The sequence below is a fragment of the Streptomyces sp. NPDC058326 genome (assembly GCF_042879855.1).
GTDB lineage: Bacteria > Actinomycetota > Actinomycetes > Streptomycetales > Streptomycetaceae > Streptomyces.
Genome location: NZ_JBHVZO010000024.1, coordinates 56,341 through 112,111 on the forward strand (window position 1 = coordinate 56,341; position 55,771 = coordinate 112,111).

Below are 55,771 nucleotides of genomic sequence, written 5' to 3' on the forward strand. Positions count from 1 at the left end.
AGATGGCGTGCATGACCTTCTGCGCGTGCTTCGGGTACTTCTTGTCGATCGAGACGATCGCGCAGTTGTGGAAGCCGCCCGACTCCGGCAGGTGGTAGTCGACGATGTCCGGCACGATGATCTTGAGGAGCGGCAGGAAGAAACGCTCCGTCGCGCGGCCCAGCGGACCGTCCTCGGTCGGGGGCCGGCCGACGACGATCGACTGGAGCAGCGGACGCTTCCGCATGGTCACACAGTCGATCTTCAGCGCGGGGAAGGGCTCCTGCGGGGTGTAGAAGCCGGTGTGGTCGCCGAAGGGCCCCTCGGGCAGCATCTCGCCGGGCTCGAGCCACCCCTCGATGACGACCTCGGCGTTCGCCGGGACCTGGAGCGGGACGGTCTTGCAGTCGACCATCTCGATCCGCTTGCCCTGCACGAAGCCGGCGAACAGGTACTCGTCGATGTCGCCCGGCAGCGGGGCCGTCGAGGCGTACGTGACGGCCGGCGGGCAGCCGAACGCGATGGCGACCGGCAGCCGCTCGCCCCGCTCCGCCGCGACCGCGTAGTGGTTCCGGCTGTCCTTGTGGATCTGCCAGTGCATGCCGATCGTGCGCTTGTCGTGCCGCTGGAGCCGGTAGAGGCCGAGGTTCCGCACCCCGGTCTCCGGGTGCTTGGTGTGGGTGAGGCCCAGGTTGAAGAAGGAGCCGCCGTCCTTGGGCCAGGTGAAGAGCGCGGGCAGCCGGTCGAGATCGACGTCGTCGCCGGTGAGCACCACCTCCTGCACGGGGGCGTCGTCCGACTTCACCTTCTTCGGCGGGATGTGGACCATCGAGCCCAGCTTGCCGAAGGCCTCCCGGACACCGACGAAGCCCTGCGGCAGCTCCGGCTTGAGCAGCCCGCCGATCTTCTCGCTGATCTCGCCGTACGACTTCAGGCCGAGGGCCTTGAGCAGCCGGCGGTCCGTCCCGAAGACGTTCATGGCGAGGGGCATCGAGGAGCCCTTGACGTTCTCGAAGAGGAGCGCGGGCCCTCCCGCCTTGTTCACCCGGTCGACGATCTCCCCGACCTCCAGGTACGGGTCGACTTCGGCCTTGATGCGCTTGAGGTCGCCTTCGCGCTCGAGGGCCCTGAGCAGCGAGCGGAGATCGTCGTAAGCCATAGGGGCAAGTATCGGTCACCGGCTACCCTGGAGGTGTCACCGGGGCCGCCGTAGCGCGCCCCCGCCACCGCTTCCAGGGGGCTCTCCCACATGCTCAGGGCGCTGCTGTTCATCCTGCCGCTGGCGCTGATGATCTACGCCTTCATCGACTGCCTGAACACCCCGGAGGAAGAGGTCAAGCACCTTCCCAAGCCGGTCTGGGCCATCGTGATCCTGCTGTTCTCGGTGGTCGGCGCGGTCGGCTGGATCGCCGCGGGCAAGAACCGCCGTCCGAGGACCCGGGGCGGTGCGGGCGGCTGGGTCGCCCCCGACGACAACCCCGAGTTCCTGAAGTCGCTCAAGGACGAGAAGAAGAGCGGTGGGCCCGGCGGGTCCGAGGAGTCCGACAGGGCCGACGAGTCCGTCCTCGACGAGCTGGAGGCGGAGCTGCGCCGCGAGGAGGAGCTGAAGAAGCGCGAACAGGACGGCGACAAGGACCAGTGATGGAGCTGCGGCTCCTGGCCACCTTCGAGAAGGTCGCCGACGTCCTCTCCTTCACCCGCGCGGCGGCCGACCTCGGCTACGCCCAGTCCAGTGTCACCGGCCAGATCCGCTCCCTGGAGGCCTCGCTCGGCGTGGAGCTGTTCGAGCGGCTCGGCAGCCGGATCCGGCTCACCGAGGCGGGCGAGCGGCTCCTTCCGTACGCGCGCCGGATGGCGGACCTCGCGGAGGAGGCCCGTACGGCGGTCGAGGTCACCGCGGAACCCTCGGGCACGATCGCGGTGGGCACGATGGAGTCCCTCACCTCCTACCGGCTGCCGCCGCTCCTGGAGTACTTCCACCACCGCTACCCGGGGGTGCGGCTGACGCTGCGGCCCACGCTCGGCGACGAGACCCGGCAGGCGCTGCGGCAGGGCACGTACGACGTCGGCTTCCTGATGGAGCCGGAGACGGAGCACGAGGGCCTGGAGACGGAGGTCCTCGCGCCCGAGCCGCTGGTCCTGGTGGCGGGCCCGGACCACCCCCTGGTGGGGCGTACGGCCCTGACGGCCATGGACCTGGCGGGCGCCCAGCTGGTGGGCACGGAACCCGGCTGCCCGTACCGCGATCTGTTCGAGGCGGAGCTGCGGGAGTGGGCGCCGCCGTTCATGGAGTTCGGCACGATCGAGGCGACGAAGCGCGGGGTGGCGGCGGGCCTCGGGGTGGCACTGCTGCCGAGGGTCGCCGTCTCCGGGGAGCTGGCGACCGGGGCACTCGTGGAACTGGCCTGGGAGGCCCCCTTCACCCTCTTCACGCAGCTCGCGTGGCGGCGGGGGAAGCGGCTTCCGGCGCATGTCCGGCTGTTCGTGGAGCAGGCGCGGCGGCTGGTGTCCGAGCAGCGAGGGTGACCTTGAGGCTGGCGAGGACGATCAGCGGGACGCCGAGCGCCTGGACGAGCCCGATGTGGTGCCCGTACACCGCCCAGTCGACGCCCATGGCGACGGCGGGGTAGGTGAAGGCGAGGACGGCGATCTTGGCGGTGGGCAGCTTGGCGTAGGCCGCGTACATGAGCACGTACATGAGCCCGGTGTGAACGATCCCGAGGCCCACGAGCCAGGCCCAGCCGCTCCCGAGACCGGCGGCGGCGCCGAAGTCGGCGAAGGGCAGCAGCAGCGGAAGTCCGACGAGCACCTGGACGAGGGCGACGAGATGGGGCCGTACGCCGGTGATCCGCTTGGTGACGAAGGTCGCGAGGGCGTAGAGCACGGCGGCGGCGAGCGCGAAGCCGAGCCCCTTGAGGGAGGCGGTCTCCCCGGGCCGTACACCGGAGACGAGGACGAGCCCGACGAAGGCGAGGGCGAGCCATCCCAGCTTGCCGGCGGATATCCGCTCCCGCGTGAGCACCGCCCCGAGCAGCACGAGGAAGAACGGCTGGGTGTGGTAGACGACGGTGGCGAGGGAGATCGAGGTGGCTTCATAGGCCTCGAAGAGGAACACCCAGTTGAAGACGATGAAGGCACCACCGAGGGCGGCGAGGCCCAGCTTCCTCGCGGTGAACCCGTGCCCGGTGAAGAACCCCCGGACGAGGCTGTACGCCCCGAGCGCGAGGGCCCCGAAGAGGCACCGGAAGAACACCACCTCGAACGGTGAGGCGCCGGACTCGACGACGAAGACGCCGAGGGTGCCGGAGAGCACCATGGCGAGGGTGAGTTCGACGGTTCCCCTGGTCTCGTTTCTCATGGGAACGACGCTACGGACGGGCCAGGAGCGGGTCCACGAGCCAGTGGAGGGTCTTCCCGATGGGGGCGATCGGCGGAGCCGATGGGGGCCGGAATAGCGTCGGCGTGGAGGAAGTTGGCACCGGAACACCCCAGACACCGGAGCAGACATGACCCTCGGCACGACAGGCGCCGCCCCGGACCGCTCGTTCCTCTTCGTCCTCGGCAGCTCCCGCTCCGACGGCAACACGGAGATCCTCGCCCGCGCGGCCGCCGCGCAGCTGCCCGCCGGGATCCCGCAGCGCTGGGTGGACCTGAACCGGCTGGCGCTGCCCGACTTCCAGGACGGCCGGCACGAGGACGCCGGCCGGCCGGTCGACGAGAACGAGGAACTGCTGCGGCAGGCGACGCTGGAGGCCACCGACATCGTCATAGCCTCGCCCCTGTACTGGTACACCCTCTCCGCGCAGACCAAGCGCTACCTCGACTACTGGTCGGGCTGGCTGGACGTACCGGACCTGGACTTCAAGCGGCGGATGGAGGGCCGGACGCTGTGGGGCGTGACGGCCATGGCGGACGACGACCACGTCGTCGGGGACGCCCTGACGACCACCCTGAACCACACGGCGGCCTACCTCCGCATGCGCTTCGGCGGCGTCCTGACGGGCACGGGCTCCCGCCCGGGCCGCGTCCGCGCCGACGAGGGGGCGATGCTGCGGGCGAAGACCTTCTTCGAGAGCGAGACGCCGGCGGCGCGGTTCCCTTATGAGGTGGGCGCCGGGGCCGGCGTGTGAGGACACCGGCCGGCCAAGGGGCGTTTCGGTGTGCCCGGTAACGTGGATTCCTTCGGGCGCCGTCGGATCCTGGAGTCCAAAAGGTGAATGCCGATGACGCCTGGCGAACTGCCTGTCGTGTGGAGCTTGCCCGCCGAGGACGCCCGAGCCGGATGGCGGGCGCTGTGGTGGAGCGTCGGACCGGGCAACGAACTCGCGGTGATGCTGATCCAGGAACGGAACCTGCGCCGTTCCCCGTACGTCAAGGGATGGATCGGATGGAGTGTGGCGGCTCCGTGTGACGGCGTGTTGGTCGTGGTCTCGGACGGGATCGAACGCCGAACCCCCGTAACCGGCATAGACGCGGGAACCAACCGCCTGGCCCTGCTCTCGTGGTCACGTTTTCTGCTGGTGTCAGGCCGTACACGCCGGGATCAGAACGGGAGCTGGGAGAGGAACGCGGTGGTGCACTCCCCCGGGGGATACCCGGTGAGTCACTTCTGCATCGGCGACGACATCGACTACCTCATCACCGACCGCGACGGCGGCATCTGGGCCTCGTACGGTGACGAGGGCATCTACGGGGACCACCCGGAGAGCAGCGCCGGCCTGGCCCGCTGGGACACCGACGGTACCCACACCTGGGGCCCTGAGGGGCGGCTCCCCGTATGGCCCCTCGGCGGAAGCGCGGGCGCCACCGAGGGGGCCGCCGCCTGGCTCGCCTGGTACAGCCACAAGGGCGCCTTCCTGTCCCGAGTCGATCCCGCCACCGGCGACGTCACCACCTACCGCAACCCCCTGAGAGACACCGACGGCATCGCCGTCCGCGGCACCCGGATGCTCCTCAGCCACCGGTTCCACAACCGTCCCGACGTCGAGCTGAGCCGCGCGGAGCTCGTCGACGACGCCTGGGTGATCACCGCCCAGGAGAAGCTGCGCCTACCGGGACCGGTAGTGATGCGCTGCGCTCAGGGCCGCGACGGTGTCCTCTGGCTCCGTGCCGGGGACACCTGGATTCAGATCGAAGCCTGAGCCACCGAGGCTCAACCGCCCGGGCGTTCCCGACGCCACCTGGACGGGCGGCCCCGAGGTGGCCCGGAATCGCACCGTGGCCGCCATCCGTGCGGCAGGCTGCGGCGTGGACCAGGAGCTGTGGCCCGACGCCGCCGACTGCACGCAGTGCCACTCGGGCTGCACGGACAGCCCGGTGGGCGGCAAGAAGTAGGCACAGCAGCACCGCCCGCCCCTCGCCCCTCGGGTCGACGGGCGGGCTCTCCGCATGCGAAAGGACGAAGGTGCGCGAACAGGACGCCGGCACGTGGGACGTGTGGGGTGCGGTCAGGCCGGGACGCAGGGAGACGAACGCCGCTGGGGCCATGACGTGGTTCAACTGGACGCAGTGGCCCGACCACGGGCCCGACGAGACGATCCTCGGTGACATCCCCGGCGCGCGGGTCCTCGACCTGGGCTGCGGCAGCGGCGGTAACCTCGCTCACCTGGTCGCACTGGGGGCCGAAGCGGTCGGCGTGGACATCTCGCCCGTGCAGGTGGCCAAAGCGCGTGAACGCTGGCCACACCTCGACGTGAGGCAGCAGACGGCCGAGGAGTTCCTCGCGGCAGGCGAGGACGAGTTCACGGCCGTCTGCTCGGTCTTCGGAGCCGCCTGGTTCACCGATCCCGCCGAACTGCTGCCCTTGGTGCACGCCCGCCTCGCGCCTGGCGGCGTCTACGCGTTCTCCCACACCCCCCCGGCCCTGGCGGGTTGCTACGGACCGCAGGCGTCCCAGGTGCAGCCGCCGGAGAAGGGGGCGGAGCCCCTGTACGTGAAGCGCTGGGACTACGAACGCGGCCGCTGGACGGAGATCCTCCAGCGGGCCGGGTTCACGGACGTGACGGCCGAGGTGCTCGCGCCTCCGGCAGGGAAGCGGACAGGGACTCTGCTCGTCCGGGGCGTCAGAGCCGGGTAGGGGCCGCCGGATGGCAGGCGCACCCGCATACGAGACAACGGACTCCTTGTACGCCGCTGTCGCGGGGCACATGGTCACGGCAGTGGTCGTGACGGCCCATGACGCAGCGCGGCGACCTGTACTCCGGCTCCGGGACCGTCAGTGCGTCGGCCAGCAGGGACACGGTCACAGCGTCCGCGATCTCCGGCGACACCCACCAGCCGTCGCCCGCGCGGTCACGGTGGTCGTGTGACTGACCGCAGCAAGATCCCCGACTTCGATCCTCAGGGCCCCCAGCTGGTGTACGTCGCGGTGGCCGACCACATCGCCGCCCGGATCGCGGCCGGAGAGCCGGCCCCGGGCGCCCGCCTGCCCGCCGAGCGCGACCTGGCCGAGGAGTACGGAGTCGCGTACCTGACAGTCCGCCGCGCGGCCCGGGTCCTGCGGGAGCGAGTCCTGATCCTGACCGTTCACGGCAAGGGCACGTTCGTCGTCGATCCCCTGCCGGCGGACAAGGGCCCACAGCAGGTGTGATGTCACCGACCCACCGGGGAAGGCTTCCGCCATGGACCAGGAACAAGCCCGCCGGTGGCTCGCCACCGCCCTCACCGAAGCCCGCACCGGGCTCGCCGAGGGCGGGATCCCCATCGGGGCCGCCCTGTACGGGGCCGACGGGACGCTGCTCGGGCGCGGGCGCAATCGGCGCGTGCAGGACGGGGACCCGTCCGCGCACGGGGAGACCGCCGCCTTCCGGGCGGCCGGCCGGCAGCGCTCGTACCGGGGTACGACCATGGTCACCACCCTCTCGCCCTGCTGGTACTGCTCCGGGCTCGTCCGGCAGTTCGGGATCTCGCGGGTGGTCGTCGGTGAGGCGGAGACCTTCCACGGCGGGCACGACTGGCTGGCGGAGCACGGCGTCGAGGTCTTCGTGCTCGACGACCCCGAATGCGTCGCGCTTATGCGGAAGTTCATCGCCGACCGTCCGGAGCTGTGGAACGAGGACATCGGCCATGAGTGAAGCGCGGCTTCCCACCATCGACCTGCGCCGTGACCCCGCCCCCCAGCTCCCCGCCGTCGACCGCGCCCTGCGCGACGCCGGGTTCCTCCTCGTCACCGGGCACGGCGTCGACCCGGGACTCCGGGCCGAGATCCGGGCAGTCGCCCGCGCCTTCTTCCACCTCCCGCCCGCCCTCAAGGAGCCGTACGCCGTGCGGGTCGGCGGCCGGGGGTGGCTCGGTCCGGGGGCGGAGGCCAACGGGTACGCGGAGGGTACGGCGACCCCGCCCGACCTGAAGGAGTCGCTCTCCTTCGCGGCGGACGAGCCGACCGGGGACCCGGCCGTGGACGCCGAGTGGTTCCTGCCGAACACCTGGCCCGCCGAGGTCCCCGAGCTGAGACCCCTGGTGGAGATCTACCTCGCACAGATGAAGGCGCTCGCCGACCGCGTCCTCGACCTGCTCGGCGTGGCGCTCGGCGAGGAGCGGGACTTCTTCACCCGGCACACCGGGCACCCCACCTTCGGCTTCAACATCAACTGGTATCCGGGGCGGGAGCGGACGGGCGATCCGGAGCCGGGTCAGTTCCGGATCGGCCCGCACACGGACTTCGGCACGGTCACCGTCCTGGACCGGGAGGCGGGCAAGGGCGGTCTGCAGGTCTTCACCGACGCCGGCGGCTGGCAGGACGCGCCGTACGACCCGGCCGCCTTCACCGTCAACATCGGTGATCTGATGGCCGGTTGGACCGGCGGACGGTGGCGTTCGGGACGGCACCGGGTGCTGCCGCCGCCGGCCGACGTACCGACGGAGGAGCTGATGTCACTGGTGTACTTCTACGAGTGCACCCCGGGGACGACGATCCACGGCATCGAGTCGCACGGATACCTGCGGGCCCAGCTCGACGCCATCGCCACGGAGAAATGACACCACCCCTCACCACGACTCGAAAGCAGTGTCGAAAAGCGGGCCGCTTTCCCAACACACCGTCGATATCCTTGAGTTGACTGTGACGGGGGTGGCGGGGCGTGGACAGGGAGCTGTACGGCCGCGAGGCGGTCCTGCACGATGCCGGGCTGGTCGCGCGGCTCAGCGGCCTCACGCGGCACGGTGCCGCCCGGGTGCCGTTCGAGCACGGGGACGATCCGCCGGTCACGGTGTTCACGGGCGGACGCGGCACGGGGAAGACCGCCCTGCTCAAGGAGGTCCGCAACCGCTACAAGGGGTACACCCCGCTCGCCCTGCTCGACTGCGCGCACATCGAGCCGCCCGCCGACCACGGCCCGGGCTGGACGCCGGTCACCGGGGCGCTCGCCGAGCTCGCCGTCCAGCTGTCGCCGAAGGTGCTGGGCGCGCGGCCCGTGCGGTTCCCCCGGCTCTCGCTCGGTCTGGTGGCCGTCGCCTCGCTCGGCTGGTCCCGGGAGGACGACGAGCGGGCCCGGCGCGACCTGCTGCGGCTCGGGCCCCTGCTCGCCACCGTCGACGCGACCCGGGGCGCGGCCGCGAACTGGGTCGGCAAGGTCCTCGCCAAGCTCGCCGCGCGGTTCGCCGAGGCCACCGTCCCGCTCGCCGGGCTGCTCGCCGAGGCGACCGTGGAGACCGTCCTCGAAGAGGTCTTCGGGCGCCTCCAGCGCACCTCGGAGAACTGGTACGGCAGCTACCGCAACGCGGGCGGACACGGCAAGGCCGGTCTCCAGCAGCTCGCGATCGACTTCGAGCAGGGCGGCCGGCGCCGGCGCGAGGCAGAGGACTTCCTCGTCGGCGCCCTCACCGAGGACCTCCTCCACGCCTACACCGGGCTGCGGCGCGGCAGCCGCATAGGACGTCCCCTGATCCTCCTCGACAACGCCCACGAGCCGCTCGGCCGGCAGCTCGTCGAACCGGTCCTGCGCGCCCGCGCCGAGGGTCGCCGCGACCGGGTCGTCGTCCTCGCCGCCTCCCGGATCCGCGAGCACGAGGGGCTGCGGCACGCCACCCGGACCCGGCTGCCGGAAACCGCGCACCGGGCGCCGTGCCCGCGCGGGACGAGCGTCGGCTCCGGCATCCTCGCCGTCGAGCTGACGCCGCTCTCCCCCGCCCAGACCCGCTCCGCCTTCGACCACCACGACCCGGCGGGCCGGACACCTCCCGAACTCGCCCGCGCCGTCCACCGGCTGACCGGCGGCCGCCCGCTCGGCGTGGCGCTCCTCGGCCGGGCCGCCGGAGAGGCCCCGGAGCACCTGCGGGCCGGGCTCACCCCGGCCGGGCTGCTCGACCTGACCGTGGAACTGCGCGAGGACACCCCGCCGGTGTCCGTCGCCCCCACCCTGCTGACCGAACTCCTCCCGGTGCGCAGACCCGGCCCGTACGCGGTGCTCGCCGCCGCCCACGACGAGGAGTCCGCCCGGATGCTCGCCCACGCCAGGCTCCAGGGCGAGTCCCTGGACGGGGACGTGGCGCTGCGCGTACGGGACCAGCTGCGTTCCGAGGACTGGCCGGAGGGCCCCGGGCACTTCGTCGCCGACCCGCTCCTGCGCGCGCTGCTCCTGCACCGGCTCCGCTTCGAGGACGGCGACCACCCGCACTACGCCGCCTGGCAGGCCGTCCACGAGACCCTCCGCCGGCACTACGGGCCCGAGCCCGGCCCGTACCGGCTCCACCACGACCTGGCGCTCGGCCGCACCGAGGAGGCCGTCACCCATCTGCGGGAGACGTTCCCGGAGCAGGACGTCCTCGGCTGGCTGGGCCGGCTGCGGTTCATCGGATCCGCCCCCTGCCCCCGGGAGCGGGACAGGACCGGGCCCGACCCGCGCCGGGCGGTCGCCCTCGGCCAGGGGCCGCTCGGGGAGCTGCCGCCGGGGCTCGACGCCGACGCGGCCGAACTCCACCTGTCCGTACGGCGGCTGCTGCACGCCGTATGGCTGCTCACCGATCCGCTCGCACTGCCCGACGACGAGGTGGCCGACCGCCTCGCGCACGAGCTGCGCCGGCTCTCCGGCCGTCATCTGACGGGCAGCGGTTCGCTCTGGGACGCGGCCACCCACTGGCCGCGCGACATCCGTGCCTGGCGGGAGCTCTCGCTTCCGCCGGGCCGCGAGGACGGAGTCTGACGCCATGCCCGACCGTCTGACCGACCAGCTGCGCCGCCGCGTCCGCACGCCCCGCCAGAAGCTCGTCGCCTCGGTCGTCGCGGCCGCCGTCGTCCTCGGCCTCGGCGGCTACGGCGTCGCCCGGCTCACCACCCCGGAGGACCGTTCCTGCGCCCCCGGCGTCGAACGTCCCGCCGGCAGCGACGAGTGCGTCGGCGTCAACGGCGGCGGCCACGACTTCGGCATCGCCGAACTCCGCGACATCGCCGCCGCCATCAGCAAGGAGAACGCCTCGCTCCCGGCGGACGCGTACGTGACCGTCGCCGTCCTCCTGCCGCTGACCTCCACCGACAGCGGCATGCGGACCAAGGTGCTGCACGAGCTCCAGGGCGCGTACGCCTACCAGTACCGCGCCAACCACGAGTCCAACGACGAGACTCCCCGGATCCGGCTCGTCCTCGCCAACACCGGTCAGGGCAACGCCCACTGGCGCACCACCGTCGACCGGCTCGTCACCATGACGGACACCGCCGACCGGCTGCGGGCCGTCTCCGGCGTCGCCACCTCCTCCACCGAGATGCGGGAGGCGGTGACCGCCCTCACCGGAGCCGGGATCGCCGTCGTCGGCACCACCATCACCGCCGACGACATCGCCAACGGCCCCGGAGCCGGGAACCGCTACCCCGGCCTCGCCCGCGTCTCCCCCACCAACACCGACGAGGCGAAGGCCCTCGCCCACTTCGGCAGGGTCGACGCCGCCAAGGCCTTCCTCGTCCAGGACACCCGGACCGGCGACCACTACACCGACACCCTCAAGGCCGCCTTCGCCGCCAACCTCAAGGGCGCCCCGCACGAGCCGGCGCTCTTCACCTCCCCCGCCGACCCCACCGCGGAGGGCACCACCGCCAACACCTTCCGCCAGATCACCCATCTGATCTGCGACACCCGCGCCGAGACCGTCTTCTTCGCAGGCCGCCACACCCAGCTGCGCCAGTTCATCAACGCGCTCGGCTCCCGCGGCTGCGTCGAGCGCGCCTTCACGGTCCTGACCGGCGACGAGGGCTCGTACCTGGGCGCCGACGAGAAGCTCGACCGGGACGCGCTGAAGGCGAAGCTGACCGTGCGGTACGCCGCGCTCGCCCACCCCGACGCCTGGAAGCCGGCGCCCGGCCGGCCCGTCCCGGCGACGGGCGGCTCGGTGGTGGCGTACTCGACCTTCGTGACGGACATCGCCCGCGCCTCGAAGACGCCGGTGGCCCTCGCGGACGGGCAGGCGATCGTCGCGTACGACGCGATGGCGACGGCGGTCCACGCGATCCGCCAGGCCACCCCGCAGGGCTCGCCCTACCCGCAGCTCGCGGACGTCGTCACCCAGTGGCCGCAGGTCAAGGGCTCGCTGCGGGTCCAGGGGGCGAGCGGCTGGATCTGCCTGGACAACTACGGGAACCCGTACAACAAGGCGGTCCCGATCGTGGAACTGGCCCAGGACGGGACCCAGCGCTTCGTCCAGATCGCCTGGCCGGAGGGCAGGCCGCCGGCCCTGTCCTGCCTCCCGCCGAAACGCGGCTGACCCCCCAGGCCCCCTCCCCCCCCAGGTCCCCGAACGGCCGAGCCGAACCGGGGAGCTGTTGTCGCCCCCGGCGGCTCCGCCGAAGCTGGGACAGCGGCGCGCCCGGCATGCCCACCCGTCCCGGGGGTACGCGGGCAGCCGCATGACCGGACGAAGGGAGCGCCATCCATGGGAGTCGACTCCGCACCGGCACCTGTGCCGGCGGACACGGGCACGGTCACCACGGCGGTCCCGGCCCGCCTCGACCGCCTGCCGTGGTCACGGTGGCACTGGATGATCGTGATCGGCCTCGGCACCGTCTGGATCCTCGACGGCCTCGAGGTCACCATCGTCGGCAACGTCGCCGGCCGCCTCGCGGAGGAGGGCAGCGGCCTCGACATCACCTCCGCGCAGGTCACCGGCATCGCCGCCGCCCTGTACGTGGCGGGAGCCTGCTCCGGAGCGCTGTTCTTCGGCTGGCTCACCGACCGCTACGGCCGCAAGAAGCTCTTCATGATCACCCTGGCGGTGTACCTCGGCGCGACGGCGATGACGGCGCTGTCGTTCGAGTCCTGGTGGTTCTTCCTCTTCCGCTTCCTCACCGGCTTCGGCATCGGCGGCGAGTACGCGGCCATCAACTCGGCGATCGACGAGCTGATCCCGTCCCTCTACCGGGGCCGGGTCGACCTCATCATCAACGGCAGCTACTGGCTCGGCGCCATCGGCGGCGCCCTGCTGTCGATCGTCATGCTGGACACCGACATCTTCCCGAAGGACCTCGGCTGGCGGCTCAGCTTCGCCCTGGGCGTCGTCCTCGGCCTCGTCATCCTGCTCGTACGACGGCATGTGCCGGAGAGTCCACGCTGGCAGTTCATCCACGGCCGGGGCGAGGCCGCCGAAACGCTGGTGTCCTCGGTCGAGCGCGAGATCGAACGGGAGAAGGGCGAGGCGCTGCCGCCGCCGGCCGGCGAGATCACGATCCACCAGCGCAGGAGCATCGGCTTCGGTCTCATCGCGAGGACGGTCTTCGCCCGCTATCCGCGCCGCGCGGTCCTCAGCCTGTCCCTGTTCATCGGGCAAGCCTTCCTCTACAACGCGATCACCTTCGGGTTCGGCGCCATCCTCACCACGTTCTTCGACGTGCCGACCGGACACACCGGGTACTACTTCGCCGTCATCGCGGCGGGCAACTTCATCGGCCCGCTGCTCCTCGGCAGGCTCTTCGACACCGCCGGACGCCGGATCATGATCTCCTCCACGTACCTGCTGTCGGGCCTGCTCCTGTTCGGGACGGCGTGGCTCTTCGGCCGGGGCTCGCTGACGGCGACGACCCTGACCGTGTGCTGGTGCGTGGTGCTGTTCTTCGCGTCGACCGGTGCCTCCAGCGCGTACCTGACCGTCTCCGAGATCTTCCCCATGGAGACCCGGGCGATGGCCATCGCCTTCTTCTACGCCCTGGGCACCGCGGCCGGCGGTATCAGCGGTCCGCTGGTCTTCGCCGAGCTCACCGAATCGGGCGTCGTCGGCGACACGGTCCTCGCGTTCCGGATCGGCGCCGGGCTGATGTGCGCCGCCGGCCTGGTGGCGGCGTTCCTGGCGGTCAACGCGGAGCGGCGCTCCCTTGAGGACATCGCCGAGCCCCTGTCGGTGGCGAAGCCGGACACCCCCTAGATGTCAGGGCTCCCACTTCGGCCAGGGCGCTGCCTCCCGCTCGTACAGCTCCCGCAGGTGCCGCCACCGCTCGGGCGTCCACTCCCGCCAGTCCGTCGGGCGGCCGTCGAGCGCCTCGGCGAGCAGCTCGAAGTGATCGTGCCACCTGGCCAGACAGTCGAGGCGGTACTCCCGCGACCCCCGCACCTCGTTGGTGAAACGCAGCACGGTCGACCCGCCGCCCCCGGAGGGCCCCTGCTCCAGATGGAACCGGATCCGTCCGAGGGTCGTCGGTTCGACCGTGTACTCGGCGACGTAGTCGGGATCCCAGGCGGTCACCCGCCCCGAGACCTCGGTGTCGGCGTCGAGCCGGCGGAGGGTGACCCGGCCGCCGAGCCGGGGTTCCAGCGGGTCCGCCTCACCGAGCCAGCCCGGCAGCCCCTCGGGGGAGGCGACCGCCGCCCAGACCTCGGGCAGCGGATGGGGAAGCTCGACGACGAACCGCAGCAGGTGCGTGTCCCCGTCGTGGGTCTCGCTCCTGCCCCGGGGTATCTCGCTCATGTCTCAAGCGTGGCCCCGGGCCCCCTCACCCGCGAGCTCAGACGCCCGCGTACGAGTGCTTGCTGGTCACGAAGATGTTGACGCCGTAGTAGTTGAAGAGGAAGCAGGCGAAGGCGATGAGCGCGATGTACGCGGCCTTCCGGCCCTTCCAGCCGGCCGTCGCGCGCGCGTGGAGGTACGCGGCGTAACCGACCCAGGTGATGAAGGACCAGACCTCCTTGGCGTCCCAGCCCCAGTAGCGGCCCCACGCGTCGCCGGCCCAGATCGCGCCCGCGATGATCGTGAACGTCCAGAGCGGGAAGATGGCCGCGTTGACCCGGTAGGAGAACTTGTCGAGGGAGGCCGCGGAGGGCAGCCGCTCCATGACCGAGCGCGCGAAGGCGCCGGGGTTCCCGCCGGTCGCCAGCTTGTTCTCGTACGAGTCGCGGAAGAGGTACAGCAGGGTGGCGACCGCGCCGAGGTAGAAGACCGCGCCGCAGAAGATCGCGGTGGAGACGTGGATCCACAGCCAGTACGAGTCGAGCGCGGGAACCAGCTGGTCACTGGGGGTCTTCAGCCAGGTGGTGGCCATGCCCAGGTCGAGGAGGACCGTGGTCACGAGCGGCAGACCGATCCAGCGCACGTTCTTCTTGGCGACGAGGAAGCCGAGGTACGCGCCGACCGCCACCGTGGAGAAGGTGGTGGAGAACTCGTACATGTTGCCCCAGGGGGCCCGCTGCACGGCGAACGCCCGGGAGACCACGCCCGAGGCCTCGACCAGGAAGGCGAGGGCGGTGAGCGAGACGGCGATCCGGCCGTACAGGTCGCCCTTGACCGTGCCGCCGGCGGCGCCGGGGCCGTCCGGCACGTCACGGGTGCCGGCGGCGGCGCGGGTGACGACCTTCGGCTTGTCCAGGACGGCGGTGCCACCGCTCTGCTTGACCTGGACCGTCACGGCGGCGGTGGCGGGGCGCGCGGTGAGGGCGGCGGCGGTACGGCCGACCTTGCTGCGGCTGCCGAGGACCCACTCGGCGATATGGGCGAAGAAGGCCAGGGTGTAGACGGCCATCGAGGAGTAGATGAGCAGGTCGCTCATCTGCGCCAGGCTCTCGTTGGTCGTGGCGGCGAGGATCACTTGTCGGCCTCTCCAGAAGGGGCGGGGTCTTCCGCGGGGTCTTCCGCGGGTTCCGGCAGGGCGTCCGGATCGGCTTGCGTGGTGGGGGGCGCCTGCGCGGTGAGCGCGACCGCGAGATCGCCCAACTCCTCCGGCAGCTTGGCGGACTCGCTCCGGCCGAGCCCGGCCATCTCGACGACGGTCACGCCGTCCTCACCGCGGACGGCCCGGACCCAGACCCGGCGCCGCTGGATGAAGAGCGAACCGGTCAGACCGGCGATCGCGGCGATCGCGCCCGCGAGGGCGAGGCCGTTGCCGGGCTGCTGCGAGATCTGGAAGCTCGCCCACTCCTTGATGTCCTTCTCGAAGGTGATCGAGCCGGCGCCGTCGGGGAGCCTCATGGTCTCGCCGGGCAGCAGCCGCTTGGCGAGCTTGTTGCGGGACGCGTCCGTGAACTGCTTCATGTGGGACTTGTCGAGCTGGTACACGTTCTGCGGAAGACCGGAGTCGACCCCCAGGTCGCCGTGGAACCCGGTGAGCGCCATCACGGGGAAGTCCAGCGCCGGGAACTGCGAGAACATCGTGCCCGAACCCGCGCCCGCGAAGGTCGGCACGAAGAAGGCCTGGAAGCCCAGCTGCTCCTTCTCGCCCTTCTTGTCGCGGTAGCCGTCCATCACCTTGATGGCGCCGGTGGACGTGATGTTGTTGTCGATGGGCAGCAGCGGCACGGCACCGTGGAAGACGGTCTTGCCGCGGCCGTCCTTGACGGTGACGACGGGCGCGTAGCCGTGGGCGATCAGATAGACCTTGGAGTCGCCCACCTCGAGCGGCTCGTTGACCCGGATGACGGCCTTCTTGTCCGTACCGCCCTGCGAGTAGGAGACCTTCGCCTCGAAGGTGCGGGGCGTGCCGCGCTGGGGGCCGCTCTTCTCGTACGTGCCGTCGAAGGCGTCGAGCTTGAAGCTGAACGGCTCCAGCTCGTCGATGCCGAACTGGGAGCCGGACTTGAAGTCGTCGTACTGGGTGAGCGTGTTGGAGAAGCCGTCGCCCTCGACGACCAGTTTGCCGCCCTCGGACTTGAAGAGCTGGCCCCAGGCGAAGGCGACGAGCATCACGATCAGGGCGACGTGGAACGCCAGGTTCCCGGCCTCGCGCAGATAGCCCTTCTCGGCGGCGATCGCGTCGCCCGCCGTGTGGGCGCGGAAGCGGCGTCCCTTGAGGAGGGTGAGCGCGGCCTCGTGGACCTGCTCGGGCTCGGCCCCGGTGCGCCAGGTCGTGTACGCGGGGAGGCGGTCGAGGCGCTTGGGGGCGCCCGGCGGGCGGCTGCGGAGCTGGCCGACGAACTGCCAGCTGCGCGGCACGATGCAGCCGATGAGGGAGACGAACAGCAGGATGTAGATCGCGGAGAACCACACCGAGCTGTAGACGTCGAAGAACTGGAGCTTCTCGTAGAGCGGGGTGAGGGTCTCGTGCGCCTTCTTGAAGTCGGCGACCTTCAGCTCGTCCGCGCTGGTCTGCGGGATGAGGGAGCCGGGGACGGCGCCGAGGGAGAGCAGGAAGAGCAGGATCAGGGCGACCCGCATGGAGGTGAGCTGTCGCCAGAACCAGCGGATCCAGCCGACGACCCCGAGCGTGGGGCCGCCGATGCCGGTCTCTTCCCGGGGGGCGGTCGACAGCCGGGCCCCGGCGCTGCCGACGTTGTCCCGCTGCTCCGGCGTCTCGCTCGTCTCGGTCTTGCTCATGGAACTCAGATCCCCACCGTGAAACCGCTGGACCAGCCCTGCATCGTGGCGACCATGCTGTCCCACGCGCCCGTGAGGAGCAGGACGCCGGTGACGATCATCATGCCGCCACCGATCCGCATCACCCACACATAGTGCTTCTTCATCCATCCGAACGCGCCGAGGGCCTTGCGGAAGGCTACGGCGGCGAGCACGAACGGTACGCCGAGGCCGAGGCAGTAGGCGAAGGCGAGTATCGCGCCGCGCCCGGCGCTGGCCTGCTCCAGGGCGAGGGCGTTGACCGAGGCGAGCGTCGGGCCGATGCACGGCGTCCAGCCGATGCCGAAGAGCGCCCCGAGGAGCGGGGCGCCGACCAGGCCGGCGACGGGCTTCCTGTGGAAGCGGAACTCGCGCTGGGTGAACCAGGGCATCAGGCCGAGGAAGAAGACGCCCATGAGGATCATGAGCACGCCGAGGACCGTGGTGAGCGTCTCTCGGTACTCCTGGAGGGTCGACCCGAAGTAGCCGAAGAGCGCCCCGCCGGACACGAACACGGCGGTGAAGCCGAGGACGAAGAGGACGGCCCCCGCCGTCATCCGGCCGCGCCGGCTCTCGGCGAGGTCGGTGCCGGTGACCCCGGTGACGTAACTGAGGTAGCCGGGGACGAGCGGGAGGACGCACGGCGAGAAGAAGGAGACCAGACCGCCGAGGACCGCGAGGGGCAGGGCGAGCAGCAGGGCTCCGCTGGTGACCGTCTCGTTCACCGGCTCACTTCTCCTTGAGGAGGGGCTCGATCATCGACCGGAGCTTCTCCTCGTTGAGTGCCATGAGCGAACGGGCCGCGATCTTGCCCTCCTTGTCGAGGACGACGGTGGAGGGGATGGACTGCGGGCTGAGCGTGCCCTTGGGGAAGCCGAAGAGGATGAGCTTGCCCTGCGGGTCGTAGAGGCTCGGGTAGGTGACCCCGTAGTCCTCCTCGAAGGCGAGCGCGGGCTGCTTGTTGGGGTCGCGGGTGTTGAGTCCGACGAACTCGACGCCCTTGCCCTTGAGGTCCTTGGCGACCTTGGCGAAGTGCGGGGCCTCGGCGCGGCAGGGGCTGCACCAGGAGCCCCAGGCGTTGAGGACGACGACCTTGCCCTTGAGATCGGCGACGTCGAGCTGCTTGCCGTCGAGGGTCTCGCCCGCGAGCTTCCCGGTGGACGCGCGCTCCCCCTTGGCCGCGGTGGAGATGCCGCCCGTGTTGGTCACGAAGTTGGTGTTGCCACCGCCGCCGGACTTGCCGTTGCTGTCGCCGCCGCAGGCCGAGAGCGCGAGGGCGGCGGTCAGCACTCCGACGGCGAGCAGGGTGCGTCGAGGGGCACGGCTAAGGCTCATGTGAAAAGTTTCGCATGGGCGTTTGGGGGATCTTGGGCACCCCCCTACGTGCCCGTAAAGCCCCTTGTCAAGATCGCCTAAGCGACGGGCCTGTTTCTAGCTCGGGGTGGACGTGGGGACCGGCTCGGGCCTGAGGAAGGCGTTCCAGCCGCCGGCGGGCTTCTGTCCCACGTCCAGTGAGCGCAGCTTCCCGAGGATCTTCGGGTCCTGGACGTCGAGCCAGTCGACGAACTGCTTGAAGGAGACGAGCCGGACGTCCTTCTTCCCGGCCATTCCCTTGAGCGCGTCCTCGACGGCGTCCATGTAGATGCCGCCGTTCCACTGCTCGAAGTGGTTGCCGACGTAGAAGGGCGCGCGGTTCGACTCGTACGCGCGCGTGAAGCCGCCGAGCAGGGCGTCGGTGGCCTGCTTGCGCCAGCCCGGGTAGCGCGAGGGCATGCCCTTCGTCGTGTTCTTCGACTGGTTGGCGAGGATGTTGTAGTCCATGGACAGGACCTCGAAGGAGTGCCCGGGGAAGGGCACGGCCTGGAGCGGCAGGTCCCAGATGCCCTGGCGCTTGACGGGCCAGGTCTGGCGGCCGCCGGGCGAGCTGGCGTCGTAACGCCAGCCGAGCCGCTTGGCGGTGGGGAGCAGGTTGTCCTGACCGAGGAGGCAGGGCGTACGGCCTCCGACAAGCTCCTTCGAGTAGTCGAAGGGCAGCGGGTCGAGGTCGGTCCAGCCGCTGTTCGTCTTCCACTCGGTGACGAACTTCATCGCCTGGTCGATCTCGCTCTGCCACTGGGCGGGGGTCCAGTTGCCGACGGAGCCGGAGCCGCCGCAGAAGTGCCCGTTGAAGTGGGTGCCGATCTCGTGGCCTTCGAGCCAGGCCTGCCGGACGTACTTCAGGGTGTCCTTGATGTGGTCGTCGGTGAGGTAGCCGATGTCGGAGGCGCCGACGCGGTTGTTCGGCGGCCGGTAGAGGTTCTTCTTCGACTCGGGGAGGAGGTAGATCCCGGAGAGGAAGAAGGTCATCGCCGCGTCGTGGTTCTTGGCGACTTCGAGGAAGCGCGGGAAGAGGCCGTTGCCGACCTCGCCGGCGCCGTCCCAGGAGAAGATCACGAACTGAGGCGGGGTCTGGCCGGGTTCGAGCGGGACGGGGGCGTCGGGCTGATGCGGCTGCTTTCCGGTGTCGGCCGTGGAACCGTCACCGATGAGCCGGGCGTCGTCCTTGGTCGGGGCGGCCGTGCTCGGGTCCGCCGAGACGTCTCCACCCTTGCCGGGTCCGGAACGTCCCGGCTTGTCCTGGTTGTTGGTGCTGCACGCGGCCACACCCATCGCCGCCGCCGCGCCGAGGCCCGCCCCGAGCAGCCCCCTTCGACTGATCCCACTGATCCCGCGCATGACATCCCCATTCGCGCTGACGTATGACCTGAACGTCATCCAAACCGACAATGAGTGAGATGCCGGGACGAACACGTAGGTTCCGGGAAATAGCACAAAAATTTCAGGGCGACCGGTTGGCATGAACACCACCCGATCGCCCTGAACTGTGGACCTTGCGCAGCCGCGCTGTCCAGTGCGGCGCCACCGCGCCCCGGAGACCTACGCCCCGAAGGCCTTCGACTTCCCCTTGGCCGGCTTCGCACCCGCCCTGAGGTGCACGGGGACGAGGTCGAGCGCCGGCTCGCTGTACCCGACCGAGACGATCCTGTCGCCCTGGTACGTGAACGAGGTCAGCGAGGCCAGCGTGCACTGCCGCCGCCGCGGGTCGTGCCAGAGCCGCCGCTTCTCCACGAAGCTGCGGACGATCCAGATCGGCAGCTGATGGCTCACGCAGACCGCCTCGTGCCCCCGAGCCGCGTCCTTCGCCGCGTCGAGCGCACCCATCATCCGGACGACCTGCTCGATGTACGGCTCGCCCCAGGACGGCTGGAACGGGTTGGTCAGGTGCTTCCAGTTCCCCGGCTTCCGCAGCGCCCCGTCGCCGACACCGAAGGTCTTGCCCTCGAAGACGTTCGCCGCCTCGACCAGACGGGGGTCGGTCGCCACGTCCAGACCGTGCGACTTGGCGACCGGCTCCGCCGTCTCCTGCGCCCGCTCCAGCGGGGAGGCGACGACGTACGTGATGTCCCGGCCGGCCAGGTGCTCGGCGACCCGGTCCGCCATCTCCCGGCCGAGCTCGGACAGGTGGTAGCCGGAACGGCGCCCGTACAGCACGCCGTCGGGGTTGTGGACCTCGCCGTGCCGCATCAGATGGACGACGGTGATCTCGTCGGCCTTGTCGTTCACCTGGCTCATGCCGTCGCCTCCGCGGCGGCACGCGCGGCGGCCGGCAGGGCGGCGGCGATCCGCTCGATCGCCCGCTCGTCGTGGGCGGCCGACACGAACCAGGACTCGAAGGCGGACGGCGGCAGATAGACGCCGTCGGCCAGCATCGAGTGGAAGAAGGCGTTGAAGCGGAAGGCCTCCTGCTGCTTCGCCTCGTCGTAGTTCCGCACCTCGTCGGAGGTGAAGAAGACCGAGAACATGTTGGAGGCGGTCTGCAGCCGGTGCGCGACACCCTCCTTGGCCAGGGCACCGGTGACGAGCCCCTGGATCTCCTTCGACACCGCGTCGACCTTCTCGTACGCCGCGTCGTCGAGCAGCCGCAGCTGCGCGAGCCCGGCGGCGGTCGCGATCGGGTTACCGGAGAGCGTGCCCGCCTGGTAGACCGGCCCGGCCGGCGCCAGATGCCCCATGACGTCGGCACGGCCACCGAACGCGGCGGCCGGGAAGCCGCCGCCCATGACCTTGCCGAAGGTGAGCAGATCGGCCTTCACCCCGTCGACGCCGTACCAGCCGGCCTTCGACGTACGGAAACCGGTCATCACCTCGTCGGAGATGTACAGCGCGCCGTTCTCCCGGCACAGGTCCGCGAGGCCCTGGTTGAAGCCCGCCACCGGCGGCACGACACCCATGTTGCCGGGCGAGGCCTCGGTGATGACACAGGCGATCTCGCCCGGGTGCGCCGCGAAGGCGGCCCGCACCGCGGCCAGGTCGTTGTAGGGCAGCACGATCGTGTCGCCGGCCTGGGCGCCCGTCACACCGGGCGTGTCCGGCAGCCCGAGCGTGGCGACACCGGAACCCGCCGCGGCCAGCAGCGCGTCCACGTGGCCGTGGTAGCAGCCCGCGAACTTGACGACCTTGGCGCGCCCGGTGAACCCGCGGGCCAGCCGGATCGCGGACATCGTCGCCTCGGTACCGGAGGAGACGAGACGCACCTGCTCGACCGGCTCGATCCGCGCGACGATCTCCTCGGCGAGCGCGACCTCACCCTCGCCGGGCGTACCGAACGAGGTGCCGCGGGCCACCGCGGCCTGCACCGCGGCGGTGACCTCGGGGTGCGCGTGGCCGAGGATCATCGGTCCCCACGAGCACACCAGGTCGACGTACTCCCGACCGTCCGCGTCGGTGAGGTACGGACCGGAACCGGACACCATGAACCGGGGCGTACCGCCCACGGCCCGGAAGGCACGCACCGGTGAGTTCACGCCGCCGGGCGTCACGAGGGAAGCGCGGTCGAAAAGCGTCTGTGAGACTGGGGCTTCGTATGAATACGGCACTGTGATCCTGACCTGCGAGAACGACTTCGGGCACGACATCGGGAACGGAGGGACGGCGGTGAGCATCCTGTCTGTTACGCCGGGGCGCTCCCCCTCCGCGTCTGCGAAACTGGGGCCTCATAGGGATGACTCACGGAATCCATGGTGTCAGAGGCCACGGCGTTCTTGCGGACAGGTGTTTCACCGTACGAACGCGGGGGAGGTCACTGACACGATGATCGGGTCGCGCGGCGGGGTCGTGTTGCCGAGAAAAAGCAGTCGGGTGGAGATATGCATCGCGGTGGCGGACCGGGCGAGGGGACGGACGACCTGGGTCCGGAGTCTGCCCGGCGGGGGAGGCACCGGCGCCGGCGGGCCGAGGACCCGACCGCGTCGGAGCGCCGGGCGAGCCCGGACCCCGCTGCGGAACCGCCTCCCGCTCCCGGGGGCCGGAGCTTGGGCGTGACGTACAAGTACTTCGGCGCGCCCAACAGCGCGACGGCGGCCCAGGTCCCGATCTCGATGCGCCCGGAGGAGCTCGGCGGCGACGAGCTCGGCATGGGCGGCATGTTCACCAAGATCAAGCCGGAGACCATAGCGGCCATGGTCCTGACCGGCATCCAGGGCATGCCCCTGAACAAGGTGCCCCCGCTGGAGCTGGTGGTCCTGCACCCCGACTACGCGGTGGTGAAACTGCCGATGACCGTGGTCGACCCGCTCCGCGCGATCGGCGAGGAGTCGGTGGGCGCCGCCGCCTTCATCTGGTCCACGGTCCCCGACCGCGGCGGTCCGCGCGACGCCTTCGACGTCTACCAGCTGCTCCACGAGTGGCAGGACTTCTCCGTCCGCCTCCACGAGGCGGGCCACCAGCCGTACTGCCTGGTGTGGCCGTGAGCTGACGTCCCCCGCGTCCCGAACTCCCCGGGCAGGCGTTTCGCCGCACTTCCGGCACTCATAAGTGCTGAAGTTAGGACGAATGGTATGTAATGCGCGGACATGGTGCCCTCGGGGAGCCCGTATGCCCCGAGGAGCCCCTGCGCCGGGCGGGAGTCCCTGACGAGGAAGGACCTGACGCGTGAGCGGAGTACGAGAAGCACGAGGCCTGCGAGTGGCCGGCGAACCGATGCAGATCGGCGAGGTCGCCGCCCGCACCGAACTGTCCCTGCGCACGATCAGGCAGTACGAGGACAGCGGCCTGGTCGTCCCGTCCGCGGCCTCGCCGGGCGGCTTCCCGCTCTACACCGACGCGGACGTGTCCCGCCTGATGGTGGTCCGCCGGATGAAGCCGCTCGGCTTCACCCTCGACGAGACCCGGGAACTGCTCACGGCCGTGGACCGGCTGGCCGCCGAGCGCGCGGGCACGGACACGGAACTCGACCCGGACGAGCGGGCCGCACTCCTGGCCCGCGTCCGCGGCTTCGAACAGGCCGCGGCGGAACGCGTCGCCGAACTGCGGGCCCAGCTCGCCCGAGCGGAGGAGTTCGCCGACTCCCTCCGCCGCACCCGGCTGACGGCGACACCGGCGTGACGGCCGGGGGACCGGCGGCCCGGGCCTGACCGGCGGGCGGCGGGGCTGGGGCAGGCCGACCTGATCCGGATGGGCAACTCGCTTGCCCGAGCCGTCCGCCGGCCCGCCGTTCAGGAAGCGAGCGCCTCGGCGAGGCCACGGAAGAAGCGCGCGTACGCGGCCGGGCTCGGCGGGGTCTCGGGGTTCCACGGCATGGAAGGGACGCCGGACAGAGCCTCGTCCGGCGCCGTGGCATGGCCGCGGTCGTCGAAGAGGACCAGGCCGGGACGGAGTTCCGTGGCGCGGCCCCAGTCCGTGGTGAGCCAGTTGGCGCCGGGCCCGGGCCCCGGTTCGACAAGGCGGACCCCGAGCTCGGCGAGCCGCGCCAGCTCCGGCCAGGCCTGCGGCCGTGCCAGGTGCACCTGGTCCGGGCCGGCCCCGGAGAGGGCGAGCACGGCGAGCCCGCTCCGGCCGGCGGCCTCCCGGAGCGTGTCCTCGGCGGCCCGGAGCCCGGCCGCGGAGCCCGCCGCATCCGCCCCGGCGTCCGACCGGACGGCCCCCAGGCTGACGGCCAGCGCGCCGAAGCGGTCGAGTATCGCCGGCAGCCTCAGCTCGTTGCCGACGGAGAGCGCGACGAGCGGCACCCCGGCCCGTTCGGCGACGGCCTCGTCAAGCGCGTACGGGCTCTTCCCGTCGTAGGTCACGTCGACGATCACGTCCGGCCGCAGCTCCCGCAGCAGCGCCTCGTCCAGGCTCCGCCCCGGCCCGAGGTAGGTCACCCCGGCCGCCCGCAGCCCGCCCTCCTTGGCCGGGTCGAGGACCTGGCCGTCGTGCCCCGAGCCGTACACGGCGACCGGCGTCACGCCCAGGTCGCACAGGGCCGCCCCCGCCCGCACGTACGCGATCACCCGCCGCGGCACACGCGCCGCGCCCAGCTCCGTACCTCTGTCGTCCGTGAAACCCCATGGCTGCGCCCCGGACATACGGCTGCTCCCTCCCCGGCCGGAATGTGCCTCTTCCGCCACCTTGGAGCGGTTCCCCGGCGCGCACAAGAGGGCCTCCCGCCCCCGCCGGGCGGCCGGGGCGGGAGAGGCCCGGCCGGGCGGGGACCTCGGTCCCGGGCCCCCTGCCGAAAGCCCGCCACGGGGTGTTAACTGAACAGATCGGGAGGAAGTAGCAGGAATCTTCGATTCCGTCGTGTCCGCGCGTCACCTGCCGGGGCGCGCCGCGCACGGCGACCGAGGGCCTCGAACCGCTGCCCTTCGCCCCGGCCTGCCGGTCCTCACACCCCTGGAGTGAGCCATGTCCTTGCCCGGCCGGTTCTCCGACCCCCGTGTGATCACGCTCGTGTGTCTGCTCGCCGTCCCGACGGTGGTGTGGCTGTCGCTGAGCCTGCGGTCCCGGGCCCGCGACCGGGCCCGTACGCCGCTGGAGCGCGTCTGGCACCCGCAGGAGTCGGTGGAGCTGACACCCGCGGAGGAGCATGCCTTCGGACAGGTCGTCTCCCGGCTCTCCTCCGGCTCCCCGGGCCACCCGCGCTGAGCGGCGAGGCCCTGGGGCTTCAGGCCACCCGGGCTCGCGGATCGCGTCCCGTCGTGGCGAGCAGCCGCTCGAACGCGGTGGCGTCCGCGGGCACGTCGACCGCCTCACCGAAGACCTTCATCCTCCGCGCCATGGGCGCCATCCCCTCCACCTCCGCGACGAGCCCCGCGACCACCGCGGGGTCGGGCGCGAAGCTCCGCCCGGTGGCGCGGGCCAGGTCCCAGGCGTGCACGGTCAGGTCGAGCAGCACCATGCACCCGACGGTCCGCGCGGGCAGCCTCATGGCTCCGGACGTGCCTTCCTCGGCACCGGGCGCCGACCACGCCTCGACGAGCTTGCCGGTCTCGGCCTCGAAGTGGTCACGCCAGTCCGCGTCGGCGAGCCGGTCGGGGGTGCGGGAGAAGTCGGCCGGCTGCTTGGCGGCGAGTGCCCGGAAGTTCACGACGACGTCGAAGAGGTGGTTGAGCAGAGCGCGCACGTCGTACTCGGCGCAGGGCGTGGGCGCGCCGAGCGAGGCGTCGGCGGTGGCCCTGACCAGGGGCGTGGCCCGCGCGGCGGCGGTACGGAGCAGGTCACCGACACGGGGCGGGGCTTCGTTCGTCATGGCACCGATGGTGGCGGAGCATGCCCACCGGGGTCTTGAAGAAACGCGCCAGGGCGCGGAGGGGTCCCTGGCGCGCGGAGCAGTCCCTAGCATCGGAGGATGTCCGCCTCCGCTCCCCGCCGGGACACCCGGGGAATCGTCGACCCGGCCGAACTGCTCTCCCGGGTCCGCTTCCGCCGCCACGCCCCGGCACCGGAGCTGCGGCCCTATCTGGAGCACTACTGGCTGATCGACTGGGAGCTGCCGGAGCCGTACGCGAGCCATGTCGTCCCGCACCCGTCGGTGAACATCGTCTTCCAGCGGTACGGAGCGATCGGCGCCCCGCCGGCAGCCGCGGAGGCGTCCGCCGAGGTGGCCGGAGTGGGGCTCGGTCTCTTCACCCACAAGCTGACGGAGGCGGGCCGGGTCTGCGGTGTGCAGTTCCGGCCCGGCGGCTTCCGCCCCTTCGCGCGCGCGTGGCCGGTGTCGGCGTGGACGGGCCGCCGGGTCCCCCTCACGGAGGTGTTCCCGGGGCCGGCCACGGACCCCGGCCCGCTGTCGGCCGTCCTCTCCCCCGACGCCGACCACGCGCGCGTGGCGGCGCTCGACACCTTCCTCCTGGCCCACGGCCCCGCTCCCGACCGGGACGCGGACCGGGCCATGGAGCTCGTGGACCTGATCCGCGCGGACCGGTCGGTCCGCAAGGTGTCCCGGCTGGTCTCGACGACGGGCCTCTCGGCGCGTTCCCTCCAGCGTCTCTTCGCGAGCCATGTCGGCGTCGGCCCGAAATGGGTGATCCTGCGCTACCGCATCCACGAGGCCCTGGAACGCGCCGAGGCGGCGGACGGCGCCCCGGACTGGGCGGCGCTGGCGGCGGAGCTGGGCTACAGCGATCAGGCCCATCTCGTACGGGACTTCACGACGACGATCGGGGTGCCGCCGACCGCGTACGCCCGTGGACTGTCGGGGCCCTGATCCGGCGGTCGGTACGACAGACCCTAGGAGGCGTCCTCCGGCGCGGTGAGCGGCCGGGAGAAGTGGAAGGCCACGATGTCGAAGCGCTCGCGCAGGTAGAAGCGGTGGGCTCCGGTGCGGTGGGTGCCGGAGTCCAGGTTGAGCTCGTGGCAGCCGGCGTCGCGGGCCCGGGTCTCCAGGTGGGCGATGAGCGCGCGGCCGACACCGGTGGAGCGGCTGGCGGCGGCGGTCACGAGGTCGTCGACGTAGAGCTTGCGCAGGGAGCTCGTGTTGTTAATGATCCGCCAGCCGGCCGCGCCGACGCAGCGGCCGTCGTCCGCGTAGGCGGCGGTGAAGCGGAGTCCCTGCGGGTGGCCGGCCTCGTGGACCTCGCGGAAGAGCTCCGGGGTCAGGTGGGGGCGGAGTTCGGAGAGGACCGGCAGCAGGTCGCTCTCCAGCCGGGGGTCGCCGAGCTCAAGGTCGATGATCTTCATGGCGGGACGGTACCGCGCTCCTTTTGGGACCCGCCGCCCCGGGCCTCACCGGACGGCGTTCCCCGCCCGCCGCCCACGACCACCGGCACCGGCCCGCCCGGCGTCGGCACCGAATTCCCTGGCCGCCCGCCCGGCGTCGGCACCGAATTCCCTGGCCGCCCACCCCGCCCCGATGCGATCCTGACTCCGTGAACGGACCGGAGATCCAGATCAGTTTCGCCCCCGGCCTGGGGCTCTTCGTCTCGCCGGAGCGGCGCGCGGGCCGTACGACCGTGACCACGGACGGCGCCTCCTCGCTCGGCCATGTCGTGGAGTCGCTCGGCGTACCCCTCACGGAGGCCGGGAGGCTCCTGGTCGACGGACTGCCCGTCGACACCTCGCACGTCCCGGCCTCGGGCGAGACGGTCGTGGTGGAGGGCGTCGGCCGTCCGCAGCAGGTGCCCGGCGCACCGCTCCGGTTCCTGCTCGACGTGCACCTGGGCACGCTGGCCCGGCGCCTGAGGCTGCTCGGGGTGGACGCGGCGTACGAGAGCGCGGACATCGGCGACCCCGCGCTCGCCGCGCTCTCCGCGCGGGAGCAGCGCGTCATGCTCTCGCGGGACCGCGGTCTGCTGCGCCGCCGCGAACTGTGGGCGGGCGCGTACATCTACAGCGACCGTCCGGACGAGCAGCTCCGTGACGTCCTTGAGCGGTTCGCGCCCCCGCTGGCGCCGTGGACGCGGTGCACGGCGTGCAACGGGGACCTGAGCGACGCCGACAAGGACGCGGTCCGCGAGCGTCTGGAGCAGGGCACGGAGAAGACCTACGACGTGTTCGCCGAGTGCGTGGAGTGCGGCCGGGTGTACTGGCGCGGCGCGCACCACAGCCGCCTGGAGGAGATCGTCTCCGACGCGGTACGGGAGTTCGGCGGCGCGACGACCGGCTGACGCGCCGGCCTCGGACCCCGGGCGTCAGGCGTCATGCCGGGCCCGGGGGTCAGGCCTACCCGGCCATGAGGGCACCCCGGCCCCGTCAGGGCGCCTCGGCCGTCAGATAGCGCTGCACGGTCGGGCCCAGCCAGGCCACGATCTCCTCGGCGGACATGTCGACGGCGGGCGGCAGCCGCAGGACGTAGCGGCTGAGCGCCATCCCGAGGATCTGGGACGCGACGAGCGCCGCCCGGCGCGGCGCCTCCGCCGGATCGGGGCAGACTCCCCGGGTGATCGGCCCGAGCTGCTGGGCGAAGATCTCCCGCATCCGTTCGGCCCCGGCGGCGTTGGTGACCCCGACCCGCAGCATCCCGGTGAGGACCTCGTCCCGCTCCCACCGCTCCACGAAGTGGGTGACCAGGACGGCCCCGATGTGCTGCGCGGGCAGTGCGCCCAGTTCGGGCATGCCGATCTCGATCTCGGAGGCGGCCGCGAACAGACCCTCCTTGTTGCCGTAGTAGCGCATCACCATCGACGGATCGATCCCGGCGTCACGGGCGATGGCCCGGATGGTGGCGCGGTCGTATCCGTCGGATGCGAAGCGCTCGCGGGCGGCCTCCAGGATGGCGGCCCTGGTGGCGTCGGAGCGGCGGGCGGTCGTCATATCAACGACTGTAGGCCAACAGGCGTTGACACTCCACCGAGACGCCCCCTACAGTTGCCAACAAGCGTTGACCAACACCTGTTGGCCAACGGTCGTGGGCACCCTGGAGGCAGCCGTGAGCACCACGAAGAAGACAGACACCGACACCCAGGTACTCGTCATCGGCGCCGGCCCCACCGGCCTGCTCCTCGCCGGTGACCTCGCCACCGCCGGCATCGACGTCACCCTCGTCGAGCGCCGCCCGCACGGCCTCGCCAACATGACCCGCGCCTTCGGCGTCCACGCCCGCACGCTTGAGCAGCTCGACGCCCGCGACCTCGCGGACGAGCTCCTCGACACGGGCACCACCCTCACCCGCGCCCAGCTCTTCGGCCGACTCGATCTCGACCTCACCCGGCTGCCCAGCCGCTTCAACCACATGCTCGTCACCCCGCAGTACGAGGTCGAGCGCCTCCTGGAGCGCCGCGCCGTGGCCGCCGGAGTCACCTTCCGGTACGGGACGGAGCTGCGCGGACTGCGCCAGGACACCGACACGGTCACGGCCGAGCTCACCGACGAGGACGGGACCCCGCTCATCCTCACCGCCGGCCACCTCGTCGGCACGGACGGCGTCCGCAGCACGGTCCGGACCGCCCTCGGCCTGCCCTTCCCCGGCGGCTCCGTGATCCGCTCCATCGTCCTCGCCGACGTCCGCCTCGCCGAGGAGCCCGCCGAGTCGTTCACCGTCAGAGGCTCCGGCGACACCTTCGCCTTCCTCGCTCCCTTCGGCGACGGCTGGTTCCGGGTGATGGGCTGGAGCCGCACCCGCCAGGTCGCCGACAGCGAGCCCGTCGACCTGGACGAGGTCCGCGAGATCACCCACAGCGCCTTCGGCACCGACTTCGGCATGCACGACCCCCGCTGGATCTCCCGCTTCCACAGCGACGAGCGCCAGGTCCCGGCGTACCGCGTCGGCCGGGTCCTCCTCGCCGGGGACGCCGCCCACGTCCACTCCCCCGCCGGCGGCCAGGGCATGAACACCGGCCTCCAGGACGCCGCCAACCTCTCCTGGAAGCTCACCGCCGTCCTGCGCGGCGAGGCACCCGACCCCGAGGCACTCCTCGACAGCTACCAGTCCGAGCGCCACCCGGTCGGCGCCATGGTGCTCCGCAGCAGCGGCGCGGTCGTGCGCCTCGCGATGGCCCACACCCCGCTCACCCGCGCCGCCCGCTCCCTCGCCGCCCGCTTCCTCGACGCGGTACGGCCCGCCTCCGCCCGCGCCATGGGCATGATCAGCGGCATCGGCATCGCGTACGCGCCCCCGGCGGGCTCCAGCCGCCCCGCGGGCCGCCGCGCGCCGGACGTGCGACTGCGCGAGGGGCGGCTCTACGAACTGCTGCGCGCCGGCGAGTTCGTCCTGATCGCCCCGGAGGGCGAGCCCCCGGCCCTGCCCGGCACCGCCCCCGTCTCCCCGAAGCACCTCATACGGGCCACCTGGACGGACCCGTCACGCCGGACCGCGGTACTGGTCCGCCCCGACGGCTACGTCCAGTGGACGAGCCGCTGACCGGAGCGCACGTCAGAAGACGTACGGGTCGCCGGTGGCCAGCACCAGCACACGGTGCTGGTCGTTCACCGGGTTCCGGTCGGCCACCCCGTCCCGCCAGGCCGTGCTGATGTCCACGGTCAGCTCGTCCGGAAGCCCCGCGGTCCGCAGATCGAGCGCCAGCTCACCGACACCACCCGCGGCGCGCAGCGCACCCGTCCGGCACGACACCACCCGGTCACTGCTCCACAGACACGCCGGCGGCAGCTCCAGGCCACCCGTCATCCGCTCGGAGAAGGCCAGTCGGACCGTCGCCTGGGAGAGATTCGAAGGCCCGTGGTTCTCGCTCACCAGCCAGACAGCGACCCTGCCGTCCCAGAGCGAGAGATGACCGTGATGGGCCAGATCCGCCTCGGCGCCTCCCACCGTTCGCACGGCACCGACACCCGCACCGGCACCGGCACCGGCACTGACACCGGCACCGGCACTGGCACCGGCACCGGCATTCGCACTCGCCCCCGCACCCCAGACCACCGTCGCCGCCACTGCCGTCGCCGCGAGAGCGACCCCGAGCACGCCCTTCCGCATTCCACGCATGAGCCCAAAATACCTACAGACCATCCCATAGTCTGACAATCCATCAGCCCGCGTGTCCCACGGCACGCTGACCCCATGCCGCCCGCCCGCTCCGTCGCCCTCTTCGCACTCGCCGCCCACGGCGGAGTGTTCGTGGCGGGATCCATCGCCCGGGACATGGCGGCGGACGGCTGCCGGCCCGACCGCTGGGACGTCATCGGCACCCTCGTCCGCCTCGCCGGCATGGCGCCGATCATGTACGCCCCACGAGGCCGCTGACCGGCACCCCCGCCTATCCTGACCGGGCGATCGACGAATCGACCACCTGCGCGAGGAGCACCCCGACATGACTGCCCCCGGTACCCCCATCGCCGTCGTCACCGGAGCGAGCAGCGGAATCGGCGCCGCCACGGCCAGGCAGCTGGCCGCCGCCGGCTACCGCGTGGTCCTCACCGCCCGACGCAAGGACCGCATCGAAGCCCTGGCCGCCGAGATCAAGCAGGCCGGCCACCAGGCCACCGCCTACGCCCTCGACGTCACCGACCGCGCCGCGGTCGACGAGTTCGCCACCGCGTTCCCCACCCTCGCCGTCCTCGTCAACAACGCCGGCGGCGCCCTCGGAGCCGACCCCGTCGCCACCGGCGACCCCGCCGACTGGCGCCAGATGTACGAGGTCAACGTCATCGGCACCCTCAACGTGACCCAGGCACTGCTTCCGGCCCTCACCGCGAGCGGCGACGGCACGGTCGTCGTCGTCTCCTCCACCGCCGGCCACTCCGCGTACGAGGGCGGCGCCGGCTACGTCGCCGCCAAGAACGGCGCCCGCGTCCTCGCCGAGACCCTCCGCCTGGAGATCGTCGGCACCCCGGTCCGCGTCATCGAGGTCGCCCCCGGCATGGTCAAGACCGACGAGTTCGCCACCACCCGCTTCCGCGGCGACACCGACAAGGCCGCCAAGGTCTACGCCGGCGTGGCCGAACCCCTCACCGCGGACGACGTGGCCGACACCATCACCTGGGCCTGCACCCGCCCCCCGCACGTCAACATCGACCTCCTGGTCGTCCGCCCCCGAGCCCAGGCTTCCAACACCAAGGTCCACCGCGAGCTGTAGAACCCCGGGAGGGGCCGGCGCACCGCGCCGGCCCCTCCCGCCCTCACCGGTGCACCGGCTCAGCCCTTCACACAGATGACCTGCTTCAGCTTCGCGACGACCTCCACCAGGTCGCGCTGCTGGTCGATCACCTTCTCGATCGGCTTGTAGGCGCCCGGGATCTCGTCCACGACGCCGGAGTCCTTACGGCACTCCACGCCCCGCGTCTGCTCCTCCAGGTCCCGCGTCGAGAAACGCCGCTTCGCCGCGCTCCGGCTCATCTTCCGGCCGGCGCCGTGCGAGGCCGAGTTGAAGGAGGCAGCGTTCCCGAGGCCCTTCACGATGTACGAGCCCGTGCCCATCGAGCCCGGGATGATCCCGAACTCCCCGGAGCCGGCCCGGATCGCGCCCTTCCGGGTGACCAGCAGGTCCATGCCCTCGTACTGCTCCTCCGCCACGTAGTTGTGATGGCAGGAGATCACCTGGTCGAAGGTCACCCGCGCCTTGCGGAACTCCCGGCGGACGACCTCCTGGAACAGCGCCATCATGATCGCGCGGTTGTACTTCGCGTACTCCTGCGCCCAGAAGAGGTCGTTCCGGTAGGCCGCCATCTGCGGGGTGTCCGCGACGAACACCGCCAGGTCGCGGTCGACGAGCCCCTGGTTGTGCGGCAGCTTCTGCGCCTCGCCGATGTGGTACTCGGCGAGCTCCTTGCCGATGTTCCGGGACCCGGAGTGCAGCATCAGCCAGACCGCACCCGACTCGTCGAGACAGAACTCGACGAAATGGTTGCCGCTTCCGAGCGTTCCCATCTGCTGTCGCGCCCGTTCATGACGGAACTTGACCGCGTCCGCGACCCCGTCGAACCGCGACCAGAAGTCACCCCACCCCGCCGTCGGGAACTGGTACAGCCGTCCCGGGTCCACCTCCGTGCGGTGCATCCCGCGGCCCACGGGGATCGCCTGCTCGATCTTCGACCGCAGCCGTGACAGGTCGCCCGGCAGGTCGTTCGCCGTCAGTGACGACTTGACCGCCGACATCCCGCAGCCGATGTCCACACCGACCGCCGCCGGACAGACCGCCCCCTGCATCGCGATCACCGAACCGACCGTCGCGCCCTTGCCGTAGTGCACGTCCGGCATCACGGCCAGGCCCTTGATCCACGGCAGCGTCGCCACGTTCTGCAGCTGCTGCATGGCCCCGCCCTCGACCGTGGCGGGGTCGGCCCACATGCGGATCGGTACTTTCGCCCCCGGTACCTCTACGTACGACATACTTCCTCGATTCCCCCAAAAAGTCTGATAACGCAAAAACCGGAGCCAAAGCCCGTACAGGTGACAGCGGACCGGCATCAACAGCTGCGTGTGCGATAGACATTGTGTCCATCGGCCGGGTTCGCGCGGCAAACAGTTTTCGGGAAAGACTTCGGGAGAAGGGAGCCTGGGACCGTGCAGCGAAAGAGGTACGCCCCCGGCCGCACCGGGTCCGCGGCGCGCACCGCCGTCGTCCTCACCATCGGCCTCGGCCTCGGGATCGGCCTCTCCGGATGCTCCGCCGACAGACCGGCGGACGACATCACCGTGGACGCCAAGGCCGGCCGCGCCGCGCCCGTCGCGCCCCCCGGCCGCTACCGCACGCTCTTCGAGCCCTGCGGCTCCGTCTCGCAGGCCACGCTCAAGGACCTGCTCCCCGGCGCCGCCGCCCTCGCCGAAGCCGAGCGCGACAAGGCGTACCGGGGCGTCGCGGCGGTGACCTACGACACCGACCGGCGCGTCGGCTGCACGTGGAAGGCCGACACGCAGGACATCTCGCACCGCCTCGTGCTCGACGTCGAGCGGGTCGTGTCGTACGACACCGCCGTCAGCGACGACGCCCGGGCGCAGGAGGTGTTCGTCCGCAAACAGCTCGCGGCCGGCATCCCGCTGCCCCCGACGGCCCCGCCGACCCCCACCACACCCACGAACCCCACAGCCACGTCGAGCGCCACGGTTCCCGGCGCGAGCACCGGCCCCGGTCAGACCCCGGGGAAGACCCCGCAGGGCGCCGCCGCGCCGGCCGGCGCCGTGTCCCCCCAGCCGCCCACGGGCACCACGCCCCCGGCCACGGGCACGACGACCCCCACCACCGGCGACCCCGTCTCCACCGGCCTCGAACCCCGCGTGCTCGAAGGCCTCGGGGACGTCGCGTACGTGAACGACGTCGTGAGCACGGTCGGCGCGAAGGGCTCCGAGCGGGCCGTCAGCGTGGTGTTCCGCACATCGAACGTCATCGTGACCGTCTCCTACCGCGAGCGGACGGCGGGTGCGGCCGAGGCCCCGGACAGCCGGGAGCTGCAGGAAAGGGCCCGGAATCTGGCGCGGCTGCTCGCCGAGCGCCTGGAGGAGTAGCGGTTCGGCTCCACACCGTGAGCGGGCGGCGACCACGTAACGTGTCGCCGTACCCGTGGCCCACCAGCACCCGTGCCCGTGGCCGCCGGACCTCCGGCCGGACCGCACGACAAGCGACTGAAGGAACCATGCAGCGATCAGCCCCGCGACTCACCCGCATACTCGCCTGCGCCGCCGTCCCGGTGATGCTCGTCGTCGCCGGCTGCTCTTCGGACTCCGGCGACGGCGGCTCCGGCGGGGCGGGGTCGAAGGACAGGGGCGGTGCTTCGGCGTCCGCCACCCCTTCGCCCTCGCAGACCACGAAGACGGTCGAGCCGGCGAAGTTCGCGAAGCTGCCCCAGGCGTGCAAGGCGATCTCCGCCAAGACGACGGCTTCGCTGGTGCCCAAGGCGAAGACGAAGAACGGCACGCCCGCTCTCTCCAGTGATCTCACCAGCCGTGGCGGCTGTTCGTGGAACGGTCTCGCCGACAAGGGCGTGAAGGGCTCGCAGTACCGCTGGCTGGACGTGTCGTTCTACCGGTACGAGTCGGACGCCTCGCTCGGCAGCGGTCAGGAGCGGGCGGGGGTGAACCTCGCGAAGGAGCTCGCGAAGGTCGAGGAGACTCCGAACGCCAAGAAGCTCCGTACGGCCACGGCCACGGGCATCGGCGACGAGGCGAAGACGGTCGCGTACCAGCTGCGGAAGACCGACGAGGACTTCGTGTACGCCTCCGTCGTGGCGCGTACCGGCAACATCCTGGTGCTGCTCTCGTACAACGGCGCCGGATACGCGGGTGCGGCCACCCCGACGGAGAAGACGATCATGGAGGGCGCGGTGAAGGCGGCCAAGGAGGCGGTGGCCGCGGTCGCCGCCGCGAACAAGTAGTACGGCGAGTGGCCAACAAGTAGCCACAAACCTGCCCACAGTGGCGTGTGCGTGCGGAGCCCGTCCCTCCCCCGGGGGCCGGGCTCCGTATGCATGTGCCACTCTGTGCGCGCGGGATGTCGAATGACGGGGAGGGGATCGCGGGTGGCCGCGATGCAGCTGACACGCACACACCGGATACTCATCGGCCTCGTCATCGCCGGTGCGCTGATCATCGCGGGGATCGGTTTCGCGGGCTCGTACGCCGCGGTCCGCGAGCTCGCGCTGGACAAGGGCTTCGGCACCTTCTCCTACTTCTTCCCGATCGGTATCGACGCGGGCATCTGTGTGCTGCTCGCGCTCGATCTGCTGTTGACGTGGTTGCGGATCCCCTTCCCGTTGCTGCGGCAGACGGCGTGGGTGCTGACGGCGGCGACGATCGCGTTCAACGGCGCGGCGGCGTGGCCGGACCCACTGGGCGTCGGGATGCACGCGGTGATCCCGGTGCTGTTCGTGGTGGCGGTCGAGGCGGCGCGGCACGCCGTGGGCCGGATCGCGGACATCACGGCGGACAAGCACATGGAGGGTGTCCGGCTGACGCGCTGGCTGCTGTCTCCGGTGCCGACGTTCCGGTTGTGGCGCCGGATGAAGCTGTGGGAGCTGCGCTCGTACGAGCAGGTGATCAAGCTGGAGCAGGAGCGGTTGATCTACCAGGCGCGCCTGCAGGCCCGTTACGGCCGGAGCTGGCGCCGCAAGGCGCCGGTGGAGGCGCTGATGCCGTTGCGCCTTGCCCGGTACGGGGTTCCCCTGGCGGAGACGGCGGCGGCGGGTCTGGCGGCGGCGGGCATCGAGCCGGCCCTGCTGCCTCCGCAGCCGCAGCAGCAGGCGCAGCAGCTCCAGCCGCAGCAGGTGCCTCAGCTGCAGGCGGCGGTGCAGGGGCCTGTCCCCGTACCGCAGCAGTCACCTCAGCAGTCACCGCAGGTGCCCCAACAGGCGCCGCACGCCGGGCTCGCGCAGGTGGAGGCGGAGGCGCCCGGCGGGCCCGTGAACCACGAGAGCCCCTGGTTCGACGCGCAGCAGATCACCCCGAAGACGTACGAGGGCACGTACAACCCGCAGATCGTCGACGGTCTGGAGCCCACGCCCGTCCCGGTCCCGCAGGGCCCGGAGGACGTCCCTCCGCCGGGGCCCGAGCAGTTCGTCGAGTATCCGGAGTACGTGGAGCCGGACCAGCAGGTCCACGAGTTCCGTGAGGTGGTCTACAAGCTGACCTGGGCCTACGCGGTGGAGCACGACCGCTTCCCCGAAGACGCGGAGCTCGCGGCCATGGTGGCCGAGCACCAAGGGACCCAGCAGATCGGTAACCCCGCTCTGCTGCAGCAGCTGATCCCCGAGGTCCAGCAGCAGATCCAGCAGGACATGCAGGACTACCGCACCGCCTGACCCTCGGCCACGGCAAAGGGCCGCCACCCGGTCTCCGGGTGGCGGCCCTTTCGCACGCTCACGCACTCACACGCTCACGCGCCGAGCAGTTTCCTCACCCGGTCCGCGCCCACGGCGAGCAGCAGCGTGGGCAGGCGGGGCCCGGTCTCCCGGCTGACGAGGAGCTTGTACAGCAGGGCGAAGAACGCGCGCTGCGCGAGCTTCAGCTCGGGCGTCGGCTTGGCCTCGGGGTCGAGGCCGGCCATGACCTTCGGGACGCCGTAGACGAGCGTGGTGAGTCCGTCGAGCGACCAGTGGGTGTCGAGGCCCTCCAGGAGCAGCCGGAGCGACTCGCGGCCCTGGTCGTCGAGGGAGCCGAGGAGCTCGGTGTCGGGCTCCTCGCGGACGATGGTGCGCTGGTCGGCGGGGACCTGGCTGGTGATCCAGTTCTCGGCGCGGTCGAGCCGGGGCCGGACCTCGTCGAGGGAGGTGACGGGGTTCTCCGGGTCGAGCTCGGTGAGGATCCGGAGGGTCTGCTCGTCGTGTCCGGCGGTGATGTCCATGACGGAGGCGAGCGTCCGGTACGGGAGCGGGCGCGGGGTGCGCGGGAGCTCTCCGGCGGCGGTGCGGGCGGCGCGGGAGTGGGCGGCGGCGTCGGCGGGCAGGACGGTGCCGTCGGCGACCTTGGCCTCCAGCTTGTCCCACTCGTCGTAGAGCCGCTGGATCTCCTGGTCGAAGGCGATCTTGAAGGACTGGTTGGGCCTGCGGCGCGCGTACAGCCAGCGCAGCAGCGGGGCTTCCATGATCTTCAGCGCGTCGGCCGCGGTCGGTACGCCACCGCGAGAGGAGGACATCTTGGCCATGCCGCTGATGCCGACGAAGGCGTACATGGGGCCGATGGGCTGGACGCCGTCGAAGATCTCGCGGACGATCTGGCCGCCGACGACGAAGGACGAGCCGGGCGAGGAGTGGTCGACGCCGGAGGGCTCGAAGATGACGCCCTCGTAGGCCCAGCGCATGGGCCAGTCGACCTTCCAGACGAGCTTGCCGCGGTTGAACTCGCTGAGCTTCACGGTCTCGGCGAAGCCGCAGTTCGCGCAGGTGTAGGCGAGCTCGGTGGTGTCGTCGTCGTACGAGGTGACGGTGGTGAGGTCCTTCTCGCACTGTCCGCAGTACGGCTTGTACGGGAAGTAGCCGGAGGCGCCGCCGGAGCCGTCGTCCTCGCTCGCCGCGCCGGAGCCCAGCTCGGCTTCGAGTTCGGCTTCGTCGACGGGCTTCTGCGACTGCTTCTTCGGTGCCTTCTTCGTCCGGTACTGGTCGAGGATGGCGTCGATGTCGCCGCGGTGCCTCATGGCGTGCAGGATCTGCTCGCGGTAGGCGCCGGCGGTGTACTGCTCGGTCTGGCTGATCGGGTCGTACTCGACGCCGAGCTCGGCAAGCGACTCGACCATGGCGGCCTTGAAGTGCTCGGCCCAGTTGGGGTGGGGCGAGCCGGCGGGGGCCGGGACGGAGGTCAGCGGCTTGCCGATGTGCTCGGCCCAGGACGCGTCGATGCCCTCGATGCCGTTCGGCACCTTGCGGTAGCGGTCGTAGTCGTCCCAGGAGATGAGGTGCCTGACCTGGTGGCCGCGCCGGCGGATCTCGTCGGCGACCAGGTGCGGGGTCATGACCTCGCGGAGGTTGCCGAGGTGGATCGGGCCGGACGGGGAGAGGCCGGAGGCGACGACGACCGGTTTGCCAGGCGCACGTCGCTCCGACTCGGCGATGACCTCGTCCGCGAAACGGGAGACCCAGTCGGTCTCGGTGCTGCTCTGAGCCACGGTCGGTACGTCCTTCTTCCTGAGGGGTTCTGCCTGACAGCCCTACGAGAGCCATTCTCCCAGACGGAACGAGGCTCTCCGAGGTTGTCCACAGGCGGGGAAATCACGTTGCGCCGCCATGGGACACTTGACAAGCGAATTAGACCTGACGAACTCAACAGGAACGGAAGCTCATGGCCTCGGTCCCTTCCCTCGCTTCGACCGTGCAGCAGCGCCTCGCGGACGGCCTCTCGGCGGCTCTGCCGGATGCCGGTTCCGCCGACCCGCTGCTGCGACGAAGCGACCGGGCCGACTTCCAGGCCAACGGCATCCTGGCGCTCGCCAAGCGGCTCAAGGGCAATCCGCGTGAGCTGGCGACCCAGGTGGTCGCCGCGATCCCGGAGAACGACGTCCTCGCGGAGATCGAGGTGTCCGGCCCCGGCTTCCTGAACATCACGGTCACGGACGCGGCGATCGTGCGGACCCTCGCGGCCCGCGCCGCCGACGCCCGGCTCGGCGTGCCGTTCAACGAGTCGGCGGGGACGACGGTCATCGACTACGCCCAGCCGAACGTGGCGAAGGAGATGCACGTCGGGCACCTGCGCTCCGCCGTGATCGGCGCGGCGATGGTCGAGATCCTGGAGTTCACCGGCGAGAGCGTGGTCCGCCGGCACCACATCGGCGACTGGGGCACCCAGTTCGGCATGCTCATCCAGTACCTGATCGAGCACCCGCACGAGCTGGACCACAAGGCCGAGGACGGCGGCGAGGTCTCCGGCGAGGAGGCCATGTCGAACCTGAACCGGCTGTACAAGGCCTCGCGTGCCCTGTTCGACTCCGACGAGGAGTTCAAGACGCGGGCCCGCGCGCGCGTGGTGGACCTGCAGGCCGGTGACGAGGAGACGCTCGCGCTGTGGCAGCGGTTCGTCGACGAGTCGAAGATCTACTTCTACTCGGTCTTCGACAAGCTCGACATGGACATCCGGGACGCCGACGTGGTCGGCGAGTCCGGCTACAACGAGATGCTGGCGGAGACCTGCCAGATCCTGGAGGAGTCGGGCGTCGCCGTCCGCTCCGAGGGTGCGCTGTGCGTGTTCTTCGACGACGTGAAGGGCCCGGACGGCAACCCGACGCCGCTGATCGTCCAGAAGTCCGACGGCGGTTTCGGGTACGCGGCGACGGACCTGTCCGCGATCCGCGACCGGGTGCGGAACCTGAAGGCGACGACCCTGCTGTACGTGGTCGACGCCCGGCAGTCGCTGCACTTCAAGATGGTCTTCGAGACGGCCCGCCGGGCCGGCTGGCTGAACGACGACGTGAAGGCCGTCCAGCTGGCCTTCGGCACGGTCCTCGGCAAGGACGGCAAGCCGTTCAAGACCCGTGAGGGCGAGACGGTGCGGCTGGTGGACCTGCTCGACGAGGCCGTGGACCGCGCCACTTCGGTCGTGCGCGAGAAGGCCGAGAAGGTGGGCCTGACCGAGACGGAGATCGTCGAGAACGGCCAGTACGTGGGCATCGGCGCGGTGAAGTACGCCGACCTGTCGACGTCCGCCGCGCGGGACTACAAGTTCGACCTGGACCAGATGGTCTCGCTGAACGGCGACACCTCGGTCTACCTGCAGTACGCGTACGCGCGGATCAGGTCGATCTTCGGGAAGGCGGGCGACCGCACTCCGCTGGCCCACCCCGAGCTGGAGCTGGCCCCGGCGGAGCGCGCGCTCGGCCTGCACCTGGACCGGTTCGCCGAGACGCTGTCCGAGGCGGCCACCGAGTACGCCCCGCACAAGCTCACCGCGTACCTGTACCAGCTCGCCTCGCTGTACACGACGTTCTACGACCAGTGCCCGGTCATCAAGCCGGAGCCGGCGCAGGAGGTCGCGGAGAACCGCCTCTTCCTCTGCGACCTGACCGCCCGCACGCTCCACCAGGGCATGGCCCTGCTGGGCATCCGGACCCCCGAGCGCCTCTGACATCCCGAAGGCGCCCCGAGACGAAGCCCCCGGCACGGAATCCGTGCCGGGGGCTTCGTCGTCAGCGAATGGAGTGCGAGGTCCGGCCCGACACCTCGTCGATCTCGGTGTGCGCCTTCTGGAGCAGCTGGGAAGCGAGGTCCATCAGGGCGCGCGCCCCGGCGATCTCCTCACCCACCCGCAGCTGATCCGGATCGGAGGGGTGACGGTTCGCGGTGCCGTGGGCCCGGAACTCGGTGCCGTCGCTGAGCCGGACCATCGCCGCGGCCCGTGTCCGGTCGCCCTCCTCCTGGAACTCCATCTCCACATGCCATCCGACAAGCGTGTGCATCATGAGGACCACCTCCAGCGAGGTACCTGTCGGCTACCTCTCCAGGGTGCGCCGGACGGCGTTCAGTGGCGAGCCGACCCCAGCTTCTGGGCGACCTCGGTGGCCCAGTAGGTGAGGATCATCTGCGCACCGGCCCGCCGGATGCCGGTCAGGGTCTCCTGGATCGCCTTGTCGCGGTCGATCCAGCCCTTCTCCGCGGCGGCCTCGACCATCGCGTACTCGCCGCTGATCTGGTACGCGGCGACGGGCACGTCCACGGACTCGGCGACCTTCGCGAGCACGTCGAGGTACGGCCCCGCCGGCTTCACCATCACCATGTCGGCGCCCTCCTCCAGGTCGAGCGCGAGCTCGCGCAGGGACTCCCGGAGGTTGGCGGGGTCCTGCTGGTAGGTCTTGCGGTCACCGCGCAGGGAGGAGCCGACGGCCTCGCGGAAGGGGCCGTAGAAGGCGGAGGAGTACTTCGCGGTGTACGCGAGGATCGACACGTCCTCCTTGCCGATGGTGTCCAGGGCGTCCCGGACGACGCCGACCTGGCCGTCCATCATCCCGGAAGGCCCCACGACGTGGACGCCGGCGTCGGCCTGGACCTGGGCCATCTCGGCGTAACGTTCCAGCGTGGCGTCGTTGTCGACCCGGCCTTCGGCGTCGAGGACGCCGCAGTGCCCATGGTCGGTGTACTCGTCGAGGCACAGGTCCGACATGATGACGAGCTCGTCGCCGACCTCGGCCTTCACGTCACGGATGGCGACCTGCAGGATGCCGTCGGGGTCGGTCCCGGCCGTACCGGCGGCGTCCTTCTTGTCGTCCTCGGGCACGCCGAACAGCATGATACCGGCGACCCCGGCCTCCAGCGCCTCGGCGGCGGCCTTCCGCAGGGTGTCCCTGGTGTGCTGGACGACCCCGGGCATGGCCTGGATCGGCACGGGCTCGGTGATCCCCTCGCGCACGAACGCGGGGAGGATCAGATCGGAGGAGTGCAGCCGGGTCTCGGCCACCATCCGCCGCATGGCAGGCGTCGTCCGCAGCCGCCTCGGCCGCGCCCCGGGAAAGGATCCGTACGAGTTCATGTCCCGAGGCTACGCCCGCGGCCACGGTGCCTTTGCCAACAGGTTGTGGGCATACGCCCACCCCCGTCGCGGAACACATCCGCCCCCACCCGCGTGCGACCGCACACCCCACCCCGCCCCCGTGTGGGCAGTCGTCCCGCTGGGGCGGGACGGGTGGGCACACGGGACGGCGCGCTCGGCGGCGCCTGCGCCCCTTGTGCCTGGACCCGCACCATGAGCGCGCCACCTCCCCCCGGACCCGCACCAGCAGGCCCCGGCAACGCAAAGGGTGCGGGCCCCCTCAAGAGGACCCGCACCCGAGCAACCGACTACGACTACGTCGTACGACGCCTCCGCGCCCCCGGCCGCCGCTCGGAAGGCCGCGTCACCGGATCCCCCGCCTCCAGCGCCGCCTCCCGCCTCCGCAGCCCGAAGTCCGCCAGCGCCTCCGCCAGCTTGTGCACGGACGGCTCGGGCGACAGGACGTCCACCCGCAGCCCGTGCTCCTCGGCCGTCTTGGCGGTGGCGGGCCCGATGCACGCGATCACGGTCACGTTGTGCGGCTTCCCGGCGATACCGACGAGGTTCCGCACGGTCGACGACGAAGTGAAGAGCACGGCGTCGAAGCCACCCCCCTTGATCGCCTCCCGCGTGTCCGCCGGCGGCGGCGAAGCCCGTACGGTCCGGTAGGCGGTGACGTCGTCGACCTCCCACCCGAGCTCGATCAGGCCCGCGACCAGCGTCTCGGTCGCGATGTCGGCCCGCGGCAGGAACACCCGGTCGATCGGGTCGAAGACGGGGTCGTACGGCGGCCAGTCCTCGAGAAGCCCGGCGGCCGACTGCTCACCGCTCGGCACCAGGTCCGGCTTCACACCGAAGTCGACGAGTGCGGCGGCCGTCTGCTCGCCCACCGCCGCGACCTTGATCCCGGCGAAGGCACGGGCGTCGAGCCCGTACTCCTCGAACTTCTCCCGTACGGCCTTCACCGCGTTCACCGACGTGAAGGCGATCCACTCGTACCGTCCGGTGACGAGCCCCTTGACCGCCCGCTCCATCTGCTGCGGGGTGCGCGGCGGCTCGACGGCGATGGTCGGCACCTCGTGCGGCACCGCGCCGTACGAACGCAGCTGGTCGGAGAGCGACGCGGCCTGCTCCTTGGTGCGAGGCACGAGCACCCGCCATCCGAAGAGGGGCTTCGACTCGAACCACGACAGCTGGTCCCGCTGCGCCGGGGCGCTGCGCTCGCCGACCACGGCTATGACCGGCCGGTGACCCTCGGGCGAGGGGAGGACCTTGCCCTGCTTGAAGACCTGGGCGATGGTGCCGAGCGTGGCGTTCCAGGTCCGCTGGCGGGTGGTGGTGCCGGCGATGGTGACGGTGAGCGGGGTGTCCGGCTTGCGGCCGGCCGCCACGAGCTCTCCGGCGGCGGCGGCCACCGAGTCGAGCGAGGTGGACACGACGACGGTGCCGTCGGAGGCGCCGACCTCGGTCCAGCACCGCTCGTCGGCGGTGCGGGCGTCGACGAAGCGGACGTCGGTGCCCTGGGCGTCGCGGAGCGGGACACCCGCGTAGGCGGGGACGCCGACGGCGGTGGCGACGCCGGGTACGACCTCGAAGGGGATGCCCTCGGTGGCGCAGGCGAGCATCTCGGCTCCCGCGTTCCCGTCGAGGCCGGGGTCGCCGGTCACCGCACGGACGACCCGCCTGCCGCCCCTCGCGGCCTCCATGACAAGATTGGCCGCGTCCCTCAACACGGGGACACCGGCGGTTGTTGACGCCTCGTCAACAATCGTCAGCTCCGGCGTGCTCACCCCCGCGCGCGCGTGGCCGCGAACGACCTCGAGCACCTCCGGCTCGGCGATCAGGACATCCGCTCCGGCGAGGGCCTCCACGGCCCTGAGGGTCAGGAGTCCGGGGTCACCGGGGCCTGCGCCGAGGAATGTGACGTGCCCATGGCCCGCGAAGGCCGGGGACAGCGGGCTGGTGGTCGGGCGGGTGGGGTTCAAAGTGCTCGCTCCCCCATAAGACCAGCCGCACCCTTGGCGAGCATCTCGTCCGCGAGTTCGCGTCCGAGCGCCATCGCCTCGTCGTGCGAGGTGGGTACGGGACCGGTGGTGGACAGCTGCACCAGCGTCGAGCCGTCGGTGGTGCCGACGACGCCGCGCAGGCGCATTTCGGTGACAACCTGCCCGTGACCGGGGTCGTCGGCCAGCAGGTCGGCCAGCGCACCCACGGGTGCGGAGCAGCCGGCCTCCAGGGCGGCGAGCAGGGATCGCTCGGCGGTCACGGCGGCCCGGGTGAGCGGGTCGTCGAGCGCGCCGAGCGCGGTGACGAGTGCGGCGTTCGACGCCAGGCACTCGATCGCCAGGGCCCCCTGGCCGGGGGCGGGCAGGACGGTGTCGACCGACAGGGGGTCGAGCGACAGGGAGCCGGTGAGCTCCTCCGCACCGCCGATGCGGTTGAGGCCGGCCGCGGCGAGGACCACCGCGTCCAGTTCTCCCTTGCGTACGTAGCCGACCCGGGTGTCGATGTTGCCCCGGATCGGGACGCAGGTGATCTCCAGGCCGTGGCTGCGCGCGTACGCGTGGAGCTGGGCCATGCGCCGCGGCGAACCGGTGCCGATCCGGGCGCCCTGGGGCAGCCGGTCCAGCGTCAGGCCGTCGCGGGCGATCAGTACGTCGCGCGGGTCCTCACGCCGGGGGATCGCCGCCAGCACCAGGTCGGGGTGCTGGGTGGTCGGCAGGTCCTTCAGGGAGTGGACGGCGAAGTCCACCTCGTCGGCGAGCAGCGCGTCGCGCAGGGCGGCGACGAAGACGCCGGTGCCGCCGATCTGCGCGAGGTGCTCCCGGGAGGTGTCCCCGTACGTCGTGATCTCCACGAGCTCGACGGGCCGGCCGGTCAGCTGCCGGACGGCGTCGGCCACGTGCCCGGACTGGGCCATGGCGAGCTTGCTGCGCCTGGTCCCGAGCCTCAGTGCCCTCTCGGTCATACTCGCCCTCGGTTCTTGACGTCGGCGTCATTCAGGTCGGCCCGGCTGACAGCAGCCACCGTCTCCGGGTCGAGGTCGAAGAGTGTCCGCAGCGCGTCCGCGTACCCGGCGCCGCCGGGCTCGCTGGCCAGCTGCTTGACCCGCACGGTCGGCGCGTGCAGGAGCTTGTCGACCACGCGGCGCACGGTCTGCGTGATCTCGGCGCGCTGCTTGTCGTCGAGGCCGGGCAGCCGGCCCTCGAGCCGGGCGACCTCGTTGGCCACCACGTCGGCGGCCATGGTGCGCAGGGCGACGACGGTGGGGGTGATGTGGGCGGCGCGCTGGGCGGCGCCGAAGGCGGCGACCTCGTCGGAGACGATGCCGCGTACGAGGTCGACGTCGGCGGCCATGGGCGCGTCGGCGGAGGCCTCGGCGAGCGACTCGATGTCGACGAGCCGGACGCCGGGGATGCGGTGTGCGGCGGCGTCGATGTCGCGGGGCATGGCGAGGTCGAGCAGGGCGAGCGGGGTACGCCGGCCCTGTACGGCGGTCTCGACGGCGTCGCCGGTGAGGACGAGTCCGGTGGCGCCGGTGCAGGAGACGACGACGTCGGCACGTGTCAGTTCGTCGCCGACGGCAACCATCTCGGCGGCGTGGGCGGCCACCCCCGTGCCACCGGGCTCGCTCAGGATCTGTGCGAGCCGCTCGGCGCGGGCGAGGGTGCGGTTGGCGATGACGATCTCGGAGACCCCCGCACGCGCGAGCGTGGCGGCGGCGAGCGAGGACATCGATCCCGCTCCGATGACGAGCGCCCTCTTGCCCTTGGCCCAGGTGTCGACGTCGGTGCCGTCCGTGCCGTCGACGAGTCGCTCGAGCCCGAAGGTGACGAGGGACTGCCCGGCCCGGTCGATCCCGGTCTCGCTGTGGGCGCGCTTGCCGACCCGCAGTGCCTGCTGGAACAGGTCGTTGAGGAGGCGTCCCGCGGTGTGCAGTTCCTGGCCGAGGGCGAGGGCGTCCTTGATCTGGCCGAGGATCTGGCCCTCGCCGACGACCATGGAGTCGAGTCCGCAGGCCACCGAGAAGAGGTGGTGGACGGCGCGGTCCTCGTAGTGCACGTAGAGATACGGGGTGAGCTCGTCCAGGCCGACGCCGCTGTGCTGCGCGAGCAGGGTGGACAGCTCGGCCACACCGGCGTGGAACTTGTCCACGTCGGCGTAGAGCTCGATGCGGTTGCAGGTGGCGAGGACGGTGCCCTCGGCGGCCGGTTCGGCGGCGAGGGTGTCCTGGAGGAGCTTGGCCTGGGTGTCCGCCGACAGCGCGGCCCGCTCCAGGATGGAGACCGGGGCGCTGCGGTGGCTCAGCCCGACGACGAGGAGGCTCATGCCGGCATCACGGCGGGGACGTCCCCGTCGGGTCCCTTGCGGTGGCCGCCCGTGGTGCCACGGGGGGCCGGAGGTGCGGCGGCCACGGCGGTCTCCGCCTCGGCGCCGGTGTCCGCACCGGCCTCGGCGTTCGACTCCTCGCCGGCCTTGCGCTGCTCGTGGAAGGCGAGGATCTGCAGCTCGATGGAGAGGTCGACCTTGCGTACGTCCACGCCGTCGGGCACGGAGAGCACGGTGGGGGCGAAGTTCAGGATGGAGGTGACTCCGGCGGCCACGAGCCGGTCGCAGACCTGCTGGGCGACGCCGGCCGGGGTCGCGATGACGCCGATGGAGACGCCGTCCTCCTCGATGATCCTCTCGAGGTCGTCACTGTGCTGGACGGGGATCCCGGCGACCGGCTTGCCGGTCATGGCGGGGTCGGCGTCGATCAGCGCGGCGACGCGGAAGCCTCGGGAGGCGAAGCCGCCGTAGCCGGCGAGCGCGGCACCGAGGTTACCGATGCCGACGATGACGACCGGCCAGTCCTGGGTGAGGCCGAGCTCACGGGAGATCTGGTAGACGAGGTACTCGACGTCGTAGCCGACCCCGCGGGTGCCGTAGGAGCCGAGGTAGCTGAAGTCCTTGCGGAGCTTCGCGGAGTTGACCCCCGCCGCGGCTGCGAGTTCCTCGGAGGAGACCGTGGGTACGGAACGCTCCGAGAGCGCGGTGAGTGCGCGCAGATACAGCGGAAGCCGGGCGACGGTGGCCTCGGGAATTCCTCGGCTACGGGTCGCCGGTCGGTGAGTTCGGCCAGTTGCCACGGTGCTCCTGCGGGATGAGCGGGGCTGCAGGCGGCCATATGTCCCAAGACCGCCCCGTCGAATGCAGGCTATGTCTTTGTGAACGCGTGCACAAAGATGGTGTCCGTTTTGTCCGGCCAAAGTGACCGGGGTCACGCAACTGGTTCGTATCGTCGCGGAACCGCGGAGCGCGTCAGCGCGTTGAGAACCCGAAGGGGGCATAACCGCACACTCTCCTCACGGCACCGCCCCCGAAAGCCAACAAAACGTCCATGATGGTAGCCGTCTTTCGGTCACGCACCCAGTTCGCGCCGGAGCCGCCCGGCGTCCACGCGCCAGAAGGTGTGCTGCTCGCCGTCGATCAGGACGACGGGAATCTGCTCCCAGTACGCCCGGTGGAGCTCCTCGTCCTGGGTGATGTCCTTCTCCTCCCAGCGTGCCCCCGTCTCCGCGCACACGGTCTCGATCACCGCGCGGGCGTCGTCGCAGAGATGACATCCCGGCTTGCCGATGAGCGTCACGGTGCGCGCTCCGGCGTCCTTCTTCTTCGTCCGTCCGAACATGCGCCCATTCTGTCCCGATTAACAGGAGAGCCCCGCAGTGTTCACGCCGCGGCATCGTCACAACTCGGGAAGTCCCGAACAGACTGGCTATGCTCACCGCATGGCCGCTCTGGGATGGCTCACCCCCCGTAGGCGCTCCGCCACCGCGCGCAGCGTCCTCGCAGGCGAGGCCGCTGCCGAGGCAGCGCGCAAGTCCTCGCTCCAGCTGGAACGGGAGCGGGAGGAGGCGGCGGCCACCACGGAGGCGGAGGCGCCGGCCGAGCCCGAGTTCCCGGTCGTCGGCGACGTACGGGCGGCCGCCTTCTTCGACCTCGACAACACCGTGATGCAGGGCGCCGCGATCTTCCACTTCGGCCGCGGCCTCTACAAGAGGAAGTTCTTCCAGCGCCGTGAACTCGCCCGCTTCGCCTGGCAGCAGGCGTGGTTCCGGCTCGCCGGCGTCGAGGACCCCGAGCACATGCAGGACGCCCGCGACAGCGCCCTGTCCATCGTCAAGGGCCATCGCGTCTCCGAGCTGATGTCGATCGGCGAGGAGATCTACGACGAGTACATGGCCGACCGGATCTGGCCCGGCACCCGAGGCCTGGCCCAGGCGCACCTCGACGCGGGCCAGAAGGTCTGGCTGGTCACGGCCGCCCCGGTCGAGACGGCCACGATCATCGCCCGGCGGCTCGGCCTGACCGGCGCCCTCGGCACGGTCGCCGAGTCCGTCGACGGCGTCTACACGGGCAAGCTGGTCGGCGAGCCCCTGCACGGACCGGCGAAGGCCGAGGCGGTACGGGCTCTCGCCGCCGCCGAGGGACTCGACCTGGGCCGCTGCGCCGCCTACAGCGACTCGCACAACGACATCCCGATGCTCTCGCTCGTCGGCCACCCGTACGCGATCAACCCGGACACCAAACTCCGCAAGCACGCGAAGGACAGGGACTGGCGACTGCGCGACTACCGGACCGGCCGCAAGGCCGCCAAGGTCGGCATCCCCGCCGCCGCGGGCCTGGGCGCCCTGGCCGGCGGCACGGCCGCCGCGGTGGCCCTGCACCGCCGCCGCCACTGAGGCCCGCCCGCCCCCTGCCCGCACGGATCTGCCGATACGTTTCGGCTGCGATCATCTGCGACAACCCCGGACCACGGGCCCTCACCCATCCGTGGTCGAACACCACCGCACAGGTCGACCCGCGGGCATTCCGGGCTCCTTACCCCGCAGCGGCCCGGATCACTCACGCGCCGCGGACTTGAGCACAACGCAACGCCTGCGCAGTCACACTCGAAAGCAAACCGATCAACAACTGCTCATGAACAGCGAGCAGTTTCGACTACAACCAGTAACAGAACCGACGTAACCGGTGATTTGAGCAACTGGGTGTAGCGCTGCCTGTACGAAGCGTTATTCTCCTCAGACGCACAAAGGACCCCTCACGTCGCCACGACGAGTGAACGGTCCCGCACTGCACGTGATGGAAGCTCTGCCTCTGGGAGTCCCGTGTACCCACACGTCGGGGTTGACACCTCGGGCCTGGCTACGCTGCGCGCAACGGTCCTCGACCTCTTGCGCGGCTTCGTCCCCACCGCGTACGCCGGCCCTGTCCCCGCATTCGCCTTCGCCGCCCCGGCACCCGCCGGCCCTTGCTATGCCCTGGCCGACGGCGGCGCCGCCGTGGGCAGACGCGGTGCCCGCTCCGGTACCTCGACCCCCGCCCGCCGGCCCACCGCCGACAGCGACAGCGCCCGCATGATGGACCTGGTCGAGCGCGCCCAGGCGGGCGAGGCCGAAGCCTTCGGCCGCCTGTACGACCAGTACAGCGACACCGTCTACCGCTACATCTACTACCGCGTCGGCGGAAAGGCGACGGCGGAGGACCTCACCAGCGAGACGTTCCTGCGCGCCCTGCGCCGGATCTCCACCTTCACCTGGCAAGGCCGCGACTTCGGTGCCTGGCTCGTCACCATCGCCAGGAACCTGGTCGCCGACCACTTCAAGTCCAGCCGCTTCCGCCTGGAAGTCACCACGGGCGAGATGCTCGACGCCAACGAGGTCGAGCGCAGCCCCGAGGACTCCGTCCTGGAGTCCCTCTCCAACGCCGCCCTGCTCGACGCGGTCCGCCGCCTCAACCCCCAGCAGCAGGAGTGCGTGACCCTGCGCTTCCTCCAGGGCCTCTCGGTCGCCGAGACCGCCCGGGTCATGGGCAAGAACGAGGGAGCCATCAAGACCCTTCAGTACCGGGCCGTCCGCACCCTGGCCCGCCTCCTGCCGGACGACGCCCGCTGACGGGTCCGCGCCCCCCACACGCACCCCCGAACCCCGGTTCCGCGGCTCCGCCCCCGCTCCTCCCCCACGCCTCCACACCCCTCGACCAACTCACAGTCGGTGACGCCTCGATGACGCACTGGTCCGATCATCTTTCGCGCGTAACCCAAGTGCCGCGCCGCTCGTTGTGCGGGATGCAGGCTCCCTGTGGACACGCCATGTCCGCAGCCACTCACTCTTTCGTGTGGATGCGCTCAAGGTGTGCAACCTTCCGGACACCCCGGGGAGTCGACCATCATGACGAGAGGAGGTGCCGCCAGTGATCGCGAACGTATCGGCGCACCGGCGGGCGAACGCCTTCGCCCAGACCCTGGAGGACCGGGCGTCCGAGGGCGCGGCGGCCGAGCAGTCCGAAGCCCCGGCCGAACCGGCCGAGCAGGGACGGCTTCTGGCCTTGGCGGACGGTCTCGGCGAGCTGCCGAAGCCACAGCTGGACCCCGAGGTCAAAGTGGTGCAGCGAGCCCAGCTCGTCGCCGCCATGGAAGCGATGCTCATGGAGGGCAGCGCGGCCGCGAGCGCCACGGTGCCGGAGCAGCGGACCGCCGGCGGCAAGGGCACCCACCGGGCGTCCCCGCTGCGGAAACTGCGCCCCCGTTCCCGCTGGACCAAGGGCCTCGCCGCCGGCGGCCTCACGGTCGGTGTGGCCGCGGGTGCCTTCGGCGGAGTGGCCGCCGCCAGCTCCGACGCGCTCCCCGGTGACTCGCTCTACGGGCTCAAGCGAGGCATGGAAGACATCAAGCTGGGCATGGCGGACGACGACGCGGACCGCGGCGGCATCTACCTCGACCAGGCATCCACCCGGCTGAGCGAGGCCCGCAGACTCATGGAGCGAGGCCGCTCCGGCGACCTCGACCACGAGTCGCTCAGCGAGATCCGCCGCGTCCTGGGCGGCATGAGACACGACGCCAGTGAGGGCCACCGCCTGCTCCGCCAGGCATACCAGCGGGACGGCAAGATCGCCCCGATGGCCCGGCTCAACTCCTTCGCCCAGGCCCACCGCGACACCTGGAACGGACTCCGCGACCGACTTCCCGTCCAACTGGCCGACGTCGGCAGCGAGGTGACGCACGTCTTCGACGCCATGAACGAAGAGGTCGAGCCGCTCCAGTCGGTGCTGCCCCGCACCCCCGAGAAGGGCGGGATCAGCTCGGAGCGCCCCGGCGGTACTCCCAGCTCCCCGCAGGCCCCGCAGGGGACGGACTCCCAGCGCCCGTCCTCCCCCGGCGAGGCCGCCCCCTCGGGCAGCCACTCCGCATCGACCGGCCCGTCCGGCCCCAGCACGAGCACCGGCCCGAGCGCGGACGACGGCACCACCTCACCGGAGGACGACGGCCTCCTCGGCGGCAGCGCCGGCGGACTGCTCAAGCCCTCCCCGACGGGCGCGCCCACGGCCCCTTCCGCCGACCAGGCGACACCGGGCATGCCGGACGTAACCCTTCCGCCACTCCTGCCGGGCCTCCTTCCAGGCCTCGGCATCGACAGCGAGGACGCTCGCTAGCAAGGAGAAGGGGCGCCCCCACGGACGGGGGGCGCCCCTTCTTCCTGCCCCGAAGCCCCCGGACGGGCTACGCCGGTCACGCGGGCTGCACGGGACACGCCCGGCGGCACGGGACACGCCGGGCTACGAAGCACCACCCGGGTCAGAAGAAGACCGATCTCCGCTGCACAAGCAGCTTGTAGAGCGTGTGCTGGATCTGCTCCCGCACCTGATCCGTCAGGTTGAACATCAGCATCGGATCCTCCGCCGCCTCCGGCGCATACGAGTCCGTCGGGATCGGCTCGCCGAACTGGATCGTCCACTTCGTCGGCAGCGGCAGCGCCCCGAGCGGCCCCAGCCATGGAAAGGTCGGGGTGAGCGGGAAGTACGGGATGCCGAGCACCCGCGCCAGCGTCTTGGCGTTCCCGATCATGGGGTATATCTCCTCCGCCCCGACGATCGAGCAGGGCACGATCGGCACCCCGGCCCGCAGCGCCGTCGAGACGAAGCCGCCCCGCCCGAACCGCTGAAGCTTGTACCGCTCCCCGAAGGGCTTCCCGATCCCCTTGAAGCCCTCCGGCATCACACCCACGATCTCGCCGGCGCGCAGCAGCCGCTCTGCGTCCTCCGCGCAGGCGAGGGTGTGTCCCGCCTTGCGGGCCAACTCGTTGACGACCGGCAGCACGAAGACCAGGTCGGCGGCGAGCAGCCTCAGGTGCCGCCCGGCCGGGTGGTGGTCGTGGACGGCGACCTGCATCATCAGCCCGTCCAGCGGCAACGTCCCCGAGTGGTTGGCCACGATGAGCGCCCCGCCCTCGGCCGGGATGTTCTCGACGCCCTTCACCTCCACCCGGAAGTACTTCTCGTACAGCGGGCGCAGCAGCGACATCAGGACCTGGTCGGTGAGCTCCTCGTCGTAGCCGAACTCGTCGACCTCGTAGTCGCCGGTGATGCGCCGCCGCAGGAACGCGAGCCCGCCCGCGAGCCGCCGCTCCCAGCCGGCCGCCCGGGCGACCTCCTCGCCCCCCTCACCCGGAAGACCGTCACGTACGGCCCCACCGCCCGGCCGACCGTCATGGGGGCCCTCCCCGGGCACCTGAGAGCCCTGCTGCGGCCCTGGCAGGGCCCGTACGGCCGCCGACGCCTCGCCATCGGCGCGGCCGGGCCGTCGCCGGGCCCGCGACCGGTCGTCGTCGAACGGAATGACCTTGGCGTCCGCCATCGCTGTCCGGTCTCCTCAGGCGCCGTCGTGAACGGGGGGAACAGATGAAACAGGGCGAGCAGGTGAAACAGGGTCAGCGGCACCAGCGGGCACGGCGGACGGAGCGAGGCGGCTCACGAGCCGGTCCACCGCGCCGGCGAGCACCTCGGGCGGCAGCAGCCCGGGCCCGAGGCCGCGCGCGAAGTCCGCGAAGGTCTCCGCCGTGGTGTGGCGCGGCGAGAACCCGAGGACCTCACGCGTCTGGACCGTCGAGACGACCCTGCCATGGGTGAGCAGCCGGATCTGCTCCGGCGCGAAGTCGGTGATCCCGACGGTACGCAGCGCCGTCCCCACCCAGGTGATCGCGGGCAGCAGCACCGGCACCGTGGGCCGCCCGAGCCTCCGCGCGCACTGGGAGAGCAGCAGGACCCCGTCGCCCGCGACGTTGAAGGTGCCGCTGTTGAGAGTGGCTCTGCGCGGCTCGTGGGCCGCCAGGCGCAGCACGTCGATCACGTCGTCCTCGTGGACGAACTGCAGCCGCGGGTCGTAGCCGAGGACGGTCGGCAGGACCGGCAGTGCCAGGTACTCGGCGAGCGGGGAGTCGATCCGTGGCCCGAGGATGTTCGCGAACCGCAGCACGCACACCGCCACGTCGGGACGGCGCCGGGCGAAGCCCCGCACGTACCCCTCGACCTCGACCGCGTCCTTCGCGAAGCCCCCGCTCGGCAGCGACTTCGCGGCCGTCGTCTCGGTGAAGACGGCCGGGTCGCGGGGCGCGGAGCCGTACACGCTGGTACTGGACTTGATCACGAGCCGGCTGACCCGCGGCGACTTCTGACAGGCGCCGAGCAGCTGCATGGTGCCGATGACGTTGGTCTCTTTGACCGACGTACGGCCGCCGCCCCCGAGCGCCGTCCCGGTGACGTCCAGATGGACCACCGTGTCGACGTCGTGCTCGGCGAGGACCTTGGCGATCTCCGGCCGCCGGATGTCCGCCCGTACGAACTCGGCGGCGCCGAGCTGGTGAGCCGGGTCGACCGCGTCCACCGCGATCACCCGCTCCACCTCCGGATCCCGCTGGATCCGCCGCACGAAGCGGCCCCCGAGATGCCGGGCGGCACCGGTGACGAGCACGACCTTGCCCAAGATCAGCGCCTTCCGTCCGTCTTCCGTTGGTCGCCACCGTAGCGCCTCGAGATTTCCGCGCAAATAAAACGCGGCCCTCCACCGCGAACGGTGAAGGGCCACGCCTGACGCACAGAACGCTGCGAAGCAGCTGTCGCCTTACTTCTTGTTGCGACGCTGAACGCGCGTGCGCTTCAGCAGCTTGCGGTGCTTCTTCTTGGCCATCCGCTTACGCCGCTTCTTGATAACAGAGCCCACGACTACCCTCGCTCACTTCTCGGAACATCCCCGCCTCCCGGCGGGGATCGGTGCGGGGCGTCTGGGCCCACACGACCTACGTCGGCCTAGCCTACCGTCCCGAGCACCGCGCTTGTAATCCGAGGGACATACGGAGCTTTCCCGGCGTTGTCGCCGCGCTCGCGCTACGCGGTCCCCACCCCCACGAAGGACTCCCGCAGGTACTCGTGAACCGCCTGTTCCGGCACCCGGAAGGACCTGCCCACCCGGATCGCCGGCAGATGACCACTGTGCACCAAGCGGTACACGGTCATCTTGGACACGCGCATCACCGCGGCGACTTCCGCCACGGTCAGAAACTTGACCTCGTTGAGAGGTCGTTCGCCAGCAGCCATGACCCACCTGTACCTTCCGCCGCGACGCCCACCGGCTTCCCCTCCGGTGACTCTTCGTCGCCGAGCGCTCACGCTCCAGCCTAGGGGCGGGTGGTACGAGTGGGGAAGAGGAGCTGCCATCGCCCGTTTACCGTGACAGACACGCTCGATTGAGTACATAGCGCGTCAGTGGACGGTAGTAGTCGGAGCGCACGCCGTCATCAAGCGGAACGGCGACCGACACCTGTCCCTCCGCCTCGCCGACGAACAGCGCCGGATCATCCGTATCGGCGAGACCGATGGCCTCGATACCCAGCTGACCTGCCCCGCAGACCCATCCGTGATCCCCGACCACGAGCTCGGGCAGCGGCCCGCCGCACTCCGCGGCGCCCTCCAGAGCGGCCCTGACCGGCAGCGGCGAGTGGGAGTGCGCCCCCGGCTCGCGCCCACCCCCCGACGGCCCCGGCTCCCGCACCAGTGCGACCCCCCGGACGTAGTCGAGGACGTACGTGCGTAGACCGAACCGGGTCGTTATGTCGACACATCGCCCCTGCGCCGGGGTGAGAACAAGACATCCCGCCGTCGACAAGGCGTCTGCCAGAGCGGCGTAGAAACCGAGCAGCCGGTGCGGATGCCCCGTCCCGATGAGCACCGGAACCCGCCGAGCCGCCGCCGCCCCCAACCGCGCCGCGAAGGCGTCGAGCCCCCGCACCGTGCGCTCGGGATCGATGACGTCGGGCCCCGTCCGGTGCGCCGGATCCCCCGAGACCCCGCACTTGTCGGCCATCAGCCGCAGCAGATCGGCCTCGCCCCACCCCCACGCGGGGTCGAGCCCCAGCAGCACCCGCGGATCGCGCGCGGCGAAGAGCCGGTAGCTCCGCAGGCTGTCCTCCCGCGACGTCGCCACCGTTCCCGCCAACCCCGCCGCCAACAGATGCGCCCGCAGCGCCCCGGTACTCAACACCCCCCCGATGCTGCCGGAACACCCGGACCACAGAGCCCGAACCCCCCGGACACCCCACAGTCGGCGTAACACCCACCCGAACGTTCTACGGGCGACCGGGCGCGTCTACGCGAGCAGCCCCCGCAACGGGAAAGCCGCCTTCCGGGTCGCGAGCACCGCCTGGTCCAGGCGGTCCGCCGGGTCGTACCCCTCGGACCAGTCCCGGAAGCCCACCGGCCACCGCCCGTCCGTCATCCGCTGCGGCCCCGGCTGCCGCGTCCGTGCGTACGCCTCGTCCCGCCACGACGAAGGAATCACCGACTCCGGGTCCACCGGGGCGTGCGCCGCGATCCCCACCAGATGGGTCCACGACCGCGGTACGACGTCGACCACCGCGTATCCACCGCCGCCGAGCGCCAGCCACCGCCCCTCGGCATGCTCGTGCGCCAGCTCGTGACACGCCTCCTGTACGGCCCGCTGCGCGTCGAGCGACACCGCCAGATGCGCGAGCGGGTCCTCGAAGTGCGTGTCCGCCCCGTGCTGGGTGACGAGCACCTGCGGCCGGAAGTCCGCGAGCAGCTCCGGTACGACCGCGTGGAAGGCCCGCAGCCACCCCACGTCCCCCGTCCCCGCCGGCAGCGCCACGTTCACGGCCCCGCCCTCACCGGCGCCGGCCGCGCCCGTCTCCTCCGGCCACCCCGTCTGCGGGAACAGCGTCCGCGGATGCTCGTGCAGCGAGACCGTCAGCACCCGGGGATCCTCCCAGAACGCCGCCTGCACCCCGTCCCCGTGGTGCACGTCCACGTCCACGTACGCGACCCGCTCCGCGCCCAGCTCGAGGAGCCGGGCGATCGCCAGCGAGGCGTCGTTGTAGACGCAGAAACCCGAGGCGGACCCCGGCATCGCGTGATGCAGACCGCCCGCGAAGTTCACGGCGTGCGCCGCCTCCCCGCGCCAGACCGCCTCCGCCGCGCCCACCGACTGCCCGGCGATCAGCGCCGACGCCTCGTGCATCCCGGCGAACGCCGGATCGTCGACCGTGCCGAGCCCGTACGCCTGGTCAGCGTGGAGCGGATCCACCGACGCGGCCCGGACCGCCGCCACGTAGTCCTCACGGTGGACGAGCCGCAGCGTCGAGTCCCCCGCCGGCTTCGCCGCCACGACGGCCA

At 71.4% G+C, this 55,771-nt stretch carries 55 protein-coding genes and 1 pseudogene (2 of these 56 running past the window's edge); 26 read left to right on the top strand and 30 right to left on the bottom strand.

The annotated features are described in order from the left end of the window. Positions 1–1,138, bottom strand: partial view of a menaquinone biosynthesis decarboxylase gene (locus ACFVYX_RS32025; protein WP_389684989.1) — the 5' portion only. The gene continues 320 nt to the left of window position 1, outside the view; only the first 1,138 of its 1,458 coding nucleotides appear in the window; it begins with the start codon at positions 1,136–1,138; its stop codon lies beyond the left edge, outside the window. 90 nt (positions 1,139–1,228) lie between these two features. Between ACFVYX_RS32025 and ACFVYX_RS32030 the strand changes: the two genes are divergently transcribed. Both ACFVYX_RS32030 and ACFVYX_RS32035 read left to right on the top strand, forming a co-directional pair. Continuing rightward, on the top strand, positions 1,229–1,621 hold the full coding sequence (locus ACFVYX_RS32030; protein WP_389684990.1) for a PLD nuclease N-terminal domain-containing protein: 393 nt from the start codon (positions 1,229–1,231) through the stop codon (positions 1,619–1,621). Then, positions 1,621–2,505 carry a LysR family transcriptional regulator gene (locus tag ACFVYX_RS32035; RefSeq protein ID WP_389684991.1) on the top strand — a complete coding sequence of 295 codons (885 nt, stop codon included), beginning with the start codon at positions 1,621–1,623 and terminating at the stop codon, positions 2,503–2,505. The genes ACFVYX_RS32030 and ACFVYX_RS32035 overlap by 1 nt, the downstream gene beginning before the upstream one ends. On the opposite strand, the gene ACFVYX_RS32040 is transcribed toward ACFVYX_RS32035, so the two are convergent. Beyond that, positions 2,408–3,337 carry a DMT family transporter gene (locus tag ACFVYX_RS32040; protein WP_389684992.1) on the bottom strand — a complete coding sequence of 310 codons (930 nt, stop codon included), beginning with the start codon at positions 3,335–3,337 and terminating at the stop codon, positions 2,408–2,410. The two genes, ACFVYX_RS32035 and ACFVYX_RS32040, sit on opposite strands and share 98 nt — an antisense overlap. Before the next feature lie 148 nt (positions 3,338–3,485). Between ACFVYX_RS32040 and ACFVYX_RS32045 the strand changes: the two genes are divergently transcribed. The 9 genes from ACFVYX_RS32045 (at position 3,486) to ACFVYX_RS32085 (ending at position 13,317) form a co-directional block, all read left to right on the top strand. Further along, positions 3,486–4,109, top strand: a complete 624-nt coding sequence (locus ACFVYX_RS32045) for a flavodoxin family protein (protein ID WP_389684993.1) — start codon at positions 3,486–3,488, stop codon at positions 4,107–4,109. A gap of 468 nt (positions 4,110–4,577) precedes the next feature. Beyond that, positions 4,578–5,120, top strand: coding sequence for a hypothetical protein (locus ACFVYX_RS32050; RefSeq protein WP_389684994.1), 543 nt, complete (start codon positions 4,578–4,580; stop codon positions 5,118–5,120). Between the two features lie 344 nt (positions 5,121–5,464). Then, entirely contained in the window at positions 5,465–6,055 is a 591-nt protein-coding gene (locus tag ACFVYX_RS32055; protein ID WP_389684995.1) for a class I SAM-dependent methyltransferase, read from the top strand. Positions 6,056–6,283: 228 nt separating this feature from the next. Then, the gene (locus ACFVYX_RS32060) at positions 6,284–6,568 is read left to right on the top strand and encodes a GntR family transcriptional regulator (RefSeq protein ID WP_389684996.1); all 285 of its coding nucleotides are present in this window, start codon (positions 6,284–6,286) and stop codon (positions 6,566–6,568) included. Positions 6,569–6,599: 31 nt separating this feature from the next. Then, positions 6,600–7,052 (top strand): nucleoside deaminase, encoded by a 453-nt coding sequence (locus ACFVYX_RS32065; protein ID WP_389684997.1) that lies wholly within the window; start codon positions 6,600–6,602, stop codon positions 7,050–7,052. Next, entirely contained in the window at positions 7,045–7,956 is a 912-nt protein-coding gene (locus tag ACFVYX_RS32070; protein WP_389684998.1) for an isopenicillin N synthase family dioxygenase, read from the top strand. Before ACFVYX_RS32065 ends, ACFVYX_RS32070 begins: the two co-directional genes overlap by 8 nt. A gap of 101 nt (positions 7,957–8,057) precedes the next feature. After that, a complete protein-coding gene (locus ACFVYX_RS32075; RefSeq protein WP_389684999.1) occupies positions 8,058–10,118 on the top strand; it encodes a hypothetical protein in 2,061 nt (686 codons plus the stop codon). Between the two features lie 4 nt (positions 10,119–10,122). After that, positions 10,123–11,667: an ABC transporter substrate-binding protein gene (locus ACFVYX_RS32080; RefSeq protein ID WP_389685000.1), complete on the top strand. Its 1,545-nt coding sequence runs from the start codon at positions 10,123–10,125 to the stop codon at positions 11,665–11,667. A 168-nt stretch (positions 11,668–11,835) separates the two neighbouring features. Then, positions 11,836–13,317 (top strand): MFS transporter, encoded by a 1,482-nt coding sequence (locus ACFVYX_RS32085; RefSeq protein WP_389685001.1) that lies wholly within the window; start codon positions 11,836–11,838, stop codon positions 13,315–13,317. A gap of 3 nt (positions 13,318–13,320) precedes the next feature. Here the strand turns inward: ACFVYX_RS32085 and ACFVYX_RS32090 are convergent, their stop codons facing one another. The 8 genes from ACFVYX_RS32090 to hemL all read right to left on the bottom strand — a co-directional run bounded on the left by ACFVYX_RS32090 (position 13,321) and on the right by hemL (position 21,665). After that, positions 13,321–13,857: an SRPBCC domain-containing protein gene (locus ACFVYX_RS32090; RefSeq protein WP_389685002.1), complete on the bottom strand. Its 537-nt coding sequence runs from the start codon at positions 13,855–13,857 to the stop codon at positions 13,321–13,323. 37 nt (positions 13,858–13,894) lie between these two features. Further along, a complete protein-coding gene (ccsB, locus tag ACFVYX_RS32095) occupies positions 13,895–14,971 on the bottom strand; it encodes a c-type cytochrome biogenesis protein CcsB (protein ID WP_389685003.1) in 1,077 nt (358 codons plus the stop codon). After that, complete coding sequence (locus ACFVYX_RS32100) at positions 14,968–16,692, bottom strand: cytochrome c biogenesis protein ResB (RefSeq protein ID WP_389685004.1); 1,725 nt, start codon at positions 16,690–16,692, stop codon at positions 14,968–14,970. The genes ccsB and ACFVYX_RS32100 overlap by 4 nt, the downstream gene beginning before the upstream one ends. Before the next feature lie 5 nt (positions 16,693–16,697). Beyond that, positions 16,698–17,435 carry a cytochrome c biogenesis CcdA family protein gene (locus ACFVYX_RS32105; protein WP_389685005.1) on the bottom strand — a complete coding sequence of 246 codons (738 nt, stop codon included), beginning with the start codon at positions 17,433–17,435 and terminating at the stop codon, positions 16,698–16,700. 4 nt (positions 17,436–17,439) lie between these two features. After that, positions 17,440–18,045, bottom strand: a complete 606-nt coding sequence (locus ACFVYX_RS32110) for a TlpA family protein disulfide reductase (protein ID WP_389685006.1) — start codon at positions 18,043–18,045, stop codon at positions 17,440–17,442. 96 nt (positions 18,046–18,141) lie between these two features. Next, positions 18,142–19,425: a hypothetical protein gene (locus ACFVYX_RS32115; RefSeq protein ID WP_389685007.1), complete on the bottom strand. Its 1,284-nt coding sequence runs from the start codon at positions 19,423–19,425 to the stop codon at positions 18,142–18,144. A gap of 201 nt (positions 19,426–19,626) precedes the next feature. Next, positions 19,627–20,322: a histidine phosphatase family protein gene (locus ACFVYX_RS32120; RefSeq protein ID WP_389685008.1), complete on the bottom strand. Its 696-nt coding sequence runs from the start codon at positions 20,320–20,322 to the stop codon at positions 19,627–19,629. Then, positions 20,319–21,665: a glutamate-1-semialdehyde 2,1-aminomutase gene (gene hemL / locus ACFVYX_RS32125; protein ID WP_389685041.1), complete on the bottom strand. Its 1,347-nt coding sequence runs from the start codon at positions 21,663–21,665 to the stop codon at positions 20,319–20,321. Before hemL ends, ACFVYX_RS32120 begins: the two co-directional genes overlap by 4 nt. A gap of 231 nt (positions 21,666–21,896) precedes the next feature. On the opposite strand from hemL, the gene ACFVYX_RS32130 reads away from it, so the two are divergent. Together ACFVYX_RS32130 and ACFVYX_RS32135 are read left to right on the top strand one after the other, a co-directional pair. Then, the gene (locus tag ACFVYX_RS32130) at positions 21,897–22,499 is read left to right on the top strand and encodes a hypothetical protein (protein WP_389685009.1); all 603 of its coding nucleotides are present in this window, start codon (positions 21,897–21,899) and stop codon (positions 22,497–22,499) included. Positions 22,500–22,713: 214 nt separating this feature from the next. Next, a complete protein-coding gene (locus ACFVYX_RS32135; protein ID WP_389685042.1) occupies positions 22,714–23,133 on the top strand; it encodes a MerR family transcriptional regulator in 420 nt (139 codons plus the stop codon). Positions 23,134–23,243: 110 nt separating this feature from the next. Here ACFVYX_RS32135 and ACFVYX_RS32140 read toward each other — a convergent pair whose 3' ends face one another. Next, positions 23,244–24,095: an ABC transporter substrate-binding protein gene (locus ACFVYX_RS32140; RefSeq protein ID WP_389685010.1), complete on the bottom strand. Its 852-nt coding sequence runs from the start codon at positions 24,093–24,095 to the stop codon at positions 23,244–23,246. A 319-nt stretch (positions 24,096–24,414) separates the two neighbouring features. Here ACFVYX_RS32140 and ACFVYX_RS32145 point away from each other — a divergent pair, with 319 nt between their 5' ends. Further along, positions 24,415–24,654, top strand: coding sequence for a hypothetical protein (locus tag ACFVYX_RS32145; protein ID WP_389685011.1), 240 nt, complete (start codon positions 24,415–24,417; stop codon positions 24,652–24,654). A 19-nt stretch (positions 24,655–24,673) separates the two neighbouring features. Here the strand turns inward: ACFVYX_RS32145 and ACFVYX_RS32150 are convergent, their stop codons facing one another. Next, positions 24,674–25,258 carry a TIGR03086 family metal-binding protein gene (locus ACFVYX_RS32150; RefSeq protein ID WP_389685012.1) on the bottom strand — a complete coding sequence of 195 codons (585 nt, stop codon included), beginning with the start codon at positions 25,256–25,258 and terminating at the stop codon, positions 24,674–24,676. A gap of 99 nt (positions 25,259–25,357) precedes the next feature. On the opposite strand from ACFVYX_RS32150, the gene ACFVYX_RS32155 reads away from it, so the two are divergent. Further along, a complete protein-coding gene (locus ACFVYX_RS32155; RefSeq protein ID WP_389685013.1) occupies positions 25,358–26,212 on the top strand; it encodes a DUF6597 domain-containing transcriptional factor in 855 nt (284 codons plus the stop codon). 23 nt (positions 26,213–26,235) lie between these two features. On the opposite strand, the gene ACFVYX_RS32160 is transcribed toward ACFVYX_RS32155, so the two are convergent. Further along, positions 26,236–26,685 (bottom strand): GNAT family N-acetyltransferase, encoded by a 450-nt coding sequence (locus ACFVYX_RS32160; RefSeq protein ID WP_389685014.1) that lies wholly within the window; start codon positions 26,683–26,685, stop codon positions 26,236–26,238. 188 nt (positions 26,686–26,873) lie between these two features. On the opposite strand from ACFVYX_RS32160, the gene ACFVYX_RS32165 reads away from it, so the two are divergent. Next, a complete protein-coding gene (locus ACFVYX_RS32165; RefSeq protein WP_389685015.1) occupies positions 26,874–27,611 on the top strand; it encodes a Mut7-C RNAse domain-containing protein in 738 nt (245 codons plus the stop codon). A gap of 85 nt (positions 27,612–27,696) precedes the next feature. On the opposite strand, the gene ACFVYX_RS32170 is transcribed toward ACFVYX_RS32165, so the two are convergent. Further along, entirely contained in the window at positions 27,697–28,257 is a 561-nt protein-coding gene (locus ACFVYX_RS32170) for a TetR family transcriptional regulator (RefSeq protein ID WP_389685016.1), read from the bottom strand. Positions 28,258–28,372: 115 nt separating this feature from the next. Here ACFVYX_RS32170 and ACFVYX_RS32175 point away from each other — a divergent pair, with 115 nt between their 5' ends. Further along, positions 28,373–29,803, top strand: a complete 1,431-nt coding sequence (locus ACFVYX_RS32175) for an FAD-dependent monooxygenase (RefSeq protein WP_389685017.1) — start codon at positions 28,373–28,375, stop codon at positions 29,801–29,803. Positions 29,804–29,815: 12 nt separating this feature from the next. Here ACFVYX_RS32175 and ACFVYX_RS32180 read toward each other — a convergent pair whose 3' ends face one another. Further along, positions 29,816–30,217 carry a hypothetical protein gene (locus ACFVYX_RS32180; RefSeq protein WP_389685018.1) on the bottom strand — a complete coding sequence of 134 codons (402 nt, stop codon included), beginning with the start codon at positions 30,215–30,217 and terminating at the stop codon, positions 29,816–29,818. Positions 30,218–30,487: 270 nt separating this feature from the next. Here ACFVYX_RS32180 and ACFVYX_RS32185 point away from each other — a divergent pair. Together ACFVYX_RS32185 and ACFVYX_RS32190 are read left to right on the top strand one after the other, a co-directional pair. Continuing rightward, a pseudogene (locus tag ACFVYX_RS32185) lies at positions 30,488–30,637 on the top strand (hypothetical protein); the annotation flags it as partial. A gap of 67 nt (positions 30,638–30,704) precedes the next feature. Continuing rightward, positions 30,705–31,469 carry an SDR family NAD(P)-dependent oxidoreductase gene (locus ACFVYX_RS32190; RefSeq protein ID WP_389685019.1) on the top strand — a complete coding sequence of 255 codons (765 nt, stop codon included), beginning with the start codon at positions 30,705–30,707 and terminating at the stop codon, positions 31,467–31,469. A 59-nt stretch (positions 31,470–31,528) separates the two neighbouring features. Here ACFVYX_RS32190 and ACFVYX_RS32195 read toward each other — a convergent pair whose 3' ends face one another. Continuing rightward, positions 31,529–32,722 carry an RtcB family protein gene (locus ACFVYX_RS32195; protein WP_389685020.1) on the bottom strand — a complete coding sequence of 398 codons (1,194 nt, stop codon included), beginning with the start codon at positions 32,720–32,722 and terminating at the stop codon, positions 31,529–31,531. Between the two features lie 174 nt (positions 32,723–32,896). On the opposite strand from ACFVYX_RS32195, the gene ACFVYX_RS32200 reads away from it, so the two are divergent. The 3 genes from ACFVYX_RS32200 (at position 32,897) to ACFVYX_RS32210 (ending at position 36,123) form a co-directional block, all read left to right on the top strand. After that, entirely contained in the window at positions 32,897–33,835 is a 939-nt protein-coding gene (locus ACFVYX_RS32200) for a DUF3558 domain-containing protein (protein ID WP_389685021.1), read from the top strand. A gap of 128 nt (positions 33,836–33,963) precedes the next feature. Continuing rightward, positions 33,964–34,701, top strand: a complete 738-nt coding sequence (locus ACFVYX_RS32205) for a DUF3558 domain-containing protein (RefSeq protein ID WP_389685022.1) — start codon at positions 33,964–33,966, stop codon at positions 34,699–34,701. A 153-nt stretch (positions 34,702–34,854) separates the two neighbouring features. Next, positions 34,855–36,123 carry a DUF2637 domain-containing protein gene (locus ACFVYX_RS32210; RefSeq protein ID WP_389685023.1) on the top strand — a complete coding sequence of 423 codons (1,269 nt, stop codon included), beginning with the start codon at positions 34,855–34,857 and terminating at the stop codon, positions 36,121–36,123. Positions 36,124–36,197: 74 nt separating this feature from the next. Here the strand turns inward: ACFVYX_RS32210 and lysS are convergent, their stop codons facing one another. After that, positions 36,198–37,922, bottom strand: a complete 1,725-nt coding sequence (gene lysS / locus ACFVYX_RS32215; RefSeq protein WP_389685024.1) for a lysine--tRNA ligase — start codon at positions 37,920–37,922, stop codon at positions 36,198–36,200. 173 nt (positions 37,923–38,095) lie between these two features. Here lysS and argS point away from each other — a divergent pair, with 173 nt between their 5' ends. Next, a complete protein-coding gene (gene argS, locus ACFVYX_RS32220) occupies positions 38,096–39,871 on the top strand; it encodes an arginine--tRNA ligase (RefSeq protein WP_389685025.1) in 1,776 nt (591 codons plus the stop codon). Between the two features lie 61 nt (positions 39,872–39,932). On the opposite strand, the gene ACFVYX_RS32225 is transcribed toward argS, so the two are convergent. The 7 genes from ACFVYX_RS32225 to ACFVYX_RS32255 all read right to left on the bottom strand — a co-directional run bounded on the left by ACFVYX_RS32225 (position 39,933) and on the right by ACFVYX_RS32255 (position 46,940). Continuing rightward, positions 39,933–40,202 (bottom strand): DUF1876 domain-containing protein, encoded by a 270-nt coding sequence (locus ACFVYX_RS32225; protein ID WP_024757862.1) that lies wholly within the window; start codon positions 40,200–40,202, stop codon positions 39,933–39,935. Between the two features lie 62 nt (positions 40,203–40,264). Then, positions 40,265–41,269 carry a porphobilinogen synthase gene (gene hemB / locus ACFVYX_RS32230; RefSeq protein WP_389685026.1) on the bottom strand — a complete coding sequence of 335 codons (1,005 nt, stop codon included), beginning with the start codon at positions 41,267–41,269 and terminating at the stop codon, positions 40,265–40,267. A gap of 314 nt (positions 41,270–41,583) precedes the next feature. Further along, positions 41,584–43,254 carry a uroporphyrinogen-III synthase gene (locus ACFVYX_RS32235; protein ID WP_389685027.1) on the bottom strand — a complete coding sequence of 557 codons (1,671 nt, stop codon included), beginning with the start codon at positions 43,252–43,254 and terminating at the stop codon, positions 41,584–41,586. After that, positions 43,251–44,237: a hydroxymethylbilane synthase gene (gene hemC / locus ACFVYX_RS32240; protein WP_389685028.1), complete on the bottom strand. Its 987-nt coding sequence runs from the start codon at positions 44,235–44,237 to the stop codon at positions 43,251–43,253. The genes ACFVYX_RS32235 and hemC overlap by 4 nt, the downstream gene beginning before the upstream one ends. After that, entirely contained in the window at positions 44,234–45,598 is a 1,365-nt protein-coding gene (locus tag ACFVYX_RS32245) for a glutamyl-tRNA reductase (RefSeq protein WP_389685029.1), read from the bottom strand. Before ACFVYX_RS32245 ends, hemC begins: the two co-directional genes overlap by 4 nt. Further along, positions 45,595–46,398, bottom strand: a complete 804-nt coding sequence (locus ACFVYX_RS32250; RefSeq protein ID WP_389685030.1) for a redox-sensing transcriptional repressor Rex — start codon at positions 46,396–46,398, stop codon at positions 45,595–45,597. Before ACFVYX_RS32250 ends, ACFVYX_RS32245 begins: the two co-directional genes overlap by 4 nt. A 272-nt stretch (positions 46,399–46,670) precedes the next feature. Continuing rightward, positions 46,671–46,940: a glutaredoxin family protein gene (locus ACFVYX_RS32255; protein ID WP_389685031.1), complete on the bottom strand. Its 270-nt coding sequence runs from the start codon at positions 46,938–46,940 to the stop codon at positions 46,671–46,673. 100 nt (positions 46,941–47,040) lie between these two features. Here ACFVYX_RS32255 and ACFVYX_RS32260 point away from each other — a divergent pair, with 100 nt between their 5' ends. The 3 genes from ACFVYX_RS32260 to ACFVYX_RS32270 all read left to right on the top strand — a co-directional run bounded on the left by ACFVYX_RS32260 (position 47,041) and on the right by ACFVYX_RS32270 (position 50,743). After that, complete coding sequence (locus ACFVYX_RS32260) at positions 47,041–47,994, top strand: HAD family hydrolase (RefSeq protein ID WP_389685032.1); 954 nt, start codon at positions 47,041–47,043, stop codon at positions 47,992–47,994. A 426-nt stretch (positions 47,995–48,420) separates the two neighbouring features. After that, positions 48,421–49,206 (top strand): ECF subfamily RNA polymerase sigma factor, BldN family, encoded by a 786-nt coding sequence (locus tag ACFVYX_RS32265; protein ID WP_389685033.1) that lies wholly within the window; start codon positions 48,421–48,423, stop codon positions 49,204–49,206. A 298-nt stretch (positions 49,207–49,504) separates the two neighbouring features. Then, a complete protein-coding gene (locus tag ACFVYX_RS32270) occupies positions 49,505–50,743 on the top strand; it encodes a DUF5667 domain-containing protein (RefSeq protein WP_389685034.1) in 1,239 nt (412 codons plus the stop codon). Positions 50,744–50,885: 142 nt separating this feature from the next. Here the strand turns inward: ACFVYX_RS32270 and ACFVYX_RS32275 are convergent, their stop codons facing one another. From ACFVYX_RS32275 to ACFVYX_RS32300, 6 genes are all read right to left on the bottom strand, one after another. Beyond that, on the bottom strand, positions 50,886–51,944 hold the full coding sequence (locus ACFVYX_RS32275; RefSeq protein ID WP_389685035.1) for a lysophospholipid acyltransferase family protein: 1,059 nt from the start codon (positions 51,942–51,944) through the stop codon (positions 50,886–50,888). A 15-nt stretch (positions 51,945–51,959) separates the two neighbouring features. Further along, positions 51,960–53,069 carry an NAD-dependent epimerase/dehydratase family protein gene (locus tag ACFVYX_RS32280; RefSeq protein ID WP_389685036.1) on the bottom strand — a complete coding sequence of 370 codons (1,110 nt, stop codon included), beginning with the start codon at positions 53,067–53,069 and terminating at the stop codon, positions 51,960–51,962. A 138-nt stretch (positions 53,070–53,207) separates the two neighbouring features. Next, positions 53,208–53,306 (bottom strand): 30S ribosomal protein bS22, encoded by a 99-nt coding sequence (locus ACFVYX_RS32285; protein ID WP_003948845.1) that lies wholly within the window; start codon positions 53,304–53,306, stop codon positions 53,208–53,210. Positions 53,307–53,470: 164 nt separating this feature from the next. Further along, positions 53,471–53,680, bottom strand: coding sequence for a helix-turn-helix domain-containing protein (locus ACFVYX_RS32290; RefSeq protein WP_367824616.1), 210 nt, complete (start codon positions 53,678–53,680; stop codon positions 53,471–53,473). 127 nt (positions 53,681–53,807) lie between these two features. After that, the gene (locus tag ACFVYX_RS32295) at positions 53,808–54,623 is read right to left on the bottom strand and encodes a phosphatase (protein WP_389685037.1); all 816 of its coding nucleotides are present in this window, start codon (positions 54,621–54,623) and stop codon (positions 53,808–53,810) included. A gap of 105 nt (positions 54,624–54,728) precedes the next feature. After that, on the bottom strand, positions 54,729–55,771 hold the 3' portion of the coding sequence (locus ACFVYX_RS32300) for an acetoin utilization protein AcuC (protein WP_389685038.1). Its footprint extends 133 nt past the window's final position; only the last 1,043 of its 1,176 coding nucleotides appear in the window; its start codon lies beyond the right edge, outside the window; its stop codon occupies positions 54,729–54,731.

Excerpts from the sequence above, each read along its gene's own strand:
- ACFVYX_RS32100 (WP_389685004.1), bottom strand. The coding sequence starts at position 16,692 with ATGAGCAAGACCGAGACGAGCGAGACGCCGGAGCAGCGGGACAACGTC.
- ACFVYX_RS32190 (WP_389685019.1), top strand. The coding sequence starts at position 30,705 with ATGACTGCCCCCGGTACCCCCATCGCCGTCGTCACCGGAGCGAGCAGC.
- ACFVYX_RS32195 (WP_389685020.1), bottom strand. The coding sequence starts at position 32,722 with ATGTCGTACGTAGAGGTACCGGGGGCGAAAGTACCGATCCGCATGTGG.
- ACFVYX_RS32155 (WP_389685013.1), top strand. The coding sequence starts at position 25,358 with ATGTCCGCCTCCGCTCCCCGCCGGGACACCCGGGGAATCGTCGACCCG.
- ACFVYX_RS32030 (WP_389684990.1), top strand. The coding sequence starts at position 1,229 with ATGCTCAGGGCGCTGCTGTTCATCCTGCCGCTGGCGCTGATGATCTAC.
- ACFVYX_RS32225 (WP_024757862.1), bottom strand. The coding sequence starts at position 40,202 with ATGCACACGCTTGTCGGATGGCATGTGGAGATGGAGTTCCAGGAGGAG.
- ACFVYX_RS32290 (WP_367824616.1), bottom strand. The coding sequence starts at position 53,680 with ATGGCTGCTGGCGAACGACCTCTCAACGAGGTCAAGTTTCTGACCGTG.
- ACFVYX_RS32130 (WP_389685009.1), top strand. The coding sequence starts at position 21,897 with ATGCATCGCGGTGGCGGACCGGGCGAGGGGACGGACGACCTGGGTCCG.
- ACFVYX_RS32055 (WP_389684995.1), top strand. The coding sequence starts at position 5,465 with ATGACGTGGTTCAACTGGACGCAGTGGCCCGACCACGGGCCCGACGAG.
- ACFVYX_RS32115 (WP_389685007.1), bottom strand. The coding sequence starts at position 19,425 with ATGCGCGGGATCAGTGGGATCAGTCGAAGGGGGCTGCTCGGGGCGGGC.
- ACFVYX_RS32255 (WP_389685031.1), bottom strand. The coding sequence starts at position 46,940 with ATGTTCGGACGGACGAAGAAGAAGGACGCCGGAGCGCGCACCGTGACG.
- ACFVYX_RS32150 (WP_389685012.1), bottom strand. The coding sequence starts at position 25,258 with ATGACGAACGAAGCCCCGCCCCGTGTCGGTGACCTGCTCCGTACCGCC.
- ACFVYX_RS32210 (WP_389685023.1), top strand. The coding sequence starts at position 34,855 with ATGCAGCTGACACGCACACACCGGATACTCATCGGCCTCGTCATCGCC.
- ACFVYX_RS32045 (WP_389684993.1), top strand. The coding sequence starts at position 3,486 with ATGACCCTCGGCACGACAGGCGCCGCCCCGGACCGCTCGTTCCTCTTC.
- ACFVYX_RS32080 (WP_389685000.1), top strand. The coding sequence starts at position 10,123 with ATGCCCGACCGTCTGACCGACCAGCTGCGCCGCCGCGTCCGCACGCCC.
- ACFVYX_RS32145 (WP_389685011.1), top strand. The coding sequence starts at position 24,415 with ATGTCCTTGCCCGGCCGGTTCTCCGACCCCCGTGTGATCACGCTCGTG.
- ACFVYX_RS32205 (WP_389685022.1), top strand. The coding sequence starts at position 33,964 with ATGCAGCGATCAGCCCCGCGACTCACCCGCATACTCGCCTGCGCCGCC.
- ACFVYX_RS32170 (WP_389685016.1), bottom strand. The coding sequence starts at position 28,257 with ATGACGACCGCCCGCCGCTCCGACGCCACCAGGGCCGCCATCCTGGAG.
- hemB (WP_389685026.1), bottom strand. The coding sequence starts at position 41,269 with ATGAACTCGTACGGATCCTTTCCCGGGGCGCGGCCGAGGCGGCTGCGG.
- ACFVYX_RS32110 (WP_389685006.1), bottom strand. The coding sequence starts at position 18,045 with ATGAGCCTTAGCCGTGCCCCTCGACGCACCCTGCTCGCCGTCGGAGTG.
- ACFVYX_RS32275 (WP_389685035.1), bottom strand. The coding sequence starts at position 51,944 with ATGGCGGACGCCAAGGTCATTCCGTTCGACGACGACCGGTCGCGGGCC.
- ACFVYX_RS32065 (WP_389684997.1), top strand. The coding sequence starts at position 6,600 with ATGGACCAGGAACAAGCCCGCCGGTGGCTCGCCACCGCCCTCACCGAA.
- ACFVYX_RS32090 (WP_389685002.1), bottom strand. The coding sequence starts at position 13,857 with ATGAGCGAGATACCCCGGGGCAGGAGCGAGACCCACGACGGGGACACG.
- ACFVYX_RS32035 (WP_389684991.1), top strand. The coding sequence starts at position 1,621 with ATGGAGCTGCGGCTCCTGGCCACCTTCGAGAAGGTCGCCGACGTCCTC.
- ACFVYX_RS32085 (WP_389685001.1), top strand. The coding sequence starts at position 11,836 with ATGGGAGTCGACTCCGCACCGGCACCTGTGCCGGCGGACACGGGCACG.
- ACFVYX_RS32260 (WP_389685032.1), top strand. The coding sequence starts at position 47,041 with ATGGCCGCTCTGGGATGGCTCACCCCCCGTAGGCGCTCCGCCACCGCG.
- argS (WP_389685025.1), top strand. The coding sequence starts at position 38,096 with ATGGCCTCGGTCCCTTCCCTCGCTTCGACCGTGCAGCAGCGCCTCGCG.
- ACFVYX_RS32040 (WP_389684992.1), bottom strand. The coding sequence starts at position 3,337 with ATGAGAAACGAGACCAGGGGAACCGTCGAACTCACCCTCGCCATGGTG.
- hemL (WP_389685041.1), bottom strand. The coding sequence starts at position 21,665 with ATGTCGTGCCCGAAGTCGTTCTCGCAGGTCAGGATCACAGTGCCGTAT.
- hemC (WP_389685028.1), bottom strand. The coding sequence starts at position 44,237 with ATGACCGAGAGGGCACTGAGGCTCGGGACCAGGCGCAGCAAGCTCGCC.
- ACFVYX_RS32245 (WP_389685029.1), bottom strand. The coding sequence starts at position 45,598 with ATGAGCCTCCTCGTCGTCGGGCTGAGCCACCGCAGCGCCCCGGTCTCC.
- ACFVYX_RS32070 (WP_389684998.1), top strand. The coding sequence starts at position 7,045 with ATGAGTGAAGCGCGGCTTCCCACCATCGACCTGCGCCGTGACCCCGCC.
- ACFVYX_RS32140 (WP_389685010.1), bottom strand. The coding sequence starts at position 24,095 with ATGTCCGGGGCGCAGCCATGGGGTTTCACGGACGACAGAGGTACGGAG.
- ACFVYX_RS32120 (WP_389685008.1), bottom strand. The coding sequence starts at position 20,322 with ATGAGCCAGGTGAACGACAAGGCCGACGAGATCACCGTCGTCCATCTG.
- ACFVYX_RS32160 (WP_389685014.1), bottom strand. The coding sequence starts at position 26,685 with ATGAAGATCATCGACCTTGAGCTCGGCGACCCCCGGCTGGAGAGCGAC.